Source organism: Comamonas testosteroni ATCC 11996 (assembly GCF_000241525.1).
GTDB lineage: Bacteria > Pseudomonadota > Gammaproteobacteria > Burkholderiales > Burkholderiaceae_C > Comamonas > Comamonas testosteroni.
Map to the genome: position 1 here is coordinate 169606 of NZ_AHIL01000002.1, position 56437 is coordinate 226042.

Annotated in this window: 51 protein-coding genes (2 of these 51 running past the window's edge); 25 read left to right on the forward strand and 26 right to left on the reverse strand. The window is 63.6% G+C overall.

Annotated elements, in window-relative coordinates; genetic code table 11:
• Both CTATCC11996_RS00755 and CTATCC11996_RS00760 read right to left on the reverse strand, forming a co-directional pair.
• On the reverse strand, positions 1-184 hold the 5' portion of the coding sequence (locus CTATCC11996_RS00755; protein WP_034348012.1) for a response regulator. It extends 566 nt beyond the left edge of the window; 184 of the gene's 750 nt are visible here — the first part of the coding sequence; its start codon is at positions 182-184; its stop codon lies off the left edge, out of view.
• A gap of 124 nt (positions 185-308) precedes the next feature.
• Positions 309-1667: an AmpG family muropeptide MFS transporter gene (locus tag CTATCC11996_RS00760; RefSeq protein WP_003071944.1), complete on the reverse strand. Its 1359-nt coding sequence runs from the start codon at positions 1665-1667 to the stop codon at positions 309-311.
• Positions 1668-1773: 106 nt separating this feature from the next.
• On the opposite strand from CTATCC11996_RS00760, the gene CTATCC11996_RS00765 reads away from it, so the two are divergent.
• The 4 genes from CTATCC11996_RS00765 to CTATCC11996_RS00780 all read left to right on the forward strand — a co-directional run bounded on the left by CTATCC11996_RS00765 (position 1774) and on the right by CTATCC11996_RS00780 (position 6094).
• Positions 1774-2469, forward strand: a complete 696-nt coding sequence (locus CTATCC11996_RS00765; RefSeq protein WP_003071946.1) for a helix-turn-helix domain-containing protein — start codon at positions 1774-1776, stop codon at positions 2467-2469.
• Positions 2470-2578: 109 nt separating this feature from the next.
• Entirely contained in the window at positions 2579-3451 is an 873-nt protein-coding gene (locus tag CTATCC11996_RS00770) for a DMT family transporter (RefSeq protein ID WP_003071948.1), read from the forward strand.
• A gap of 37 nt (positions 3452-3488) precedes the next feature.
• A complete protein-coding gene (locus CTATCC11996_RS00775) occupies positions 3489-4322 on the forward strand; it encodes a M48 family metallopeptidase (RefSeq protein ID WP_003071950.1) in 834 nt (277 codons plus the stop codon).
• Between the two features lie 95 nt (positions 4323-4417).
• Positions 4418-6094: an acyl-CoA dehydrogenase family protein gene (locus CTATCC11996_RS00780; RefSeq protein ID WP_003071952.1), complete on the forward strand. Its 1677-nt coding sequence runs from the start codon at positions 4418-4420 to the stop codon at positions 6092-6094.
• Between the two features lie 6 nt (positions 6095-6100).
• Here the strand turns inward: CTATCC11996_RS00780 and CTATCC11996_RS00785 are convergent, their stop codons facing one another.
• Positions 6101-7003 (reverse strand): helix-turn-helix transcriptional regulator, encoded by a 903-nt coding sequence (locus tag CTATCC11996_RS00785; RefSeq protein ID WP_034347916.1) that lies wholly within the window; start codon positions 7001-7003, stop codon positions 6101-6103.
• Between the two features lie 167 nt (positions 7004-7170).
• Between CTATCC11996_RS00785 and CTATCC11996_RS00790 the strand changes: the two genes are divergently transcribed.
• The 7 genes from CTATCC11996_RS00790 (at position 7171) to CTATCC11996_RS00820 (ending at position 15348) form a co-directional block, all read left to right on the forward strand.
• Positions 7171-8733, forward strand: coding sequence for a 3,4-dehydroadipyl-CoA semialdehyde dehydrogenase (locus CTATCC11996_RS00790; RefSeq protein ID WP_003071956.1), 1563 nt, complete (start codon positions 7171-7173; stop codon positions 8731-8733).
• Positions 8734-8736: 3 nt separating this feature from the next.
• Positions 8737-10299: a benzoate-CoA ligase family protein gene (locus CTATCC11996_RS00795; protein ID WP_003071958.1), complete on the forward strand. Its 1563-nt coding sequence runs from the start codon at positions 8737-8739 to the stop codon at positions 10297-10299.
• A 190-nt stretch (positions 10300-10489) separates the two neighbouring features.
• A complete protein-coding gene (locus tag CTATCC11996_RS00800) occupies positions 10490-11653 on the forward strand; it encodes an ABC transporter substrate-binding protein (protein WP_003071960.1) in 1164 nt (387 codons plus the stop codon).
• Between the two features lie 157 nt (positions 11654-11810).
• Positions 11811-12683, forward strand: coding sequence for a branched-chain amino acid ABC transporter permease (locus CTATCC11996_RS00805; RefSeq protein WP_003071963.1), 873 nt, complete (start codon positions 11811-11813; stop codon positions 12681-12683).
• Between the two features lie 2 nt (positions 12684-12685).
• Positions 12686-13780 (forward strand): branched-chain amino acid ABC transporter permease, encoded by a 1095-nt coding sequence (locus CTATCC11996_RS00810; protein WP_003071965.1) that lies wholly within the window; start codon positions 12686-12688, stop codon positions 13778-13780.
• Positions 13781-13799: 19 nt separating this feature from the next.
• Positions 13800-14543 carry an ABC transporter ATP-binding protein gene (locus tag CTATCC11996_RS00815; RefSeq protein WP_034347917.1) on the forward strand — a complete coding sequence of 248 codons (744 nt, stop codon included), beginning with the start codon at positions 13800-13802 and terminating at the stop codon, positions 14541-14543.
• 103 nt (positions 14544-14646) lie between these two features.
• Positions 14647-15348, forward strand: a complete 702-nt coding sequence (locus CTATCC11996_RS00820; RefSeq protein ID WP_003071968.1) for an ABC transporter ATP-binding protein — start codon at positions 14647-14649, stop codon at positions 15346-15348.
• A 734-nt stretch (positions 15349-16082) separates the two neighbouring features.
• On the opposite strand, the gene CTATCC11996_RS00825 is transcribed toward CTATCC11996_RS00820, so the two are convergent.
• The 4 genes from CTATCC11996_RS00825 to CTATCC11996_RS00840 form a co-directional block, all read right to left on the reverse strand.
• On the reverse strand, positions 16083-16556 hold the full coding sequence (locus tag CTATCC11996_RS00825; protein ID WP_003071970.1) for a PaaI family thioesterase: 474 nt from the start codon (positions 16554-16556) through the stop codon (positions 16083-16085).
• Between the two features lie 271 nt (positions 16557-16827).
• The gene (locus CTATCC11996_RS00830; protein WP_003071971.1) at positions 16828-18342 is read right to left on the reverse strand and encodes an acetyl-CoA hydrolase/transferase family protein; all 1515 of its coding nucleotides are present in this window, start codon (positions 18340-18342) and stop codon (positions 16828-16830) included.
• Positions 18343-18489: 147 nt separating this feature from the next.
• On the reverse strand, positions 18490-19812 hold the full coding sequence (locus tag CTATCC11996_RS00835) for a solute carrier family 23 protein (protein WP_034347918.1): 1323 nt from the start codon (positions 19810-19812) through the stop codon (positions 18490-18492).
• 232 nt (positions 19813-20044) lie between these two features.
• Positions 20045-21955: a B12-binding domain-containing radical SAM protein gene (locus CTATCC11996_RS00840; RefSeq protein WP_003071976.1), complete on the reverse strand. Its 1911-nt coding sequence runs from the start codon at positions 21953-21955 to the stop codon at positions 20045-20047.
• A gap of 142 nt (positions 21956-22097) precedes the next feature.
• Between CTATCC11996_RS00840 and CTATCC11996_RS00845 the strand changes: the two genes are divergently transcribed.
• Positions 22098-24185 (forward strand): acetoacetate--CoA ligase, encoded by a 2088-nt coding sequence (locus CTATCC11996_RS00845; protein ID WP_003071978.1) that lies wholly within the window; start codon positions 22098-22100, stop codon positions 24183-24185.
• Positions 24186-24256: 71 nt separating this feature from the next.
• On the opposite strand, the gene CTATCC11996_RS00850 is transcribed toward CTATCC11996_RS00845, so the two are convergent.
• Complete coding sequence (locus tag CTATCC11996_RS00850; RefSeq protein ID WP_003071980.1) at positions 24257-25006, reverse strand: enoyl-CoA hydratase/isomerase family protein; 750 nt, start codon at positions 25004-25006, stop codon at positions 24257-24259.
• Between the two features lie 149 nt (positions 25007-25155).
• On the opposite strand from CTATCC11996_RS00850, the gene minC reads away from it, so the two are divergent.
• Genes minC through minE form a run of 3 tightly spaced genes read left to right on the forward strand, consistent with a single transcriptional unit; the run spans position 25156 to position 27033 of the window.
• Positions 25156-25890: a septum site-determining protein MinC gene (gene minC / locus CTATCC11996_RS00855; protein ID WP_003071982.1), complete on the forward strand. Its 735-nt coding sequence runs from the start codon at positions 25156-25158 to the stop codon at positions 25888-25890.
• A gap of 58 nt (positions 25891-25948) precedes the next feature.
• Positions 25949-26761 (forward strand): septum site-determining protein MinD, encoded by an 813-nt coding sequence (gene minD / locus CTATCC11996_RS00860; RefSeq protein ID WP_003069672.1) that lies wholly within the window; start codon positions 25949-25951, stop codon positions 26759-26761.
• 5 nt (positions 26762-26766) lie between these two features.
• Entirely contained in the window at positions 26767-27033 is a 267-nt protein-coding gene (gene minE / locus CTATCC11996_RS00865; RefSeq protein WP_003071985.1) for a cell division topological specificity factor MinE, read from the forward strand.
• A 127-nt stretch (positions 27034-27160) separates the two neighbouring features.
• On the opposite strand, the gene gorA is transcribed toward minE, so the two are convergent.
• The 6 genes from gorA to CTATCC11996_RS00895 all read right to left on the reverse strand — a co-directional run bounded on the left by gorA (position 27161) and on the right by CTATCC11996_RS00895 (position 33067).
• The gene (gene gorA / locus CTATCC11996_RS00870; protein WP_003071986.1) at positions 27161-28525 is read right to left on the reverse strand and encodes a glutathione-disulfide reductase; all 1365 of its coding nucleotides are present in this window, start codon (positions 28523-28525) and stop codon (positions 27161-27163) included.
• A 129-nt stretch (positions 28526-28654) separates the two neighbouring features.
• Positions 28655-29566, reverse strand: a complete 912-nt coding sequence (locus tag CTATCC11996_RS00875) for a TauD/TfdA dioxygenase family protein (protein ID WP_003071988.1) — start codon at positions 29564-29566, stop codon at positions 28655-28657.
• A gap of 131 nt (positions 29567-29697) precedes the next feature.
• Complete coding sequence (locus CTATCC11996_RS00880) at positions 29698-30222, reverse strand: flavin reductase family protein (protein ID WP_003071989.1); 525 nt, start codon at positions 30220-30222, stop codon at positions 29698-29700.
• A 201-nt stretch (positions 30223-30423) separates the two neighbouring features.
• Positions 30424-31059, reverse strand: coding sequence for a 3'-5' exonuclease (locus CTATCC11996_RS00885; protein ID WP_003071992.1), 636 nt, complete (start codon positions 31057-31059; stop codon positions 30424-30426).
• 26 nt (positions 31060-31085) lie between these two features.
• Entirely contained in the window at positions 31086-31577 is a 492-nt protein-coding gene (gene hpaR / locus CTATCC11996_RS00890; protein ID WP_003071994.1) for a homoprotocatechuate degradation operon regulator HpaR, read from the reverse strand.
• A gap of 113 nt (positions 31578-31690) precedes the next feature.
• Positions 31691-33067, reverse strand: a complete 1377-nt coding sequence (locus tag CTATCC11996_RS00895) for a D-amino acid dehydrogenase (RefSeq protein ID WP_003071996.1) — start codon at positions 33065-33067, stop codon at positions 31691-31693.
• 42 nt (positions 33068-33109) lie between these two features.
• On the opposite strand from CTATCC11996_RS00895, the gene CTATCC11996_RS00900 reads away from it, so the two are divergent.
• The gene (locus CTATCC11996_RS00900) at positions 33110-34024 is read left to right on the forward strand and encodes a LysR family transcriptional regulator ArgP (protein ID WP_003071998.1); all 915 of its coding nucleotides are present in this window, start codon (positions 33110-33112) and stop codon (positions 34022-34024) included.
• A gap of 161 nt (positions 34025-34185) precedes the next feature.
• On the opposite strand, the gene CTATCC11996_RS00905 is transcribed toward CTATCC11996_RS00900, so the two are convergent.
• From CTATCC11996_RS00905 to CTATCC11996_RS00915, 3 genes are read right to left on the reverse strand one after another with little or no spacing between them, the layout of a single operon-like run.
• Positions 34186-34608, reverse strand: a complete 423-nt coding sequence (locus CTATCC11996_RS00905; protein WP_003065214.1) for a universal stress protein — start codon at positions 34606-34608, stop codon at positions 34186-34188.
• Between the two features lie 29 nt (positions 34609-34637).
• Complete coding sequence (locus CTATCC11996_RS00910) at positions 34638-35516, reverse strand: metallophosphoesterase (protein ID WP_003072000.1); 879 nt, start codon at positions 35514-35516, stop codon at positions 34638-34640.
• A gap of 13 nt (positions 35517-35529) precedes the next feature.
• Positions 35530-36510, reverse strand: a complete 981-nt coding sequence (locus tag CTATCC11996_RS00915; RefSeq protein ID WP_034348014.1) for a LysR family transcriptional regulator — start codon at positions 36508-36510, stop codon at positions 35530-35532.
• A gap of 135 nt (positions 36511-36645) precedes the next feature.
• On the opposite strand from CTATCC11996_RS00915, the gene CTATCC11996_RS00920 reads away from it, so the two are divergent.
• A complete protein-coding gene (locus CTATCC11996_RS00920; protein WP_003072004.1) occupies positions 36646-37074 on the forward strand; it encodes a hypothetical protein in 429 nt (142 codons plus the stop codon).
• Positions 37075-37372: 298 nt separating this feature from the next.
• On the opposite strand, the gene CTATCC11996_RS00925 is transcribed toward CTATCC11996_RS00920, so the two are convergent.
• The gene (locus CTATCC11996_RS00925; protein ID WP_003072005.1) at positions 37373-39229 is read right to left on the reverse strand and encodes a phosphoenolpyruvate carboxykinase (GTP); all 1857 of its coding nucleotides are present in this window, start codon (positions 39227-39229) and stop codon (positions 37373-37375) included.
• A gap of 334 nt (positions 39230-39563) precedes the next feature.
• Entirely contained in the window at positions 39564-39701 is a 138-nt protein-coding gene (locus CTATCC11996_RS25840; RefSeq protein WP_003059912.1) for a hypothetical protein, read from the reverse strand.
• 304 nt (positions 39702-40005) lie between these two features.
• On the opposite strand from CTATCC11996_RS25840, the gene CTATCC11996_RS00930 reads away from it, so the two are divergent.
• Positions 40006-40776 (forward strand): slipin family protein, encoded by a 771-nt coding sequence (locus CTATCC11996_RS00930; RefSeq protein WP_003065227.1) that lies wholly within the window; start codon positions 40006-40008, stop codon positions 40774-40776.
• Between the two features lie 21 nt (positions 40777-40797).
• On the opposite strand, the gene CTATCC11996_RS00935 is transcribed toward CTATCC11996_RS00930, so the two are convergent.
• On the reverse strand, positions 40798-41997 hold the full coding sequence (locus CTATCC11996_RS00935; protein WP_003072008.1) for a threonine ammonia-lyase: 1200 nt from the start codon (positions 41995-41997) through the stop codon (positions 40798-40800).
• A 304-nt stretch (positions 41998-42301) separates the two neighbouring features.
• Here CTATCC11996_RS00935 and boxC point away from each other — a divergent pair, with 304 nt between their 5' ends.
• The 4 genes from boxC (at position 42302) to CTATCC11996_RS00955 (ending at position 47709) form a co-directional block, all read left to right on the forward strand.
• Entirely contained in the window at positions 42302-43960 is a 1659-nt protein-coding gene (gene boxC / locus CTATCC11996_RS00940) for a 2,3-epoxybenzoyl-CoA dihydrolase (protein WP_003072009.1), read from the forward strand.
• A 174-nt stretch (positions 43961-44134) separates the two neighbouring features.
• Positions 44135-45559: a benzoyl-CoA 2,3-epoxidase subunit BoxB gene (gene boxB / locus CTATCC11996_RS00945; protein WP_003072011.1), complete on the forward strand. Its 1425-nt coding sequence runs from the start codon at positions 44135-44137 to the stop codon at positions 45557-45559.
• A 107-nt stretch (positions 45560-45666) separates the two neighbouring features.
• On the forward strand, positions 45667-46968 hold the full coding sequence (gene boxA / locus CTATCC11996_RS00950) for a benzoyl-CoA 2,3-epoxidase subunit BoxA (protein ID WP_003072013.1): 1302 nt from the start codon (positions 45667-45669) through the stop codon (positions 46966-46968).
• 138 nt (positions 46969-47106) lie between these two features.
• A complete protein-coding gene (locus CTATCC11996_RS00955) occupies positions 47107-47709 on the forward strand; it encodes an HD domain-containing protein (protein WP_003072015.1) in 603 nt (200 codons plus the stop codon).
• A gap of 167 nt (positions 47710-47876) precedes the next feature.
• On the opposite strand, the gene CTATCC11996_RS00960 is transcribed toward CTATCC11996_RS00955, so the two are convergent.
• Together CTATCC11996_RS00960 and CTATCC11996_RS00965 are read right to left on the reverse strand one after the other, a co-directional pair.
• Positions 47877-48605 (reverse strand): aspartate/glutamate racemase family protein, encoded by a 729-nt coding sequence (locus tag CTATCC11996_RS00960; RefSeq protein WP_003072017.1) that lies wholly within the window; start codon positions 48603-48605, stop codon positions 47877-47879.
• 1 nt (position 48606) lies between these two features.
• Positions 48607-49488, reverse strand: coding sequence for an amino acid ABC transporter substrate-binding protein (locus CTATCC11996_RS00965; RefSeq protein WP_003072019.1), 882 nt, complete (start codon positions 49486-49488; stop codon positions 48607-48609).
• 270 nt (positions 49489-49758) lie between these two features.
• On the opposite strand from CTATCC11996_RS00965, the gene CTATCC11996_RS00970 reads away from it, so the two are divergent.
• The gene (locus CTATCC11996_RS00970; protein ID WP_003072022.1) at positions 49759-50982 is read left to right on the forward strand and encodes a D-amino acid dehydrogenase; all 1224 of its coding nucleotides are present in this window, start codon (positions 49759-49761) and stop codon (positions 50980-50982) included.
• A 12-nt stretch (positions 50983-50994) separates the two neighbouring features.
• On the opposite strand, the gene CTATCC11996_RS00975 is transcribed toward CTATCC11996_RS00970, so the two are convergent.
• Together CTATCC11996_RS00975 and CTATCC11996_RS00980 are read right to left on the reverse strand one after the other, a co-directional pair.
• Complete coding sequence (locus tag CTATCC11996_RS00975; protein WP_003072024.1) at positions 50995-51903, reverse strand: LysR substrate-binding domain-containing protein; 909 nt, start codon at positions 51901-51903, stop codon at positions 50995-50997.
• 21 nt (positions 51904-51924) lie between these two features.
• Entirely contained in the window at positions 51925-52491 is a 567-nt protein-coding gene (locus CTATCC11996_RS00980; protein WP_003072026.1) for a cob(I)yrinic acid a,c-diamide adenosyltransferase, read from the reverse strand.
• A 185-nt stretch (positions 52492-52676) separates the two neighbouring features.
• Between CTATCC11996_RS00980 and CTATCC11996_RS00985 the strand changes: the two genes are divergently transcribed.
• Complete coding sequence (locus tag CTATCC11996_RS00985; RefSeq protein WP_003072028.1) at positions 52677-53045, forward strand: EF-hand domain-containing protein; 369 nt, start codon at positions 52677-52679, stop codon at positions 53043-53045.
• A 24-nt stretch (positions 53046-53069) separates the two neighbouring features.
• Here the strand turns inward: CTATCC11996_RS00985 and CTATCC11996_RS00990 are convergent, their stop codons facing one another.
• Positions 53070-54041: a BMP family lipoprotein gene (locus CTATCC11996_RS00990; RefSeq protein WP_003072029.1), complete on the reverse strand. Its 972-nt coding sequence runs from the start codon at positions 54039-54041 to the stop codon at positions 53070-53072.
• Between the two features lie 15 nt (positions 54042-54056).
• On the reverse strand, positions 54057-55055 hold the full coding sequence (locus tag CTATCC11996_RS00995; RefSeq protein ID WP_003072031.1) for a Bug family tripartite tricarboxylate transporter substrate binding protein: 999 nt from the start codon (positions 55053-55055) through the stop codon (positions 54057-54059).
• 298 nt (positions 55056-55353) lie between these two features.
• On the opposite strand from CTATCC11996_RS00995, the gene CTATCC11996_RS01000 reads away from it, so the two are divergent.
• Positions 55354-56437: the 5' portion of an FAD-binding oxidoreductase gene (locus CTATCC11996_RS01000; RefSeq protein WP_003072033.1), read on the forward strand. It continues 344 nt past the right edge of the window; only the first 1084 of its 1428 coding nucleotides appear in the window; its start codon is at positions 55354-55356; its stop codon lies beyond the right edge, outside the window.

A 56437-nucleotide genomic window follows, 5' to 3' on the forward strand; every position in this document is an offset into this window, starting at 1 on the left:
GGTCGGGCAGCTCGACCGAGCCACCATCGCTGGGCTGCAGCTGTTCCAGGCCGCTCTTGCCGTCAGCCATATGGGTCACTTCCAGGCCGTTATTGCCCAGATAATCGCTCACCATTTGCGCTAGGCGAACGTCGTCCTCAATCATCAGAAGTTGGTGCGTGCTCATAGGGGGCAGTGTAGTCATGCTCGCGCCTCGGTATTTCTTCAAGACGCCATGCTGCAGCATGCAGGTGACCTGCTCTTGTCTGGTGCGTAAAGTTGGGTAAACGCCGAGCCGCTCAAAAACAATAGCTGTCAGCGCTTATCCATCAAGCGTCAGAGCCCATTTTTACTCTGGATGCCAGGAAAATCAGCAGCAGCACGGGGAAGCCCATCAGTGCCGTGGTGTGGAAGAACGCCTCGTAACCATAAGCATCGACAAACACCCCCGAGAAGCCCGCCAGCCACTTGGGCGCCAGCAGCATCATCGAACTGAACAGCGCATATTGCGTGGCCGAGTACTGCACATTGGTCAGGCCCGACAGATAGGCGATGAAGGCCGCCGAGGCAATGCCACCCGCCAGATTGTCGGCGCTGACCACCCAGACCAGCGCCGAGACATCGTGGCCGCGCGTGGCCAGCCAGGCAAACAGCATATTGGTGCCAGCCGACAGCACCGCGCCCAGCATCAGCACACGCATCACGCCCCAGCGCACGGCCATGGTGCCGCCCACAAAGCCGCCCAGCAGCGTCATGATGACACCGAACACCTTGGTCACGGCAGCCACCTCTTCCTTGGTGTAGCCCATGTCCACATAGAACGGATTGGCCATGATGCCCATGACCACGTCGCTCACGCGATACAGGCCGATCAGAGCCAGCAGCAGCAACGCCTGCCACCGGTAGCGGCCGATGAAGTCGGCAAACGGAGCAATCAGCGCACCCTTGATCCACTCGGCCGCATTGCGCGCCGGTGCCATGGGACGGGTTTCAGGCTCGGGCGAGAGCAGCACCGTGACCATGCCAACCAGCATGCTTGCCGCCATGGCCGTATAGGCCACATGCCAGGCCTGCACCATATAGCCCTGCACATCCCCCTGCACCTGCGCCGCCACCCACAGCACGCCGGCGCCGGCCCAGATCATGGCCAGGCGATAGCCGGTCTGGTAGGTGGCCGCCAGGGCCGCCTGGTCGTCGAGCTTGGCAGACTCGATACGATAGGCATCCAGCGCAATATCCTGCGTGGCCGAGCCGAAAGCCACCAGCACCGCGCACCACACCAGCGGCTGCAGCGATTGCTTGGGGTCCATGAACGACATGCCGAGCAGGCCCGCCACAATCAGCAGCTGTGAAAACAGCAGCCAGCTGCGGCGACGCCCCAGCATGCGCGTCAGCCCCGGCAGGGGCAGGCGATCCACCAGCGGAGACCATACCCATTTGAATGCATAGGCCAGACCCACCCAGCTCAGGAATCCTATCGTCGTGCGATCGATATCCGCCTCGCGCAGCCAGAAGCTCAAGGTGCCCAGCACCAGCAGCAGCGGCAGGCCGGCCGAAAAACCCAAAGCCAGCATGCGCAAGCTGGTGGGCTGGGCATAGACCTTGAAGGCCTGGCTCCAGCTGCGCTTGGGCTTGATGACGACATCTGCGGAAGTGGGGCTGGTGCTTGTTTGGGACGACTCGGTCATGGTCTGGTTCTCTGAGGCAGAGGGCATTATCGGTTGCCCGCGCCAGTCGCCGGGCGCTACCATTACCGTGACCGCCGTCTCTTTCTGTAAGTAAGCAAGGTTAGCCATGAGCCGTGACACCGCATCCCTGCGCCCTGTGCTTGATCAGGCACAGGCATCGGTGCGCAGCTACAGCGGCGAGCACCAGGCCCATGCCCATGACTACGCCCAGATTCTGTTTGCGCTGCAGGGCCGCATGGAGCTGGAGGTGGCCGGCAGACCCAGCTTTGTCGACAGCGCCTGCGGCATGGTCATCCCCGCCGGTGCCGACCATGGCTATCTGGCCGCACCGCAAACCCAGGTACTGGTGATCGATGCGCCCATGGCCCAGGGGCTGGACAAGCTGCGCCGCTTTGCCGTGCCCCCGGCGCTGCGCTTTCCGCAATCGAGCCTGTCGGCCGCCGCTCAGATGGCGCTGGTGCTGCAGGCTCCAACCTTGCTGCAGCGGCGCGGCCTGGATCTGCTGCTGCTGCAGCAACAGGTACAGGCCGCCTTGCATGAGAGCTGGCCCACGGCCCGACTGGCGAACCTGGTGCATCTGAGCGTGGCCCAGTTCCATGCCCGTTTTGTGGAGCTGACGGACCGCACCCCGCAGGACTGGCTGCGCGGCCTGCGTCTGGATGCCGCCGTGCTGCAGCTCAAAAAGGGGACCGCACTTGAAGCGACTGCCCTGCTCTGCGGCTACGCGTCGGCCAGCGCCCTGGCCTATGCATTGCGGCGCGAGCGCGGTGTGACATCGCGCCAGCTGCGCGAGCAACGCTGAGTCGGCCCACTTCAAGCGTTTCTCGACAGATGGGCGGCCCGGGCCCGCGCATGATGGCTCACTCATGTCTGTTACTTCCGCTCTCTCTTCTCCCTCGCCCCGCAGCGCCTTGGGCCCTGTCGGGCTGGTGCTGGCCGCCGCCATGCTCTGGGGCACCACGGGCACGGCACAGCATTTCGCCCCGGCTCAGCTTTCGCCCTACTGGGTGGGCGGCCTGCGCATGGTCATGGCCGCGCTGTTCTTTGTCGCGCTGGCGCTGCTGCTGGACCGAGGCCATGCGCGCCAACCCATGCGCTGGGCGCGGGTGCTGTTCTGCGGCCTTTGCATGGCTGTCTACAACCTCAGCTTCTTTGCCGGCGTCAAGGCCAGCGGCGTGGCCTTGGGCACGGCGCTGGCCATAGGCAGCGGCCCTATCTGGGCCGGTCTGATGCAGGCCGTGGTGCACAAGCGCATGCCCAGCCCTCAGTGGTGGCTGGGCACCTGCACCGGCGTGGGCGGAGGCATCGTCATGGCGCTGGCCGCCAGCGACAGACAGCATCTGCCATGGGCGGGCATGGCCCTGTGCCTGCTCGCCGGCCTGTCCTACGCCGCCTACGCTCTGGTCAATCAGGCCCTGGTGATGCAATTGCGTGTGGCCACGGTCAATGCCTGGGTGTTTGCCTGTGCGGCCCTGCTGTCGCTGCCCGTTTCGGCCTGGCTGGGCGGGCCGCTGCAGATCAGCGCCGAAGGCTGGGCCGTGGTGATCTATCTGGGCATGGTCGCCACAGGCTTTGCCTATCTGCTGTTTTCCGTGGGCCTGCGCGGCATGTCTGCCGCGACCGGCGTGGCCCTGAGCAAGGCCGAGCCAATCACCGCCTTTGCGCTGTCGCTGCTGGTGGTGGGCGAGCGGCCGGCCTGGTGGTCCGTGCTTGGTCTTCTCGGCGTGATCGGCGGTCTGTGGCTGGTGGTGCAGGCAGAGCGCAAGACTACAGAAACCGTCTGACCAGAGGCAGACTCCAGCTCGCATAGACTTGGCGTCTATGCACGCCCTCATCTCATCCCTGCACCTGCCCGCCACCCGCAACTGCCTGCTGCTCGCCCTGGCCTGCGCAGCGCTGATGCACGCGCCAGCGCAGGCTCAGGTGGAGGTCGGCAAGGCATCGGTCATGCGCCAGCTGGTGCCGGCCGAGACGCTGGAAAACTCTGCGACCCAGCAGTACCAGGAGCTGCTGCAAAAGGCCAAGGCCCAGGGAGCGCTGGCAGACGCCGGCAACCCGCAGCTGCAGCGCCTGCGCGGCATTGCCCAGCGCCTCATCCCTTATGCCGCGCAATGGAACCCGCGCGCCAGCCAGTGGCGCTGGGAGGTCAATCTCATAGGCAGCAAGCAGATCAACGCGTTCTGCATGCCCGGCGGCAAGATCGCTTTCTATACCGGCATCATCGACCAGCTCAAGCTCACGGACGACGAGATCGCCATGATCATGGGCCACGAGATGGCCCATGCCCTGCGCGAGCATTCGCGCGAGCAGCTGGCCAAGAATCAGGCCACCAGCATAGGCATATCGCTAGGCGCGCAACTGCTGGGCCTGGGCGATATCGGCAATGCCGCGGCACGTCTGGGCGGCCAGTTGCTCAGCCTCAAATTCAGCCGCAACGACGAAAGCGATGCCGATCTGGTCGGACTGGAGCTCGCGGCCCGCGCCGGTTTCAACCCGCAGGCCGCCGTGAGCCTTTGGCGCAAGATGGGCCAGGCCACGGGCGAAGGCGGCATAGGCTTTCTCTCCACGCATCCGACGGGCCCCGATCGCATACGTCAGCTGGAGGGGAATGTGCCGCGCGTCATGGGCTTGTACGAGCAGGCACGCAGGCGCTGAGCACAGGTGACAAGGCGGTTGAAAACCCGCTTTGCGTCAACCATTACGCGCTCTATATTGGCCTGTGACAAGCGCACAGCCACAGGAGTGATCGCATGCAGGCCCTGGACACCCATGACGTCTTCAACCAGTTCGATGAGCTGACCGACATCAACCTGCTGCAGGTCGATACGGCCTTGCAGGAAGTGCTGCAGCGCCAGCAGGCCCAGGGCTTTGCTCCGGCCCTGAGCCGCTTTGCGCAGCAGCTTGGCGAGAAGCAGAACTGGGAGCATGCCGAACTCGCCAACCGCCATACCCCCGAGCTGCAGCGTTTTGACGCACGCGGACGTGTGCTCGATGCCGTGGAATTCCACCCCAGCTGGCATCGCCTCATGGAGCTGTATCGCGAGCAGGGTCTGATCTCCTTGCCCTTTGAGAGCCCGAGCCGCGGTCGCTGGAGCGCCTGGGCCGCCGGTTTCTACCTGCATGGCCAGGTGGAGCAAGGCACTCTATGTCCAGCCACCATGACCACGGCGGCCATCCCTGTGCTGCAAAAAGAGCCCCTGCTCTGGAGCCAGCTGCAAGCCCAGTTGTTCAGCTACGAGTACGACGCGCGCGATCTGCCCTTGAGCCAGAAAAAATCCATCTGGATAGGCATGGGGATGACGGAAAAACAGGGCGGATCGGACGTGCGCGCCAACACCACGGTGGCCCATCCCGTGCATGAGGGCGGCCGCGGCGGCGAGTATCTGCTGCGCGGCCACAAATGGTTTTTCTCGGCCCCCATGTGCGACGCCCATCTGGTGGTGGCACGCATGGCCACGGCAAGCGGTGAGCTCGGCGGCCATGCCTGTTTTTTCGTGCCGCGCTGGCGCCCCGATGGCAGCAAGAACCCCGTGCGTGTGCAGCGCCTCAAGGACAAGGTCGGCAACCGCAGCAACTCCAGCTCGGAAGTGGAGCTGCAGGATGCCTGGGGCATTCTCATGGGCGAGGAAGGACGCGGCATTCCTACCATCATCGAGATGGCCAGCTACACGCGGCTGAACTGCGTGTTGGGCAGTGCGGCCATTGTGCGCAGCGCCACTGTGCAGTCGATTGCCTATGCGCGCCAGCGATCGGCCTTTGGCCAACATCTCGCGGATCAGCCGCTGATGGCCACCGTGCTCGCGGACCTGGCCCTCGAAAGCGAAGCCTCCATGCAGCTCGCCATGCATCTGGCGCAGGCCTATGAGCTGGAGGCCGAAGGCGATCTGCAGGCTCGCGCCTGGAAGCGCATCATGACTCCGGCCGCCAAGTTCTGGGTCTGCAAGCGCTCGGTGGAGATCACGGGTGAAGCCATGGAGGTCTTTGGCGGCAACGGCTATGTGCAGGACAGCATCGTCGCGCGCCTGTTCCGCGAAGCGCCCGTCAACTCCATCTGGGAAGGCTCGGGCAATGTGATGTGCCTCGATGTGCTGCGCGCCATGGGCCGCGAGCCCGAAGCCACGCGCCTGCTGTTGCAGGATCTCGGCGACATGGCTGCCGACCAGCCCCTGCTGGCGGCGATGGCGCAATCGCTGGCCAGGCGCCTGTCTGCGCCCCCTGATGCACTGGAGCCGCAAGCGCGCCGACTGGTGCAGGACTTGTGTCTGCTGGCCCAGGCCTGCCTGATGCACAGGCACGCGCCCGCGGCCATGGCCAATGGCTTCATCCACACCCGCCTGGGCGCACAAGGCGGGGCCATGGTGGTCGGAGCGTTCGACCCGGCTGGGCTCGACATTGCAGCCATACTTGAGCGCGCCCTGCCCGCCTGAATATAGTCATGCGGCGACCAGCGCCTTCAGCTGCTTGAGGCTTTGCGCCACGCTCTTTCCGCTGGTGTCCAAGATATGATCGGCCTTGGAATAAAAGGCCGATCGACCGTCCAGAATACGGCGCAAATCATCCATGGCCTCGGGGTTGGCCGCCATGGGCCGCGTATCGCCCTGGGCCACGACACGGCTCATATGCTCATCGGGCTGGGCCTGCAGCCAGACCGTGGTGCAGTGGCTGAGCAGTTCGTTGAAGGTTGCGGGGTCCGAGACAATGCCGCCCGGGGTGGCAATCACCACGTCGCTGTAGATCTGCACGGCCTCTTCCAGTGCGCGGCGCTCGTAACGACGATAGGCGCCAGCTCCATAGAGGTCATAAATCTCGCGCACGCTGCAACCCGCCACTCGCTCGATCTCCTGGTTCAGCTCGAGAAACGGCACATTCAACTGCTCGGCCAGCATGCGCCCCAGCGTGGACTTGCCCGCGCCGCGCAGGCCTATCAGGGCAACGCGCGAAGCCCGGTGCGGATCGCCGATGGGTGCGGTACCCAGAATCTCCCCGGCGGCCAGTCGCACGCGCTTCAAGTCGGCTTCGCTGCGGCCTTCCAGCAGCTCACGCAGCAGCAACCATTCGGCACTGGCAGTCGTCACATCACCCAGCAACTCGGCCATGCTGCACTGAAGTGCATTTGCAATCTGCTGCAACACCAGGATGGAGACATTGCCCGTGCCGTATTCGAGATTGGCCAGATGCCGCTCCGACACCACGGCGGCAGAGGCCAGCCCACGGCGCGTGAGACCGCGGCGCGCGCGCAGATTGCGCACCCTCTCGCCCAAGGCCTGCAGCAGCGGGCTTTTGCCCGCCTCATCCCCTTCCGCAACCAGCGCGGATGCCATGTCTAACTGATCCATAAAGCTCCTCAGAGGCCGTGAATGATAAACAGTCGGGGTTAACGCGAATCATGCAATATATTGCTTGACACTGCATTGTCTCGTATTTATCTTTTGATTGCACGCACAATATTGCATGTTTCATCGAAAATTTGATGCTGATCAGAACAGCACTTCAGGAGACCCCCATGACTGAGTTACTGGCCAACCATGTGGCTGGCCGCTGGCAAACCGGCAGCGGCCCGGGCAGTTTGTTACGCGACCCGGTACTGGGGGCCGAGCTGGTGCGTGTCGATGCCACCGGGCTTGATCTGGCTGCCGCCTTTGCCTTCGCACGCGATACTGGCGGCAAGGCGCTGCGCGCGCTGAGCTACGCGGAGCGCGCCAGGCTGCTGGCCGATATCGCGACCGTGCTGCAAAGCCGGCGCGATGCGTATTACGAGATTTCCACCGCCAACAGCGGCACCGTCAGAAACGATACCGCCGTCGATGTGGATGGCGGCATCTACACGCTGAGCCAATACGCCAGATGGGGGGCAGCGCTGGGCGCTACCCGGCACCTGAGCGATGGAGAGGCCGTGGCACTGGCCAAGGACGGCGTTTTTCTGTCAAGGCATATCCAGGTCCCGACGCGCGGCGTGGCGCTGTTCATCAACGCCTTCAACTTCCCTGCCTGGGGGCTGTGGGAAAAAGCGGCTGCGGCCCTGCTATCGGGCGTGCCCGTCATCGTCAAGCCGGCCACGGCCACCGCCTGGCTGACTCAGCGCATGGTCAAGGATGTGATCGATGCCGGCATATTGCCGCCGGGAGCGCTGTCCATCGTCTGCGGCAGTGCCGCCGGCTTGCTCGATCAGCTGCAACCCATGGATGTGGTCTCCTTCACAGGGTCTGCGGACACGGCTGCGACCATACGCTCGCACGCGGCCATCAGCCGCCATTCGGTGCGCAGCAATATCGAGGCCGACAGCGTGAACTGCGCGCTGCTGCTGCCCGGCCATGGCCCGGACAGCGAAGCCGCCGCCTTGCTAGCGCGTGAAGTGGTGCGCGAAATGACGGTCAAATCCGGCCAAAAATGCACGGCCATACGCCGCGTGCTGGTGCCGCAGGCCCTGTATGACAACCTGGCCCAGGCCATCAGTGCGCAGCTGGCGAAGATCTCCGTGGGCAACCCGCGCAACGACGCCGTGCGCATGGGATCTCTGGTCAGCCGCGAGCAGTACGACAGCGTGCAGCAAGGCCTGGGCCGCTTGCTGGAACACACCACGGTCCTGCATGACGGCCGGCGCAATGCGCTGCTCGATGCCGACCCGGCGATTGCCGCCTGCGCCCAGCCCGTGCTGCTGGGAACACAGGACCCCGATGGCAGTGCACTCGTGCATGACATGGAAGTCTTTGGCCCCGTGGCCACGCTCCTGCCCTACCGCGATCTGGCCCATGGCCTGGCACTTGCACATCGCGGACAGGGCTCGCTGGTCTGCTCAATCTACGGCGATGACGACAAGGCACTGGCCGCAGCCGCCACCGATCTCGCAGCCAGCCACGGCCGCGTGCACGTGGTCACACCCGCTGTCGCCAAGCTGCATACCGGTCACGGCAATGTCATGCCCCAGTCCCTGCATGGCGGTCCGGGCCGCGCCGGAGGCGGCTCCGAACTCGGCGGCCTGCGGGCTCTGGATTTCTATCATCGCAAAAGCGCCATACAAGCTGCACCGCAGGTTCTGCAGGCACTGGCCGAAACGACGGAAGCATGAGCCATGACCGACTTCAGCCAGCCCTTCAACTTCGCCCAGCATCTGTTTGAGATCAACCAGGGCCGGGGTGACAAGAACGCCTACACCGATGACCAGGGCACGCTCAGCTATGCGCAGTTGCAGGAGCAGGCGCGCCGCCTGGCGCATGGCCTGCTCGCCGCCGGCATCCATCGTGAGGAGCGCGTGCTGCTGGTCATGCACGATATGCGCGAGTGGGTGATCTCCTTTCTCGGAGCCATGTACGCAGGCGTGGTGCCGGTGGCGGTGAATACCTTGCTCACTGCTGCCGACTACGCCTATATGCTCGAGCATTGCCGTGCGCAGGCGATTTTCACCAATGGCGCGCTGGTTCCCGTGGTGCAGCAGGCCCTGGAGCAGGCGCAGCACGAGGTCAACCATATCTGGGTCGCCAGGCCCGATGAGGCACCGCAAGGCCTGCCACCGGCCTTCGAGCCGCTGCAGCCCTGGCTGCAGCAACAAACGCCGCTGGCCCATGCCGCCAGGACCATGGGCGACGACCCCGGCTTCTGGCTGTATTCCTCAGGCTCCACCGGCAAGCCCAAGGGGGCAGTGCATACCCACGCCAACCCCTACTGGACGGCCGAGCTGTATGGCAAGCCGGTGCTGGGCCTGAGCGAAAGCGATGTCTGCTTTTCCGCCGCCAAGCTTTACTTCGCCTACGGTCTTGGCAACGCCCTGACATTCCCCCTGAGCGTAGGCGCCAGCGTGGTGCTGATGGCCGAGCGCCCCACGCCGGAAGCCACCTTCAGGCGCTGGACCGAACACCAGCCCACGGTGTTTTTCGGTGCGCCGACGGGCTTTGCAGGCATGCTGGCTCACACCGCCTTGCCGGCACGCGAACAGGTCAGCCTGCGCATGTGCTCCTCGGCCGGCGAAGCCCTGCCGGCCGAGATTGCCCAGCGTTTCAAGACCCATTTCGGTGCCGATATCGTGGACGGCATCGGCTCCACCGAAATGCTGCACATCTTCATCTCCAACCGCCCGGACGACATACGCTACGGCAGCACAGGAAAGCCTGTACCAGGCTATGTGGTGGAGTTGCGCGGCGAGGACGGCCAGCCCGTGGCCGATGGCGAGATTGGCGACCTCTACATCAAGGGCCCGAGCGCCGCCCTGATGTACTGGGCCAACCGTGACAAGACACGCGACACCTTCCAGGGCGTCTGGCTCAAGAGCGGCGACAAATATGTGCGCGATGCAGAGGGCTACTACACCTATGCAGGCCGCAGCGACGACATGCTCAAGGTAAGCGGCATCTATGTCTCGCCCTTCGAGGTCGAATCCACGCTGCAGCAGCACCCCGCGGTGCTGGAAGCGGCCGTGATCGGCGTGACCGACGAGCAGGGCCTGACCAAGACCAAATCCTATGTGGTGTGCAAGCCCGGGCAGAGCGCCAGCGAGGACGAACTCAAGGCCTTTGTGAAGAGCCGGCTGGCCGCCTACAAATACCCGCGCTTCATTGAATTTGTCGATGAGCTGCCCAAGACCGCAACCGGAAAGATCCAGCGCTTTCGCTTGCGTGAGCTGGAATCCAAGCCACGCTAATTGCTTATCGCAAGGTTGCAAGAAGCTATCAAAACAGTAGTCACAAACTAGGGCAATCGCTGGTATTGCTTTAAACCTAAAGTTGTTAGAGTGCGCTCGTGCATCAGTGCCAACCCCAGCACCACAGCCAGTCATAACCGTTGATCTGAGAGTAAGCCGGCATTCGTCCATCAACCAGCAGGAGACAAGCATGAGCAAGCAATGGGCAATATGGAGCGCAATCGCACTGGCTGCCGCCGCAAGCGGCAGCAGCGCCATGGCGCAGGAGAAGATCAAGGTCGGCTTCATGCTGCCTTTCAGCGGCACTTATGCAGCGCTGGGCGTGGCGATCGAGAACGGCTTTCGCATGCAGGTAGCCGAGCAAGGCGGCAAGCTGGGCGGGCGCGAGATCGAATACTTCAAGGTCGACGACGAATCCGATCCCGCCAAGGCCACGGACAACGTCAACCGCCTCATCAAGCGCGACAAGGTCGACGTGATCATCGGCACCGTGCACTCCGGCGTGGCCATGGCCATGGCCAAGGCCGCCAAGGAAAGCGGCACCGTGCTCATCGTGCCCAATGCAGGAGCCGATGCAGTCACCGGCCCCATGTGTGCTCCGAATATCTTCCGCAGCTCCTTCTCCAACTGGCAGACGGCCTACCCCATGGGCGTGGTTGCGGCCAAGGAAGGCAAGAAAAATGCCATGACCCTTACCTGGAAGTACGCTGCCGGCGAAGAGGCCGTCAACGGCTTCAAGGAAGGCTTCGAGAAAAGTGGTGGCAAGGTCAGCAAGCAGCTGACGCTGCCGTTTCCCAACGTCGAATTCCAGGCTCTGCTGACCGAGATCGCAGCGGCCAAGCCCGATGCAGTGTTCTCCTTCTTTGCAGGCGCAGGTGCCGTGAAATTCGTCAAGGACTATCACGCCTCGGGCCTGTCCAAAACCATTCCGCTCTACGGACCGGGCTTTCTGACCGACGGCACGCTGGACGCTCAGGGCGAGGCTGCCCAGGGCATGCTGACCACGCTGCACTATGCCGACGAACTGGGCACGGCGCGCGACCAGGCCTTCCGCACCAATTACGCCAAGAACTACAAGCTGCAGCCCGATGTCTATGCCGTGCAAGGCTATGACGCTGCGCAGATGCTGGCCGTGGGCCTGAAGGCGGCCGGCGGCGACATCGGCAAGAAGGATGTCTTCCGCACCGCCATCGAAAAAGCCACGATTGCCAGCCCGCGCGGCGACTTCACCTTGAGCAAGGCACACAACCCCGTGCAGGACATCTATCTGCGCAAGGTCGATGGCAAGGAAAACAAGAAGATCAGCGTGGCGGTGAAGGCGCTGGCGGACCCGGCCCGCGGCTGCCGCATGTAATAGACGCGGGCCCTGCCGCCCTGGATACGTCGCAGCTCTGCGCTTGCCGCACCTTCGGTTCCGGCCCAGACAGAGCGCCTCGTCTCCAACGCGAATCCACGATTCGCCGGGCGGTAGCTGCCGCTGCTTCAGCCCTCCCGCTTCAACAAGGATTGCCGTGGATCTCGCCACTTTTCTGGTGCAGTGTCTGAACTCTGTTCAGTACGGACTGCTGCTGTTTCTGCTGGCCTCCGGCCTGACGCTGATCTTCGGCATCATGGGGGTGATCAACCTCGCCCATGGCAGCTTCTACATGATCGGTGCCTATGTGGCGTTCTCGCTCGCACCTTATCTGGGCCAGCATTTCATCGCCATGCTGCTGGTCGGCGTGGTGCTGGCTGTGGTGCTGGGCTATTTTCTCGAATGGGCTTTTTTCAGCTTTCTCTACGAGCGCGATCACCTGCAGCAGGTGCTGATGACCTATGGTCTGATCCTCGTGTTTGAAGGCCTGCGCGCCATCCTTGTGGGCAACGATGTGCATGGCGTGGAAAAGCCGGCCTGGCTGGCTGGCAGCTTCCCTCTGATGGGCATGATGCAGTACCCCTGGTACAACGTGTTTGCCGCCGCCGCCTGCCTGCTGGTGGCGCTGCTGATGTACTACACCGTCAACCGCACGCGTCTGGGCATGATGATTCGCGCCGGTGCCAGCAACCGCGACATGGTGCGCGGCCTGGGCATCAACATCAAGCGCCTGTACCGCATCGTTTTCGCCGTGGGCGTGGCCCTGGCAGCCCTGGCCGGAATGATTGCTGCTCCCATGAGTTCGGTCTATCCGAACATGGGCTCCAGCGTGCTCATCATCTGCTTTGTGGTGGTGGTCATCGGCGGCATTGGATCGATTACCGGCGCGCTGATTGCCTCGCTGCTGGTGGGCTTTGTGGATACCTTCGGCAAGGTGTTCTTTCAGGAACTCAGCGGCATGAGCATCTATCTGCTGATGGCTGTGATCCTGGTATGGCGACCTGAGGGTTTGCTCGGAAAACGGAGCTGAACATGAGCAATACATCCTCCACTCCCTTGCCCAATACCAACCAGGCTTACGCCGAGGCTCCTGCAGTCACCAACCAGAGCCGCCCCATACGCTCCAGAAGCCCTTGGGTGAGCACGGCACTGCCGCTGGCCGCCGCAGTGCTGCTGGCGGCCGCCCAGCCCTTCTGGTCGGCCTATCTCTCCGATCTGGTCGTCAAGATCATGATCCTGTCCATCTTTGCACTCAGTCTTCACATTCTGGTGGGCGGCGCTGGGCTGGTCAGCCTGGGCCATGCGGCCTACTTCGGCCTCGGCGCCTACGCGGCGGTGAAGGCCGCCGGCCAGGACGGCAGCAACTTTCTCATCATGCTGGGCGCCGCCGTCGGTGTCTCAGGCCTGTATGCGTTGGTGGTCGGCGCCCTGAGTCTGCGCACCAAGGGCGTGTACTTCATCATGGTCACGCTGGCGTTCGCGCAACTGGCGTTTTTTGTCGTGCACGACGTGGGCTACTTTGGCGGCAGCGACGGCATCTACCTGATGCAGCGACCGGCCATTGGAGCACTGGACATGGAGAGCAGCACCACGCAGTACTACGTGGTGCTGGCAGCCCTGGTGCTGGTCTACGCCTTCATCGCCATGCTGCGCCACTCTCGCTTCGGGCATGCGCTGGCCGGTATCCGGGTCAACGAGCAGCGCATGCGCGCTGCCGGCTTCACCACCTACGGTTACAAGCTCGCCGGCTTTGTGATTGCCGGTGCGCTGGCGGGGCTGGCGGGCTTTCTGCTGGCCGCACGCGATGCCGTGGTCAACCCCGAGTTGCTGGCCTGGCACCACTCCGGTGAAGTCCTGCTGATGCTGATTCTGGGCGGCGTGGGTTCGCTGCGCGGAGCGGTGCTGGGCACCATCACCTTTGTGCTGCTCAAGGAGCTGCTGAGCACCCATGCCATCGTGGGCAATGCTGCGGACCATTGGCAACTGACGCTGGGCCTTGCCATCATCGCGCTGGTCGCGCTGCTGCCCAAGGGGCTGGTAGGCATCAACGACAAATGGCAGAAGAAGGTAGCAGCGCAGACGGATAAATCGCCAGCAGCTATCGAGCAAGGAGCAGACCGTGGTTGATACAGGCAATGCTCCCAAGATGTCCGTGCGCGGCCTGACGCGGCGCTTTGGCGGGCTGGTGGCCGTGAACAATGTGGACCTGGATCTGCACCAGGGCGAGGTCCATGCCGTCATTGGCACCAACGGCGCAGGCAAGTCCACGCTGATCAACATGCTCTCAGGCGAGATAGCGGCCAGCAGCGGCAGCATTGCGCTTGAAGGCCGGGACGTCACCCAGATGCCGCAGCCGCAGCGCGCCAAGGCCGGCATCGGCCGCAGCTACCAGCGCACCACCATCTTCCCCGAGTTCACGGTGCTGGAGAACTGCCGGCTCACAGCCCAGGCCCAGGCGCTGCCCAGGCCCTGGCGCATCTGGGAGTCGGCCCAGCATTGCGCGGCCAGCATGCAGCGGGCGCAATCTGCACTGAATCGCACCGGTCTTGCCCAGCAAGCTGCGCGCATTGCCGGCAGCCTGAGCCATGGTGCCAAGCGTCAGCTGGAGGTAGCCATGTGCCTTGCCACGGCGCCGCGTGTGCTGCTGCTGGACGAACCTCTGGCAGGCATGGGCGCCGAAGAGACAGAACGCATGCTGGAGCTGCTTAAGGAGCTCAAGTCCGCGCATGCCGTGCTGCTGGTGGAGCACGATATGGATGCCGTTTTCCGCATTGCCGATCGCATCACCGTCATGGTCAACGGCAGCGTGGTGGCCACGGGCACGCCCGATCAGATTCGCAACGACCCGGTCGTGCGCACCGCCTATCTGGGAGAGGACGAGCATGCTTGAAACAAGGCACCCCCTGAGCGGCTCTGCCGCTTCCCCCTCTCTCGCTGCGCGGGAGGGGGACGGCACAAACACGCGCCCACTTTCCGGGGCTTCGAACCATGCCATGTTCAGCCTGCAGGAGGTGCACAGCTTTTACGGCGACAGCCATATCCTGCACGGCGTCTCGCTGGATCTGCCTCAGGGCCAGGCCGTGGGCCTGCTGGGCCGCAACGGCATGGGCAAGACCACGCTGATCCGCACGCTGATGGGCTATGTGGCGGCGCGCTCGGGCAGGGTGTTTGCCGATGGCAAGGAAGTCACGAATTCCGCCCCCGAAAGAATGGCGCGTCTCGGCATTGGCTATGTCCCCGAAGGGCGCGGCGTATTCCCCAACCTCTCCGTCAAGGAAAACCTCTTGATGAGTGCCAGAGCCGGCCTGGACGACAGCCGGGGCTGGACCTACGAGCGCGTGCTTGAAACCTTTCCTCGCCTCAAGGAACGTCTGTCCAACGGCGGCGATCAGCTCTCGGGCGGCGAGCAGCAGATGGTCTCTATCGGCCGCGCGCTGATGACCAACCCGCGCCTCATGATTCTCGACGAAGCCACCGAGGGGCTGGCTCCGCTGGTGGTGGCCGAAATCTGGCGCGTGATTGCCCAGATCCGCGAGACCGGCATCTCCACGCTGATCGTGGACCGCGACTACAAAAAGGTGCTGGCCCATACCGACAAGGCCGTGGTGATGGAAAAAGGCCGGCTGGCCTTGCAGGCTCAGTCTGCGGATCTGCTGCAGCAGCCGGAGAAGTTGTCGGTGTTGCTGGGGGTTTGAGCGGGGAAAGGTTTTTTAAACCGTTCTTCCATGGCCACGTTATGTTTTTTAACTTACGGCAGAGGGCGGGTCTCGGCCCGCCGGCCGACCTACTTTCTGTTGCCAGAAAGTAGGCAAAGAGCCTTCCCCTGCTGCCCACGACCCTCCGGCTTCGCCTACGGGCAACCTGCGCTGTCAACCTCTTGTGACTGTACGGCAAAACTCGCTGCGCGCTTGCAGCGCTTCACTCAAACACGTTGCCGTAAAAGTGATGACGATGCAGTTGCACTCTGCGGTGCAACTGCCAGCCCCAAGAGGCAGCCGTCGCAGGCGTGGTCAAAAGGGACAATACCAGAGATTCTTTATCAAACTGATAGCTGTTACCGCAATCTGTATAAGCGCTAGAAGCCAATTTCGTTATAACTCTCGCAGGCCGTCCGACCCCGCTTTCACCCGTCTGGCTGCGCCTGCGGCACGCAGCTCAGGCTGCGGGCATTGGCACCGAAGAGTGCCAATGCTTCGTGCTCTGACTTGCGGCAACGTGTTTGAGCGGAGTGCGCCAGCACACAGCGAGTTTTGCCGCACCGCGGTCTGAATTGCGTGACACAGGTTTGCCCGGAGCGAAGCGCAGGGACGCAGACATCCGGGTCGCATTCTTTGGGTTACGTTTCTTGTGCGAGCAAGAAACGTAACTCGCCTGCCGGGGCGAGTCCCGGCCTCTGCCCTAAAAACAAAGCGGTCTCGCAAACCAAAACCTACTGCACTCCGCCCAACGAAGCCGCATCCAGTCGCACATTCTTCGCTGCCTCAGGCGGCAGGATTGCCATCGTCAGGCTGCAGTTGCAGGTCAGCTTGCCTTCCTCATCGCGCAACTCCACCGCCCAGACATGCGTGGTGCGCCCCAGGTGCGTGGGCCGCGCCGTGGCGGTGATCCAGCTGCCCTTGCGGCCTGCGCGCACATGGTTGGCGGTCACGCTGAGGCCCACGCAGCGGTAGCCTTCTGGAATGCTGCAGGCCGCAGCCATCGACCCCAGCGTCTCGGCCAGCACCACGCTGACGCCGCCGTGCAAGATGCCATAGGGCTGGCAGGTGCGTTCATCCACATGGATGCGGGCGCGCACATAGTCGTCGCCGTATTCGGTGAACTCAATGCCCAGATGGGAAATTGCAGTGTTTGCGCTGCCTGCGTTCAGCGCTTTCAGATCGAGCTCTCGGGTCCAGATCGCCATACCAGTCCTTGTGGTGCATGAAAAAAGGACGCTCCTTGCAGAGCGTCCTTCGATGCTAAGGACTTGGAGCAGCAGACGCCAGCACCAAGCGGACTAGGCAGCAGCTCCCAGTCAATGCCTCAAGCCATGTGGCATAGCGGACAGTGCACCCACGCCCCGAGTCAGAGACACCAAGCAAGGGCCTAGGCGGCCCCGCCGCCCCGCAGCGAGGGTGTCGTCCCCCTTGAGGGAAGCCGCGGAGCCTCCCAGGCGCAGCGGCTCAGGGGGTAGCTCAGCTACGCATATCGCCCTTGTCCATGAAGCGCTGATGCCAGGACAGCGCCTCGGTCAGGATGTGCGGCGTGTGCTGTGCACCCTGCTGGCGCGAGCGGTCGAAGTAATCCTGCAGCTGGGCGCGATAGTCCGGATGGGCACACTTGTCGATGATGACTTGCGCACGCTGCTTGGGCGACAGGCCACGCAGATCGGCCAGCCCCTGCTCGGTGACGATGATCTGAGTGTCATGCTCGGTGTGGTCCACATGCGAGCACATGGGCACGATGCAGCTGATCTTGCCGTCCTTGGCCACCGAAGGCGTGACAAAGAAGGACAGGTAGCCGTTGCGGGCAAAGTCGCCCGAGCCACCGATGCCGTTCATCATGCCCGTGCCCATGACATGGGTGGAGTTGATGTTGCCGTAGATGTCGGCCTCGATCATCGAGTTCATGGCGATGATGCCCAGGCGGCGCACCAGTTCGGGATGGTTGGAGATTTCCTGCGGGCGCAGGATGATGCGCTCGCGGTAGAAGTCGATGTTGTCCTCGAAATCCTTGTAGGCCGCGGCAGACAGCGAGATGGAGGTAGCCGAGGCCTTGCTCATCTTGCCAGCGCGCAGCAGATCCAGCATGCCGTCCTGCAGCACTTCGGTAAAGCCCAGCAGGTTCTCGAACGGGCCGGTCAGCAGTCCGGCCAGCACGGCATTGGCCACATTGCCCACGCCCGACTGGATGGGCAGCATTTCCTTGGGCAGGCGGCCCATCTTCATCTCGTGGGCCAGGAAGTCGATGATGTAGCCAGCTATTCTTTGAGAGTTTTCGTCCGGTGTGGCAAACACATTGTCGCGGTCACCCTTGTGGGTCTCGACCACGGCGACAACCTTGGCGGGGTCCACCTTCAGGTAGGCATCGCCAATACGGTCGTCGGCATGCGTCATGTTGATGGGCATACGGCGCGGCGGGATGGCCGTGCCGTAGTAGATGTCATGCATGCCCTCCATCCGGGCCGGCGGCTTGGTGTTGACCTCCAGAATCACCTTGTCGGCGATCTCCAGCCAGGTCTTGTTGTTGCCCACGGCCGTCGACGGGATCAGCAGGCCGTCGGCAGTCACGCCCAGCACCTCGATCACGGCGATGTTCATATGGCCCAGAAAGCCGAACCAGGCATGCTGCGCCACATGGGACAGGTGCATGTCGATGAAGTCGATCTCACCCGAGTTCACGGCCTTGCGCGCGATGGGATCGGTGTTGAAGGGCAGGCGCTGACCCAGGGCATGGGCTTCGGCCATCACGCCGTCGCACTCGGCGGCGGTGGACGCGCCGGTCCAGACATTGATCTTGTAGGGCTTGCCCTGGGCATGCTCGGCCTTGGCGCGGGCCGCAATGGCCTGGGGCAATGCCTTGGGGTAGCCGGCTCCGGTAAAGCCGCTCATGCCGACATTGACACCGTGGGGAATCAGGGCGGCGGCCTCTTCGGCCGTCATGACGCGCGAGAGGAATTCTGGGTAACGTACGCGATCTGCGATGGACATTGCATGCTCCAACTAAAAAAAACCGCCCGGGTAGGGCGGCATATCTCCAGCGAGAAATGTTACCAGCGCGGAACATTAATACCGGAACTCTCGGCAAAGGCCCCGCGCTGCTGTCAGGGGAATGTTCCCCCGATTACATGTTGGCACTCACTTGGCCTGTACCTTGGTTTCAGATTTGCGCTCGCCCATGGTCAGCAGTGCGTACAGGATGATGGCGCCGAAGGTGGCGCAGCCAATGCCGCCCAGCGCGAATTCGCCGAACCTCAGCGTGAATTCTCCGGTGCCCAGAATCAGGGTGATGGCAGCCACGATCAGATTCTTGGTGTCGGAAAAGTCCACCTTGTTGTCCACCCAGATCTTGGCGCCGGCAATGGCGATCAGGCCGAACACCACGATGGAGACACCGCCCATGACGGGCAGGGGAATGGCCTGGATCAGCGCACCGAACTTGGGCGAGAAGCCCAGCAGCACGGCCAGCAGGGCCGCCACGAAGAACACGGCCGTGGAGTAGATGCGGGTCGCCGCCATCACGCCGATGTTTTCGGCATAGGTGGTCACACCCGTGCCGCCGGCTGCGCCGGAGACCATGGTGGCCACGCCGTCACCGATGAAGGCCCGGCCCATGTACTGGTCCAGGTTCTTGCCCGTCATGGCAGTCACGGCCTTGATATGGCCCAGGTTCTCGGCCACCAGGATGATGACCACGGGCACGATCAGCAGTATGGCATTGCTGGTGAACACCGGTGCATGGAAGCTGGGAATGCCGAACCAGGCGGCATTGAGCACGCCGCTCAGATCCACGGGCTTGCCCCAGCCCAGGCCGTTGGTGAAGACGGCGTAGAGCACGCTGGCAATGATCAGGCCAATCAGAATCAGCAGGCGCTGCAGCATGCCGCGCGTGAACACGGCCACCAGCGCCACGGAGACAAAGGTCAGCGCCTGCATCCAGGACTCGAAGTTGTTGGAGGCCATGTTCTTGATGGGAATCGAGGCCAGGTTCAGGCCGATGATGGCCACCACGGCGCCCGTCACCACGGGCGGCATGAAGCGTTCGATCCAGGCCGTGCCCACCATCTGCACCAGCAGGCCGACCAGCATGTAGACAAAGCCGCAGGCAATGATGCCGCCCAGCGCCACACCGATATTGGCGTTGGCAGGACCCTGGCTGGCCACATAGCCGGTGGCGATGTTGACCACGCCGATGAAGGCAAAGGAAGAGCCCAGATAGCTGGGCACCTTGCCGCCGGTGATGAGAAAGAAGATCAGCGTGCCGATGCCGCTCATCAACACCGCCAGATTGGGATCGAACCCCATGAGGATGGGAGCCAGCACCGTGGAGCCGAACATGGCGATCACGTGCTGGATACCCATCAAACCGGTCTGCGTCCAGGGCAGTCGCTCATCTGGGCCGATGACGCCACCGCCCTGCAAGACATCGGACGATCGCTCCGTCCATTGAAACATTCCCATCCCATCGCTCCTTGGAGATATAAAAAACGGAGCAGATTATGGCAAGCAGTGCTTGCCCGCTGGGGCCGTGCAAGCACTGGTAAACCAGGGACTGTGGTCTCTCGCACACGCAGGAAAACGGCTGCGCCAGATCAAACTATCAAATACATAGCTTGCAGCGCAATGCCTTCAAAGAATTAATGAATAAACAGATCTAATGTTGTTTATCAGCAAGCGCTAGCAGCTATCAAATTCACTGCTTCTGCTGCAGCGCACGTGCAATGCGGTCGCGCTTGACCGTGGGCTTGGGCACCTTGAACGGGAACCACATGCGCACATCCTCCTCCAGCCCGATGCCGTGCATGAAGTTGTAGATGGCCTTCTTGAGCGCCGCGCCCAGTGCGTCGTGATCGACGCCCGTGGGATCGATGAAGGGGCGGTCGTTCTTGGCAAAGTTGCCCTCGGGCAGCGGCGGCAGCTCGATGCCGTATTCCTCGGGGTTGAGACCCACGGGAGAGTGCACAGTACAGCTGAAGCGGTGAAAGAAGCCACTTTGAATGCAGCCGTTGAGAAACAGCTGGCGCACATACTCGAGCGCGTCCACCGTGTCCTGCACGGTCTGCGTCGGAAAGCCGTACATCAGATAGGCATGGACCAGGATGCCGGCCTCCGAGAACGCCTTGGTCACGCGTGCCACCTGGTCCACGGTCACGCCTTTTTTCATCAGCGCCAGCAGCCGGTCGGAAGCCACTTCCAGACCGCCGGAGATGGCGATGCAGCCGCTGTCGGCCATCAGCTCGGCCAGCTCTGGCGTGAAGGTCTTCTCAAAGCGCACATTGCCCCACCAGGAGATGCCGGCGTTGCGCGCAATCAGCTCCTGCGACAGCGCCTTGAGAGCCTTGGGCGGTGCGGCTTCATCGACAAAGTGAAAGCCGGTCTGGCCGGTCTCGGCGACGATGGCCTCGATGCGGTCGGCCAGCACGGCGGCGCTGGCGCCCTCGTAGCGGCCGATATAGTCCAGGCTCACATCGCAGAAGCTGCACTTCTTCCAGTAGCAGCCATGGGCCACGGTGAGCTTGTTCCAGCGCCCGTCGCTCCACAGACGGTGCATGGGGTTGAGCATGTCCAGCAGCGACAGGTATCTGTCCAGCGGCAGGCCATCCCAGGTGGGCGTGCCGACCTCGGCAAACGCAATGTCGGACTCCATCATGTTCACGTACTGCACCTTGCCGTCGTCGCCGCGCACAAAGGTGCGCACCAGGCGCGATCTGCCGCGCTCGCCGCGCAGATGCTCGAGCAGCGCCAGCAGCGGGCGTTCCCCCGCATCCAGCGTCACGAAGTCGAAGTAGTCGAACACGCGCGGCTCTGCCAGCTCGCGCAGCTCGGTGTTGACAAAGCCGCCGCCCAGCACGGTGGCAATCTGCGGGAAGCGCCGCTTGATGGTCTGGGCAATGCGAAACGCCGCATAGGCCGAGCCCGGAAAGGGCACGGACAGCAGCACCACCGTGGGCTGGTGACGCTCCACGGCCTCCAGCGTCAGGCGCTCCAGCACCTCGTCCACCAGATTGGGCTCTGCCGCAAGGGCATTGGCCAGCGGATCGAAAGTGGGCTGGCTGCCGGCCAGCGACTCGGCATAGCGCACGAACTCGAAGCGCTCGTCCACGGCATCGCGCAGCACATCGGCCAGATCGTTGAGGTACAGCGTGGCCAGATGCTTGGCCTTGTCCTGCAGGCCTAAAGCGCCAAAGGCCCAGCCCAGCGGATCGCCGCCCTCTTCGTCCTCGTACACGTCCAGCGTGGCAAAGCGCGGGCCTTCGGGCAGAAAGTGGCGCCCCACGATGCGGTGGGCCAGCGTGGAGTCTCGCCCCTGCAAAAAGGCAATCGTGGGCGCAATCGTGGCCAGATAGCGTTCCTGCTGCGCGACAAAGGACTGCACGGCAGGCGTGTGCTGCTTGGCAGGCAGGCTCTGGATGCGTTCGGCCACGGCGCGCAGGCCATCGGGCGAGAGCAATTGCAGCACCAGAGCCAGCGCCAGGTCTTCCTGCATGGCGGTGATGCCGCGCGAGCGCAGAAAGCCGGTCAGATAGGCCGTGGAGGGGTAGGGAGTGTTGAGCTGCGTCATCGGCGGAATGACGGCCAGCACGCGGGTGGGCAAAGCGGACATGGGGTGCGGGTCGCCGGCATGCGCCGTTGACGGTGTAGACAGGCCCTGATTATCGGTTTGACCGCGCATCCGTGCTGCACAGGTGACATCTGCGGGGGCCACCACCAATGACTTGCACGGACTGCAGCGCTAGGCTGAGGCCATGTCCTGTGCCTCCCCAAACACCGCCCCCTATATTCCCCAGATCCGGCTGTACCAGAACTGGCTGCGTGAAACGCGCGGCCTGAGCTTCGCCGACTACGACGCGCTGTGGCGCTGGTCGACCAGCGATCTCGATGCCTTTTGGCAAAGCATCTGGGATTACTTCGACCTGCAGTCGCCCACGCCGCACAGCGCGGTGCTGGCCAGCAACACCATGCCCGGCGCTCAGTGGTTCCCGGGCGCGCAGGTGAACTATGTGCAGCAGGTGCTGCGGCATGTCCAGCCGGCCCATGCCGCCGGCATGCCGGCCGTCATCAGCCGCAACGAGCAGGGCCTGCAGCGCGAGCTGAGCTGGCCCGAGCTGCAGCGCCAGGTGGCGGCCCTGGCCCTGCACCTGCGCGCGCAGGGCGTCGCCAAGGGCGACCGCGTCGCGGCCTATCTGCCCAATATTCCCGAGGCCATGGTCGCCTTTCTGGCCTGTGCCAGCCTGGGCGCCATCTGGAGCATCTGCGCACCCGACATGGGCACCCATGCCGTGCTCGACCGCTTCAAGCAGATAGCGCCCAAGGCGCTGATCGCCGTGGACGGCGTGCATTACGCTGGCAAGGACATAGACCGCCGCGAGGTCCTGCAGGAGCTGCGCCGAGGCCTGCCCAGCGTGCAGCACGTGGTGCTGGTGCCCAATCTGGATACCTCGATAAAGATAGCTGACACTGCAGACTACACCAGCGTTACAGCGAGAAATGATGCAGATACCGCTGCCTTTGAGCCCGAATGGCTGGCGTTCGACCATCCGCTGTGGATCGTCTACTCCAGCGGCACCACCGGCCTGCCCAAGCCCATAGTCCACGGTCATGGCGGCATGGTGCTGGTGGCCCTGCAACTCAAGGGTCTGCACAACGACATCGGCTGCAGCTACGAGCCCAACAGCTGGGGCGAGCGCTACCACTGGTACAGCTCCACGGGCTGGGTGATGTGGAATGCCCAGGTCTCGGGCCTGCTGGGCGGCACAACCTGCGTGATCTTTGACGGCAGCCCCGGCGGCAGCAAGGACAAGCCCGACTGGGGCACGCTGTGGCGCTTCGCGGCCGAGACCGGCGTGACCAGCTTTGGCTCAGGCGCGGCCTTCTACGCCAACTGCATGAAGGCCGGTGTCGACCTGACCGCCTGCGGTGATCTGTCACGCATACGCGGGCTGGGCAGCACGGGCTCGCCGCTGTCTGCCGAAGTGCAGCAATGGGGTTCCGACCAATTCGAGAAACTGGGCCGCGCCAATATTTGGTGGAACAACCTGTCTGGAGGGACAGATTTTGCTGGTGCCTTCATCGGCGGCAACCGCGATCTGCCGCTGGTGCCCGGCGTCATGCAATGCCGCCAGCTGGGCGCGGCCGTCGAAGCCTGGAACGAAGAGGGCCAGCCCGTGATGGACGAGGTCGGCGAGCTGGTCTGCACCCAGCCCATTCCCTCCATGCCGCTGTTCCTGTGGGGGGACACGGACGGGAAAAGATACCTGTCCAGCTATTTCGACATGTATCCCGCCGGTCATGGCCGCCAACCCGGCGGCGGCGACGGCCCGCAAGAGATGGGGCCGGTCTGGCGCCATGGCGACTGGATCAAGCTGCTCGGCGAGGGCGGCTGCATCATCTACGGCCGCAGCGACGCCACCATCAACCGCCACGGCCTGCGCATGGGCACCAGCGAGATCTACAGCGCCGTAGAGGCCCTGCCCGAGGTGCTGGACAGCATGGTGGTGGACCTCGAATATCTGGGCAAGGACAGCTATATGCCGCTGTTTGTCGCCCTGCGACCCGGCGTGGAGCTGGATGCGGCCCTGCGCGAGCGCATCAACAAGGCCATCCGCTCGGCGCTGTCGCCCCGCTTTGTGCCCGACGATATCTTCGCCGTGGCCGAGATACCGCGCACGCTCAGCGGCAAGAAGCAGGAGCTGCCCATCAAGAAGCTGCTGCTGGGCCAGCCCCTGGCCAAGGTGGTCAACAAGGACGCCATGGCCAACCCCGGCTGCCTGGACTGGTATGAGGGCTTTGCCAGGGAATACCTGGCCAGGGCCGAAGCAGGCGCGGTGTCCTGACGCGGCAGGCGCGGAGCAAGGGCCTGGGCGGCCCCACCGCTTTGCAAAGAAATGCCGTCCCTTCTTGGGGCTCAGTGCCCCTGAAAGCGGGCGGCTCTTTTTTCGCGCCAGGCCGCACCGCCTTCCTTCAGATCGGCCGACTCGATGGTGGCCTGCACGGCGGCATCGATGGCGGCCCTGTCATGCACGCCGCGAGCAATGGCGTTGAGGTGTTTCTTCATGCCCAGCAGCGCCAGCGGCGCCATGCCGGCCAACGTAGTCTGCAGCTGCACCACGTGCTCGCAGATATCGGTGCCGTCCACCAGATCGGTCAGAAAGCCGCAGTCCTTCATGGCCTGGGCCTGCAGCTTCTCGCAGCTCAGGAACAGGCGCTTGGCCGTATCCAGGCCCAGGCGGGTCACATAGCGCTCCAGGCCCGAGCGGTAAAAATGCAGGCCCAGCCGCGCGGCAGGCATGAACATCTGGCTGTTGCCCCCACCGACGCGGAAATCGCAGGCCAGCGCCATATCGGTGGCGCCGCCAAACACGCCGCCCTGAATCGCGGCGATGGTCACGGGGCGGCAGTTCTCGATGGCGTCCACCATTTCACCGAAGGAGCTGCCCTCGTTCTGGCTGTTGGCAATCTCGCCAATGTCATAACCGCTGCAGAAATGCTTACCCACCGCCTGCAGCGTCAGCACCAGCACCGCAGGGCTGGCGTTGACCTCATCGATCTGGCGGCGCAGCACGATCAGGTCTTCGGGCAGCAGTTTGTTGGCAACTTCGGGGCGGCGCAAGGTGATGCTGGCACAGGCGCCCTGGATCAAAAGCTCTGGAGACATGACTGTATTTTCATCCAGACCAGCACAAACAGAGGCCTCTGAGGTGCATCAAGTGTTGCAGTGCAAACACTCGGTGACCATATCTTTTGCCGGTAGGCAGGTACACTTTGTCGTCCTCATAGAGCACCTGATGTGCGCTGATCCCATCCATGTCTGTTGAATCGACCGGCGCCGAGCGCCCCAGCTTTGACCTCAAGAGCGCACAACTGCCGGTGCTTTCCGTGGTACTTCGCAGCACCGACATGCAGGCGCTGGCCCAGGATCTGGCCCGCCGTCTTGCCGACGACCCGGATTTCTTCGACAACGACCCCGTGCTGATCGATCTCAGCCAGGTGCGCGAAGCAGAGGAAGAAATCGACTTCCCGGCCCTGATCGAGGCCCTGCGCAACCACCGCACCGTGCCGGTTGCCGTGCGCAGCGGCAGCGAGGCCCAGATGGAAGCAGCCAAGGCCCTGGGTCTGAGTGCAGCCCCCGATGCCATGCCGACGCGCCGCGCCGAGCCCCAAGTCCACGAAATCATTCGCGAAGTGGAGGTCGAGGTGCCTGCTCCGCTGGCCGATGCCGTCATCGTGGATAGGCCGTTGCGCTCGGGCCAGCGCGTCTATGCCAAAGGCACCGACATTGTGGTTCTGGACATGGTCAGCTATGGTGCCGAGGTGATTGCAGACGGCAACGTCCATGTCTATGCGCCTCTGCGCGGCCGCGCCGTAGCCGGGGCCAGCGGCAATACCAGCGCAAGAATTTTTAGCACTTGCATGGAGGCGCAACTGCTTTCCATCGCAGGTATCTACCGCACAATTGAAACCGATCTCCCCAAAGAAGTCGCCGGCAAAGCAGCCAAGGTGCGCCTGGAGGGAGAAAGCATCGTTATCGAGCCGGTATGAGAGACACACCGGACACCCTATCAACCTGCCCCATTTGTCTTAAAGGAATCGTGCAAACATGGCCAAAATCGTCGTCGTGACCTCCGGCAAAGGCGGTGTCGGCAAGACCACCACCAGCGCCAGCTTCGCATCCGGCCTCGCACTGCGCGGCCACAAGACCGCAGTGATTGACTTCGATGTGGGTCTGCGCAATCTCGATCTGATCATGGGCTGCGAACGCCGCGTGGTCTATGACCTCATCAATGTCATCCAGGGCGAAGCCAATCTGAACCAGGCCCTGATCAAGGACAAGCAGTGCGAGAACCTGTTCGTGCTGGCCGCCTCGCAGACCCGAGACAAGGAAGCCCTCACGCAGGAAGGCGTGAAGAAGGTGCTGGACGACCTGTCCGCCATGGACTTCGAGTTCATCATCTGCGACTCGCCCGCCGGCATTGAAAGCGGTGCGCTGATGGCCATGCACTACGCCGAAGAGGCCCTGGTGGTGACCAACCCCGAAGTCTCTTCAGTGCGTGACTCCGACCGTATTTTGGGCATGCTCAGCTCCAAGACTGAGCGTGCGGTCAAGGGCGAGCGCATCAAGGAGCATCTGCTGATCACGCGCTACAACCCCAATCGCGTCGAAGACGGCCAGATGCTGTCGCTGGAGGACATCCAGGACATTCTGCGCATCGAGCTGATCGGCGTGATCCCCGAATCCGAAACCGTGCTCCAGGCCTCCAACCAGGGCATTCCCGCCGTGCACATGCAGGGCACGGATGTGGCCGAGGCCTATCAGGATGTGGTGGCACGCTTTCTGGGCGAAGAAAAACCCATGCGCTTTACCGAAGCCGTCAAACCCGGTTTCTTCAAGCGCATGTTTGGCGGGAGGTAAGCCTTATGTCCATGTTGTCGTTTCTGCTCGGGGAGAAGAAGAAGTCCGCTTCGGTCGCCAAGGAGCGTCTGCAGATCATTCTCGCGCGCGAGCGCGTGGGCGGCGAAAGCGGCAAGCCCGACTATCTTCCGGCCCTGCAAAAAGAGCTGATGGCCGTGATTTCCAAGTATGTGGACATCAACCCCAATGACATCAAGGTACAGCTGGAGCGCCAGGAAAACCTTGAGGTTCTGGAAGTCAAGATCGAGCTGCCGGACGCCGCGCGCGGCTGATGCCGACTCACTCTCTCAAGCGTATGCATGACGCTTGATGGATAAGAAATGGGCCTGAATAGGCCCATTTTTCATTGCGGTGTCGCCCTGCGCGCCCCGCAGTACGAACTGCGCGGAGTGTCGTTTCTTATTCGCGCACCGGCTCCCGCATGGTCACCAGCTCCTCGGCCACGGTCGGGTGTATGCCTATGGTCGAATCGAACTGCTGCTTGGTCGCGCCGCATTGCAGCGCCACTGCAAAGCCCTGCATCAGTTCGCCCGCACCCTCGCCCACCATATGCACGCCGCGCACGCGCTGGTCGGCCGTGGAGACGATGAGCTTGAGGAAGACATTCTCGGGCTCGGCCCCCATGCGGTTGGTCAGCGGCCTGAAGCCGGACTGGAAAACCTGCACCGCACCGAAGCGCTCGCGCGCCACCTCCTCTGACAGGCCCACGGTGCCCACCTGCGGATGGGAAAACACCGCCGTCGGCACCAGCTCGTAGTCGGGAGCGCTCTTGCCGCCCTGGCCGAACAGGTGATGGGCGAGCACTGTCCCCTCGGCCAGCGCCACGGGCGTCAGAGCCATGCGATCGACCACATCGCCCACGGCATGGATGGATGGCACATTGCTGCAGAAATGCTGATCCACCTCGATGGCGCCCTTGTCGTTGACCTTGACGCCCGCAGCCTCCAGCCCCAGCCCTTGGATCAGGGGCACGCGACCCGTGGCATACATCACGCAGTCCACGACCAGTTGCTCGCCGCTCTTGAGCTGCAGATGCAGGCCGTCCGCCTGCTTGTCAATGGCCTGAATTTCATCCTCCCAACGGAAGTTCACGCCCAACTGGGCCATCTCCTGGCCCAGATGCAGACCCAGGTCTGCATCAAAGCCGCGCAGCAGCTGCTGGCGGCGGTGCAGCAGGGTCGTCTCGGCGCCCAGACCGTTGAAGATGGAGGCGAACTCCACGGCGATATAGCCTCCGCCCACGACCACCACCCGCCTGGGCAGATGCGGCAGATGGAAGGCCTCGTCAGAGCTGATGGCATGCTCCACACCAGGAATATCGGGCAGGCTGGGCGTTCCGCCCGTTGCAATCAGGATATGGCGGGCATGGATGGTCTGGCCGTTCACCAGCACGCTGTGCGGCCCCGAGAGCGCCGCACGGCCGTGGATAAGGGTAATGCCTGCGCCGGCCAGCATGCGGCCGTAGACGCCGTTCAGGCGCTCGATTTCCCGGTCCTTGTTGGCAATCAGCGTGGGCCAGTCGAACTGGGGATGCTCCAGCTGCCAGCCAAAGCCCCGGGCCTCCTCGGCCAGCTGGCTGAAATGCGCGGCATGGCTGAGCAGCTTCTTGGGGATGCAGCCCACGTTGACGCAGGTGCCGCCCAGTTGGGCAGCTTCCACCACAGCCACACGGGCCCCCAGACCGGCTGCCACACGGCTGGCGCGCACGCCGCCCGAGCCACCGCCTATGACCAGAAAGTCGTAATCAAAGTCTTGTTGCTGCATGTTCTGTCTCGCTGTTTGGGAGGTTCAAAGCAGATGCTTGCTGCTTTGAACTCTACAAGACAAGACTGCCGCAGGTGGTTTAACGCAGCGTTAAACCACCTGCACGACCCAGTTTGATTGGCGGGCGGCTCAGAAAGGTTTGTCGCCCATGACCGTGGCGCGGTGCATGCGGCGCACGGCCGGGAAATAGTCCTGAATCGCGTAATGCTGGGTGGAGCGGTTGTCCCACATGGCGATGGTGTTGGGCTCCCAGCGCAGACGCATCTGGTATTCCAGAATCGCGGGCTGGCGCAGCAGATAGTTCATCAGATCCTGTTGCTGGGCATGAATTTCGTTGGCCGAGCGGAAGCTGGCAAAGTTCGAGCTGAAGTTGGCGAAATGCGTGACGAAGGTCTCGTTGACGTAGAGAATCTTCTGCCCGCTTTCGGGGTGGGTGCGCACCACCGGGTGCACCACGGGCGGGTATTTGCCGCGGGCCTGGGCCTGCTCTGCAGGCGTCATGCGCGCACCGAACGAGGGCAGGATGTCATGCACGGCGTACAGGCCGGCAATCTGCTGCTTGCGCGCCTCGGGCAGCTGCTCGTAGGCCTGCTCCATATTGATCCAGACCGTGTCGCCGCCGACCTCGGGGCACTCCACGCAGCGCAGCACCGAGGCCATGGAAGGCGTCTCGCGCCAGGAGACATCGGTGTGATAGACGTTCTCGGTGCCAGGAATCTTGCTGTTGCCGCCGAGAAGCACCAGCTCGGCATGGTCGGGGTGATGGGGAAATACCGGATGAAGCTCCAGCTCGCCGAAGCAGCGCGCAAACGCCACATGCTGGGCAGGCGTGATGTTCTGCTCGCGAAACACCAGCACCTTGTGCGCCACCAGCGCCTGGCGCAGCTCGCGCGTCTGCTCCTCGCTCATGGGCTGGCGCAGGTCTATGCCCGAAACCTCCACGCCTATGGCGGGAGAGATGCGCCTGAACTCGATCCCCGTGCTGCTTGCCGCGGCCACCTTGCGCTGGGTATGGGCCGGCCTGTCTTCGCAATCGATCATGATGTGTCTCCAAAGCGTTACAACCACTGTCCTCGGGCCTGACACAGCAGGCCTGGGGGCAATCTAGGGCGGGCCTTGGAGATCGGTATCGTTCAAGCCGACTAGGTAGGGTTCCCAGTCGGCCGCCGGCACTACCTGACGAAGCCGTGGGCGTGCATATGGCCCGAGTGGTAGAGCAGCGGTGCGCGGTCGGTATGGTGCTCGCAGCGATCCACCTCGCCAATGAAGAGCAGATGATCGCCCTCCTCATGCTGGCGCAGATTGCGGCATTCGAAGACGGCGCTGCAGCCCTCCAGCAGCGGCACACCATGCTCGGAGTCATGATGCGGCGTATGGCTGAAACGGTCCGCACCCTTGCGTGCAAACAGCTCGGCCAGCGGCTTTTGCGAAGCCGCCAGCACATGGATCGCGTAATGCGTGCAGTGACGGAACACGGGCAGTGAGTTGGCCTTCAGACCCAGGCTCCAGAGCACCAGCGAGGGTGCCAGCGACAGTGCGTTGAAGGAGCTGACCGTGGAGCCCACCGCATGGCCCTCTGCACTGCGCGCCGTGATGATGGTCACGCCGGTGGCAAATTGCCCCAGCGCATCGCGAAATTCGCGCTGCGAGAAAGGCAAGGCCGAACGCAAGACGGAGGTAGGCAAGGCGGAGTTCACGAAATTCAGAGCTCAAGTCAGCGACCACAACGGTGCGCCACGGTTCAAGATCAGCAGATCCAAAGAGCATCTGCAGGACTTGATCAATTATCAACTTGAACCTTGCCGGTCACAATCCGTAAGGGCTTAAGGCCAGAATAATCAATTTTGATAGCTTCTTGCGCAGGAATACAAAGGCCTGCAGGCCAAAATCTATCAATACTAGATCTGAGCTGCCAGCAGCGTTTGACCGGCCTGCTGCGCCAGCCAGCTGCCGGCCTTGGCCTTGCTGCAGCGTTGCAGCTGCATCAGCAGCTCGTGCTCGGGCCAGGGCAGGGCATGGCGCTCGCACAGGTCCTGCTGCATGCGCGCCAGCAGGGCTGCCGCCATCTCGGCATCGGCCAGCGCCCGGTGGGCGCGCCCCGTGGAGGGCAGTTGCAGATAGCGCGCCAGATTGCCCAGGCTGTGGCTGGGCGCCTGCGGGTAGATGCGGCGCGACAGCAGCACGGTGCAGGCAAAAAGCTGGGGGGCGGCTTCGCCCGCCAGCGCCAGCTCGGCCTGCCAGAACTTGCTGTCGAACGATGCGTTGTGGGCCACCATGGGTGCAGCGCCCACAAAGCGGGCCGCGTCACGCATCACCTCGGCGGCGGGCGGCGCCGTGCGCAGCATCGCGTTGGTGATGCCGGTGAGTTCGGTGATGAAGGGCGAGACCCAGGCCCCGGTCTGCATCAGGCTCTGGAAACGGTCCACCACGCGGCCCTGCTCCAGCAGCACGATGGCCACCTCGGTGGCCCTGGCGCCCTGGGCGGGCGTCATGCCCGTGGTTTCAAAGTCGATGACGGCAATCGCAGCACTCATGACTGCATTGTGCCGTGACCAGAGCCTCAGTCCTGGCCCAGCTCGTCTTCGCCGGGCAGACCCAGGCTTTGCACCACATGCTCGAGGATGCGGAACAGCTGCTCGCTCTCGGCGCTGCCCAGTTGCTCCTCGATCTCGGTGTAGATGGTTTCGAAGTGCGGCACGATCTGCGCCACCATCTCCTGGCCGGCAGGCGTGAGAGCAAACTCGGAGCCCCGCAGGTCGGCCACATGGCGGCCGCGCTTGATGAGCAGGCGCCCTTCCAGCGTCTTGAGCAGGCGCGAGAGGCTGGGCATGCTGATGAAGGTCAGCTGCGACAGCTCCATGGGACGCAGGCGCCTGTCGGCCACCCACATGGTGCGCAGCACGCGCCATTGCTGCTCGGTCAGGCCGTGCGCACGCAGCGAGGGACGAAAGCGCACCATGACCGCCTCGCGGGCCTTGAGCAAAGCCATGGGCAATGAGCGCGCAAAGGAACGTGAGGTTTCAAGGGCAGGAGTGATGTCGTGCTGGATCATGGCATGGACGAGTTGCTGGCGTGATTGTATGTAAGAGCCCCACGCAGCGATACCGTCAATCCGGGCAAAAGAGTCAGCCAGCCCGTACTCGTCCTGCAGTCCTATGCCCTGTCTCAGGCAGACGCAATCCGCGCGCCGCGAGCGACCTCGAGTGCCGGCTCATCCCAGAACCGGAAATCCAGCGCCGGGCGCTCGCCGCTCATCAGCGCCGCCATGGCCTTGCCCGAACCCGCACCATGCGTCCAGCCCAGGGTGCCATGTCCGGCATTGACCCAGATGCCTTTTGCCTGCGTGGCCCCGATGCAGGGAATATTGCTGGGCGTGGCGGGCCGCAGACCGCACCAGAACTGCGGATCGCCGCCCTGCTCGGGCAGGCGCGTGTCGCAGACGCCGGGCATCAGCTCCTCCACGCGCCTGACCAGCATCTCGCAGCGCGCCCTGGCCGTGGGTGTGTCCAGACTCAGATCGAAGCCACCGAGCTCTATGGTGCCGGCCACACGCAGGCGGTTTCCCAAACGGCTCATGGCGACCTTGCGGCTGTCGTCGATGGTGGAGACGACGGGAGCTTTTTCGGGCCGCAGCAGCGGCAAGGTAGCGCTATAGCCCTTGCCCGGATAGATGGGAACCTTCACACCCAGAGGCCCCAGCAGCAGCGGTGTGTATGAGCCGCAGGCGACCACCACGCCATCCGCGCTCATCATGCGCCGAGCGCCATCGCTGCCGTCGCGAATCTGCACCCGGGCAGGCCTGCCCCGGCGCGCCGGCTGCAGGCCCAGAATGTCGTGGCCGTAGAGGAACTGCACACCGGCCTGGGCACAGAGACCGGCCAGCTTTTCGGTGAACAGACGCGCATCACCGGACTCGTCGGTGGCGGTGAACGTGCCACCCGCAATCTGCGCCGCATAGGGCGTGAATGCGGGCTCGATGGCCAGCAGCTCGTCGCGGCTGACCAGACGGCGCTGCACGCCGTATTGCCGCATCAGCTCCACGCCTTCGGCGGCCTCGGCAAACGCCTGCGGACTGCTGTAGAAATGGGCAATGCCGCGCTCCAGCCGCTCGAACTCGATACCGGTCTTCTGGACCATGTCCTTGAGCGCCACATGACTGTAGGCGCCCAGGGCCACGATCTGCTGCACATTGCGCGCGAACGCCCGGTCATTGCACTGGGCCAGGAACTGCAGGCCCCAGCGCCATTGGGCAGGATCGAGCTGCGGCCTAAACAGCAGCGGCGCCTGTTTGTCGAACATCCATTTGAGCGCCTTCCAGGGCGCCTGGCGATTGGCCCAGGGCTCGCAGTAGCTGACCGAGATCTGTCCGCCATTGGCATAGCTGGTCTCCAGGGCCGGACCGCTCTGGCGGTCCACCACGGTGACTTGATGACCGCGCTCGCGCAGATGCCAGGCGGTGCTGATGCCGATGATGCCGGCGCCCAGGACGATGATGTTCATGCAGCCAGTGTCTGCACTCTTGCAGGCAAACAAAAGCAGCATTAAATTTTCAGCAGTTTCATCAGAAATGCTAATGGAATTGCCATGAGTTCCTGGGACCCTGTTGCGCTGGAATGCCTGGCCGCCATCGTGGAGGAAGGCGGCTTCGAGCGCGCGGCGCAAAAGCTGCACATCACCCAGTCGGCCGTGTCCCAGCGCCTGCGGGCGCTGGAGGCGCAGGTGGGTTCGGTGCTGGTGGAGCGCACGCGCCCCGTCAAGCCCACCAGCGCCGGGCGGCTGCTGCTCAAACATGCCAAACAGCTACGCCTGCTGCGCGCCGATCTCGCGCATGAGCTGCAGGAGCTGGCACCGCAGACCGGGCAGAGTCTGGCTGGAGAAATCGTCTCCATCGCCATCAATGCCGACAGCATTGCCACCTGGGCCATGACGGCTCTGGACGAGCTGGTGAAGAGCGGCCTGCCGCTGGAGGTGGTGGTTGACGACCAGGACTTCACGCAGGAGCTGCTGCGATCGGGCCAGGTCATGGGCTGCGTCACCACGCTGAGTCAGGCCATGCGCGGCTGCACGGTGCAGCCCCTGGGCGCCATGCGCTATGTGGCCGTGGCCTCGGCCGAGTTTGCGCGGCAAAGACTGCCGCAGGGGCTGACGCGCAAGAACTTCAACCAGCTGCCCTATCTGTCCTTCAACCGCAAGGACGATATGCAGGCCGAGTTCGTGGCGCGTTGCCTGGGTCTGCGCAATGTGTCGCTGCAGCATCAGATTCTGCTGCCCAGCTGCGAGGCGCAGGTGCGCGCCGTGCGTGCCGGCTGGGGCGTGGGCGTGCTGCCGCAGCTGCTGGTGCAGCCCGCACTGGATGCCGGTGAGCTGATCGACGTGGCAGCAGGCCATGTGCTGTCCATCGCGCTGTTCTGGCATTGCTGGAATCTGGAGTCACGCGTGCTGGCCCGTGTCAGCCAGGCCTTGCTGGGTAAGGCCCGGCAAGTGCTGCAAGCTGTTTGATGCTGACAAGAAAAAAGGCCGTGCTTTGCAGCGCGGCCTTGAGAGCTTGATGTCAAACGGAGGTACTTTGGTTTTTGTAGCTGTGGACGCTCATCCATCCTTGATTTGAAGCTGATTTATGCCTGATATGTATGCATACCAAGCGTAAGCAGCTATGAAAATCAGCGAATCAACAGCACGGGGATGGTGCAGCCCGCCAGCACCTGCGAGCTGACCGAGCCCATGACCAGACGGCCCAGCGCACCGTGGCCGTGCGTGCCCATGGCGATCAGGTCGAACTTGCCGTCCTGGGCAGCATGGATGATGGTGTCGGCAATGGGGCCGACCTTGGCGATGCTCTGCGCCTCGACGCCACGCCCCTTCAGGAACTCCAGCACGGGCTGCAGGATCTTGGCGGATTCTTCGTCGTAGTACTGCTCCACCACTTCCTTGCCCAGCGCAGCGCGTGCACGAGGCGGCAGCAGCGGCTGCACGGTGATGATGGTGTACTCGTGGCCCGTGCCCAGCATCTCCTGATGCGAGGTCAGATAGGCCAGCATTTTCTGGGTATAGGCACTTCCGTCCACAGCGAGCAAGATCTTCATACCAATTTCTCCTTGTTGATGTCCCAAGCCTAAGGGCTGGGGACAGTCAGCATCTTGACTTGGCTCAAGTCAATTGTCGATGCCGGCAGAAAGTCCTCCTGCTCTCCCTTGCGGGCATAACCAAGAGGATTGGCCACCACACGGCATTGCCATTCGCTGCCGTCCTCGCGCTGGCCGCGCGCGATGTAGTCGCTGGCGCAATGCAGATGGCCGTGCAGCCAGAGCTGGGCATGGGGCAGAAAGTCGTCCATCACATTGCAGAAACCGGCCGTACCGGGCACCAGACCGTAGCGCGGATCGGCACTGCGCAGGCTGGGCGCAAAGTGGGTCACGGCCACCGTGGGTCCGTCAAAAGGCTGCTGCAGCGCGACGCGCAGCCAGTCCTGGCAAAGCAGGCTTTCCTCGCGCATGGGCGCGGCCAGAAACGGCTCGCCCTGGCGACTGCCGCCGGTCTTTTGGAGATAGAAATTGGCGGCGCGAAAGGCCTTCTCGCGCAGCTTGTGCAAGCGCGTGGCATCGCTCACGCCTTCATGCATGGCCATGGCGTCGAAGTCGCTCCACAGCGTGGTGCCGATGAAACGCACCCCGTCCATGACCACGGTTTCACGGTCGAGCCAGATCAGGCCCAGCCTGTCGCACACACGCTGCAGACGCAGCCGTGCCTCATCGAAGTCCTGCATGTCGTATTCGTGATTGCCGGGCACGAACAGCACGGGTGTGGGCCAGGCCGCGTATTGCGGCAGCGGCGAGAAACGCTCCAGCCCGAAGTTCTCGCCGTCGACCTGGGTGCTGCTCTGGTAGGAGCCGATGTCGCCGGCCAGCACCAGCACATCGGCGCCCGCGGCTGGCTGGGCCACGAATTGGGGGTGGACTTCGAGGTGCAGGTCGGACAGCAGCTGGATCTTCATGTGGCTAGTTTAGTCAACCATGGTGAGTGACCTGGGCCGAACCGTTGGCAAAGGTGATCTCAGCCGAGCGCGTCAGCGTTTTCAGCAGCCAGTCATAGGCCTGCGGATGCGGGCCGCGCCGACGCCACAGTGCATCCACATGCACGGGCGTGACATCGAAGGGCAGATCGCGCAGCTCCAGCTGCTCGCTCATGCCGGTCACGGGCACAAAATGGCGCGGCAGGATGGTCAGCAGATCGGAGTTGATCACCACGCGCGCCGCGGTGAAGAACTGGTTGACGGTGAGCACCACTTCGCGCGAGCGCCCCAGCGAGGCCAGGGCCTCGTCGATGAAGCCGAAGGAGCGGCCCGAGAAGCTGACCAGCATATGGCGTGCCGCGCAATAGTTGTCCAGCGTCAGCGGAACATGCGCCAGCGGATGGCCTTTGCGCATCACGCACAGGTACTCGCCCTCATACAGACGACGGCTGTCAAACGCCACCAGACCGCCAGCCTGGGCACGCGCCGTCAGATCGGCCAGCACGGCGGGGAAATAGCCCACGGCCATATCGGCCTCGCCATCATCGAGCAAGGACCTTGGATCGCGCGTGGTCAGCGGCAGCAGGCGTATGCCCAGACCCGGAGCCTCGCGCGCCAGAATCGGGTACAGCGGCGGAATCAGCGTGGCAGCCGTGGCGTCGGCCATGGCGATCACGAATGTGGTGGCGGCCGTCTCGGGATCGAACTCATCGGGAGCCAGAGCGCCCTCCAGATGCTGCAGGGCCTCGCGTATCACCGGCCACAGGGCCTGGGCACGCGGCGTGGGCTCCACGCCCTGTCCCTGGCGCACCAGCAACTCGTCGCCCAGGACCTCGCGCAGCCGACGCATGGCATTGCTGACCGCAGGCTGGGTGATGCTGAGCTTGTGCGCCGCGCGCGTGAGGCTGCGCTCGGACATGACCTCGTCGAAGACGCGCAGCAGATTGAGATCCAGAGAACGAAAGTTCAAAGACATGGCATCACCCAATACATCACTGCTGTGAATGCTACAGATTCAAAATATAAATTTGAACACACCTAGGGTAATCCCTATAGTTACACCTATTCCCCGGGCAATTCGCCAAAAGCGTGGGTCAAAGGGTTAACTGCCATGAGCAACTTTATTTACAACTCCTACTGTGTCGAGCACCCTGGTGTGGTGCGTATCTATCAAGCCAGCGATGAACGCATGGCCGCCATTGCCGCCGAGCACGAGGCGCAATCCCAGTCCAGGTCGTACTGGATGGTGCTGGCCGTAGTGCTGGCAGCCCTGGCCGCCGGCGTCTTCCAGGCTACCGAGACCTGGAGCGACGGTCATATGATGGCTGCCTGGATGGTCCTGTGGGCCATGGCTTTCGCCAGCATCGCCCTGTTCTCCCAGCCCGCCCGCCGCGCCATCAATCTGGTGCGCACCGGCTACCGCGCCTGGGTCAAGAGCCGCCAGCAAGCTGCTGCCGATGAACGCGTCTGGAACGCTGCGCTGCAAGATGCCCGCCTGATGGCCGACCTGGCCCGCGCGATGGATCGCCAGAGCCGCTGAGCGCCCGGACCGCTTCCCGAAAAAGCCGCTGCCCACAAGGCCAGCGGCTTTTTGCATGGGGGAATAGAGTCACACAAGCCTCTATCCCAGATTCAGAAAGCGCTTATAGCTACAAAAATAAAAGCAAATAAAAAGCCCTGATGAAAAAAATCAGCAGGGCTTTTTTAATGTGCACAGTCTCGGTCAGGGACACCGCGCAAGGGCCACCCCGCCGCGCTGGTGTCGTCCCCCTCCCATAGCGCGTAGAGAGAGGGGCGCCCGGCTAGGGGGAAGCCGCGCAGCGGCTCAGGGGGGAGAATCAAGCGCTCAAGCGCTTTTCCAGCTCAGCCTTGGTATCCAGCATGGCCTTGGGCAGGTTGTAGGCCAGCTTGTCGAAATGCTCGCCGTGCAGCTTCATTTCCTCGGCCCAGGCAGCCTTGTCGATATTGGTCACGCTGTCGAACTGGGCAGCGTTGAAGTCCAGGCCGTTCCAGTTGATTTCAGCGTACTGGGGCGCAATGCCAAAGGCGGTTTCCTGACCTTGAGCCTGGCCTTCCAGACGGTCGATCATCCACTTCAGCACGCGCATGTTTTCGCCGTAGCCGGGCCAGACGAACTTGCCTTCGGCGTTCTTGCGGAACCAGTTGGTGGTGAAGATCTTGGGCAGGGTTGCGCCCTGGCCTTCGATCTTGGCGCCCAGGTCCAGCCAGTGCTGGAAATAGTCGCTCATGTTGTAGCCGGCAAAGGGCAGCATGGCGAAGGGGTCGCGGCGAACCACGCCTTGCGCGCCAAAGGCGGCGGCGGTGGTCTCGGAGCCCATGGTCGCAGCCATGTACACGCCTTCGGTCCAGTCGCGTGCTTCGGTCACCAGAGGCACGGTGGTGGAGCGGCGGCCGCCGAAGATGATGGCATCGATCTTCACGCCAGCGGGGTCGTCCCAGGCTTCGTCCAGCGCGGGGTTGTTGGTGGCAGCCACGGTGAAGCGGGCATTGGGGTGAGCGGCCTTGGCACCGGTTTCCTTGGCGATCTGGGGCGTCCAGTCCTTGCCTTGCCAGTCGATCAGGTGATCAGGCAGCTTGCCCTCATCCTTTTCCATGCCTTCCCACCACACGTCGCCGTCATCGGTCAGGGCCACATTGGTGAAGATCACGTTCTTGTCCAGGCTCAACATGCAGTTCGGGTTCGTGAGCATATTGGTGCCGGGAGCCACGCCGAAGTAACCGGCTTCGGGGTTGATGGCGCGCAGCGAGCCGTCGGCCTGGGGCTTGATCCAGGCGATGTCGTCACCGATGGTCGTGACCTTCCAGCCGTCGAAGGCCTTGGGCGGCACCAGCATGGAGAAATTGGTCTTGCCGCAGGCCGAGGGGAAGGCCGCAGCCACGTGGTACTTCTTGCCTTCGGGGTTGGTGACGCCCAGGATCAGCATGTGTTCGGCCAGCCAGCCCTGGTCGCGGCCCATGGTGGAGGCGATACGCAGCGCAAAGCACTTCTTGCCCAGCAGCGCGTTGCCGCCGTAGCCCGAGCCGTAAGACCAGATTTCGCGGGTTTCGGGATAGTGAACGATGTACTTGGTCTTGCTGCAAGGCCAGGTGGTTTCGTCCTTCTGACCTGCGGCCAGAGGTGCGCCGATGGTGTGCACGCAGGGCACGAACTCGCCGCTGGTGCCGATCACGTCATACACGGCCTTGCCCATGCGGGTCATGATCTTCATGTTGACGGCCACATAGGGACTATCGGACAGCTCGATGCCCACGTGGGCAATGGGCGAACCCAGCGGGCCCATGGAGAAGGGCACCACGTACATGGTGCGGCCAGCCATGCAGCCGTCAAACAGCGGGTTCAGCGTGGCACGCATTTCCGCAGGTTCCATCCAGTTGTTGGTGGGGCCTGCGTCTTCCTTCTTGGCGGAGCAGATATATGTGCGGTCTTCCACGCGGGCCACGTCCGAAGGATCGGTCCAGGCCAGGAATGAGCCGGGGCGCTTGGCCAGGGGCTTGAAGGTGCCGGCGTCCACCAGCTGCTGGCACAGCGCGTCATATTCGGCTTGCGAGCCGTCGCACCAGTGGATCTGGGCGGGCTTGCACAGTGCGGCCATTTCGGCAACCCAGGCAATGAGCTTGGGATTCTTGACGTAGTCGGGAGCCTGGATGTTCAGGCTTTGCACAGCGGCGTTCATGGGGGAAGTCCTTCAATTAAAAAACCAATTTTTCAAAGAAGCATCCTCTGCAGTCCCTACCGGCTGCGTCTTTGAAAAAAGGCTTTTGAAGGTGTCTCGCTTGCTTTCCCTAGCGCTTGTTGGCGCCTGAAATCCGTCTGAAATAGTCAAAACAACCTTGTTTTGAATAGCAGCGGGAGATCGATTTTAGGTAGGAGCCTTGAATTTGTCAGCAAATCACTGGCAATATCTATGCATTCTGCGCATCAAAGTATGCACTTAACCTTCATTCATAACCTGTACAGACGTAAAAAAACCCCGCGTCGCGGGGTTGGGCTCGAGAAGGTTGGAATGCCTAGGCCATGTTCACGGCGATAAAGGCCAGCAGGAACATCATCACGGCGCCAGCGGCGGGAATGATGATGGGGATATAGGGCACAACGGCTTCGGCCGCATCCTGTGCCTCGTGGTTCACTGCGGAATCATCTGACATGTGATCAATGCTCCTCCTGAAAGCAGGCGGTGAAACAAGCAAGCTCTGCAGCCATTCTAGGCATAGCCCTGGCGACATGGCTCAGGGAAAGCCATAGCCGCTCTTGGCGCTCAGACCCGCATCTCATGCGCCGCCAATGGAGAGCAGCACTTCTTCGATGTCGACCATGCGCAGACAAGTTCGCACTCGGAGTGCAACAGCATATGCTGGGCTTGCGGACGACCCGGCGCCGATTGCGAAATCGATGTGCACTGTTCCGCGTCAGATCGCAGCGCCGAAGTCCCTCGCTGAAAGGATGGCTTCCATGGTTAGCGCTTCTTTCTTGTTCTGGCTGATCCTGCTGATGCTGGTGATTGGCCTGGGGACGGCGTCGATCCGGATTTTTCGCGAATATGAGCGCGGCGTGGTATTCACGCTGGGTCGCTTCTGGAAGGTCAAGGGGCCGGGACTGATCTTCATCATTCCCGCCATTCAGCAGGTGGTACGGGTGGATCTGCGCACCGTGGTCCTGGAGGTCCCGGCGCAGGATGTGATCTCGCGCGACAACGTCTCGGTCAAGGTCAATGCCGTGATCTATCTGCGCGTGGTGGATGCGGAAAAGGCGGTGATCCAGGTGGTCAATTATCTGGAGGCCACCAGTCAGCTCGCGCAAACCATGCTGCGCTCCGTACTGGGTAAGCATCAGCTCGACGAAATGCTGGCAGAGCGCGAATCGCTGAACCTGGACATCCAGCAGGCGCTGGATGCGCAAACCGACACCTGGGGCATCAAGGTCTCGAACGTGGAGATCAAGCAGGTCGATCTGACCGAGTCCATGATCCGGGCGATCGCGCGCCAGGCCGAGGCCGAGCGCGAACGCCGCGCCAAGGTGATTCACGCCGAAGGCGAGTTGCAGGCTTCGGAAAAACTGTCTCAGGCAGCAAAAGTTCTGGCGCAGGAGCCTCAGGCCATCTTGCTGCGCTACCTGGAGACGCTGACCGTGATCGGCGCGGACAGGAACACCACCGTGGTGTTCCCCTTGCCCATGGACCTGGTGACCCCGCTGATCAAGAAGATCACGCCCCTGCAGGCCTGAGCAAGGCCTGTGGCTCAAGCCTCACACCAGGGCCGCCTCCATGCCTGCGCGGCGCAGTTGCTCCAGCACCTCGCTCACATGGGTGTGGCCGCGTGTCTGCAGCACGAACTCGATCTCCACATTCTGCGCAGCCAGCATGGTGAAGGCGCGCTGGTGATGGACTTCCTCGATATTCGCGCCAGCTCCGGCTACCGTCGCCGTGATCTGGGCCAGCACGCCTGGCACGTCGCGCGCGCTGACACGCACACGCGCCAGACGACCGGAGCGCACCATGCCGCGCTCGATGATGGCAGCCAGCAGCATGGGGTCGATATTGCCGCCCGACAGCACCAGACCTATTTTGCGGCCCTTGAAGCGAGCGGGATAGCGCAGCAAGGCCGCCAGGCCCGCCGCCCCCGCACCTTCGACCAAGGTCTTCTCGATCTCCAGCAGCATGAGCACGGCCTGCTCGATATCTCCTTCGTCCACCAGCAGCAAGTCGTCCACGCAGCGCTGCACCACCTCCTGGGTGATGACGCCGGGCTGGGTCACCGCAATGCCTTCGGCAATCGTCGATGTACCCATGGGCAGATCGGTGTGGCGCAGTGCGTTGACCATGGAGGGAAAGCGCTGAGTCTGCACACCCACGATTTCGATCTCGGGCTTGATGGCCTTGGCCGCCGTGGCAATGCCCGCAATCAGACCACCGCCGCCAATGGCAATGACCAGCGCATCCAGATCGGGCTGTGCCTGCAGGATTTCCAGCGCCAGCGTGCCCTGGCCGGCGGCGATCGCCTCGTCGTCATAGGGATGGACAAAGGTCAGTTGCTGCTCCTGCGCCAGCTGATAGGCATGGGCTCGCGCCTCGGCCAAGGTGTCGCCATGCAGCACCACCTCGGCACCGAAGCCGCGCGTGCGCTCCACCTTCACGCCGGGCGTGAAGCGCGGCATGACGATGACGGCACGCAGACCCAGGCGTTGCGCGTGATAGGCCACGCCCTGGGCATGGTTGCCCGCACTCATGGCGACCACGCCGCGTGCGCGCTCGGCATCGCTGAGCATGAGCAGCTTGTTGAGCGCGCCACGCTCCTTGAAGGATGCAGTGAACTGCAGGTTCTCGAACTTGAGATAGACCTGCGCCCCCGTGATCTGCGAGAGCGTGCGTGATTCCACAAAAGGGGTTTGAAGGACGGCGCCATTCAGGCGCGCAGCGGCGGCTTGGATATCTGCAAAGGTCAGCATGGTGGATCCATTTTGCAAGCAGCTCATCACCCCGCGCCAGTGCTGGGTTTGCGAATCGAGGGCATCCGGATCACTTGCTCAGTAATTGCTAGCTACTCGTCCTTTCCTAGCAAGGAAATAGCCGTCAAAACACTTCTAATCCGGCGCCGTTCTGCAAACTGTGAGCATCTAAGGATTTCCCTTGGTTTCAGCAAAACATGCAACATAGTGCCTAAATCGACGTGCTTTTTTTCGATGAATCTGCATAATTGTGCCAACACCGAGTCAGTAACTGCACTATCTTTCATCTCAGCAGGAGCCGAGCATGCAGCAGCAAACCAACGTCGATTACCGCACCGAGCCCAGCCAGTACCGGCACTGGTCGTTTGAAGTGGATGGCAATATCGCCCGGCTCAAGCTGGACATTGCCGAGGACGGCGGCATACGCCCCGGCTACAAGCTCAAGCTCAACAGCTATGACCTGGGCGTGGACGTGGAACTGCACGATGCGCTCAACCGCATCCGCTTCGAACACCCGCAGGTGCGCTCCGTGATCGTCACCAGCGGCAAGGAACGCATCTTCTGCTCGGGCGCGAACATCTTCATGCTCGGAGTCTCGTCCCACGCCTGGAAGGTGAACTTCTGCAAGTTCACCAACGAGACGCGCAACGGCATGGAGGACAGCTCCCGGCACGACGGACTCAAGTTCGTTGCCGCTGTCAACGGGGCCTGCGCAGGCGGCGGCTACGAGCTGGCTCTGGCCTGCGATGACATCGTGCTGATCGACGACCGCTCTTCTTCCGTGTCACTGCCCGAGGTCCCGCTGCTGGGCGTGCTGCCCGGCACCGGCGGGCTGACGCGCGTGACCGACAAGCGCCATGTGCGTCACGACCTGGCCGACATCTTCTGCACCAGCGTGGAAGGCGTGCGCGGCCAGCGCGCCGTGGACTGGCGGCTGGTGGACGCGATTGCCAAGCCCGCGCAGTTTGCCGAGGTGGTGCAGCAACGTGCCATGGCGCTGGGCGAGGGCAGCCCGCGCCCGGCTTCCGCACAGGGCATACAGCTCGCCAGGCTGCAGCGCGAGCAAAGCCCGGAGGGCCTGCACTATCGCCACGTCAGCGTGCAGATCGATCGCAGCAAGCGCAGCGCCACCATCACGGTCAAGGCCCCCAGGGGTGAACAGCCCGGCAGTATTGAAGCCATTGAAAACGCAGGTGCTGCCTGGTGGCCGCTGGCCATGGGCCGCGAGCTGGACGACGCCATCTTGCATCTGCGCACCAACGAGCTCGATGTGGGCACCTGGATTCTCAGGACCGAAGGCGATGCGCGCGCCGTGCTGGCTGCAGACCAGTCTCTGATGGCGCACAAGGATCACTGGCTGGTGCAGCAAACCCTGGGCTTGCTGCGCCGCACCTTTGCACGCCTCGATGTGTCGTCGCGCTCGCTGTTCGCCTTGATCGAGCCTGGCTCCTGCTTTGCCGGCATGCTGGCCGAGCTGGTCTTCTGCGCCGACCGCGCCTATATGCTGGTGCTGCCCGACGAGCCCGAGCGTGAGCCCGTGATCGAGCTCGATGAATTCAACTTCGGCCTGCTGCCGCTGGTCAACGATCAAAGCCGTCTGCAGCGTCGCTTCTATGAGGAGTCCGAGCCCCTGGAAGCCGCGCGCGCTGCCGTGGGCAAGCCGCTCAACGGCGATGCGGCGCAGCAGCTCGGACTGGTCACCGCCGCGCTTGACGATATCGACTGGGAAGACGAGATCCGCATCGCCATGGAAGAGCGCGCCGCGATGTCGCCCGATGCGCTCACGGGTCTGGAAGCGAACCTGCGGTTTGCCAGCCAGGAAAACATGGTCACACGCATCTTCGGACGCCTGTCCGCCTGGCAGAACTGGATCTTCAACCGCCCCAACGCGGTCGGAGAAAAAGGGGCCTTGAAGCTCTACGGCACCGGACAGAAAGCCGGCTTCGATTTCAACCGGGTATGAGGAAACTCCCCCTGAGCGGCTATGCCGCTTCCCCCTCTCTGGCACTGCGTGCCGGAGGGGGGCAACGCCCTCGCAGCGGGGCGGCCCTTGCTCGGCGTTACTCGCCTGGGCTGCACCAGTTTCACAGCGAATACACGGCTTCATGAATCGGCAAAACATCACAGGAGACACCCCATGAGCAGCATCGACTACAGCCAGAAGATTCCCAACAACGTGGACCTCAGCGGCGACCGCACACTGCAGCGCGCCCTGGAGAGCTGGCAGCCCAATTTCATCCGCTGGTGGGACGACGTGGGCCCCGAAGGATCGACCAACCACGAGGTCTATCTGCGCACCGCGGTGAGCGTGGATCCGCAGGGCTGGGCGCAGTTCGGCTACGTCAAGATGCGTGACTATCGCTGGGGCATTTTCCTGAACCCGGCGGATCAGGAACGCAGCATTCATTTTGGCGATCACAAGGGCGAGAAAGCCTGGCAGGACGTACCCGGCGAGCACCGCGCCAACCTGCGCCGCATCATCGTCACGCAAGGCGATACCGAGCCCGCATCGGTGGAGCAGCAGCGCCACCTGGGCCTGACCGCGCCGTCCATGTACGACCTGCGCAATCTGTTCCAGGTCAATGTGGAAGAAGGCCGCCATCTCTGGGCCATGGTCTACCTGCTGCACAAGCATTTCGGACGTGATGGACGCGAGGAGGCCGAGGCCCTGCTGGAGCGCCAGAGCGGCGATGAAAACAACCCGCGCATTCTGGGCGCCTTCAATGAAAAAACGCCGGACTGGCTGGCGTTCTTCATGTTCACCTACTTCACCGACAGAGACGGAAAATTCCAGCTCGCAGCGCTGGCCGAGTCCGCGTTCGATCCGCTGGCGCGCACCACCAAATTCATGCTGACAGAAGAGGCGCACCACATGTTTGTCGGCGAGTCCGGCGTCTCGCGCGTGCTGGCCCGCACCTGCCAGGTCATGAACGAGCTCAAGACCGACGATGTGAACAAGCTGCGCAGCGCGGGCGTCATCGATCTGCCCACGATCCAGCGCTATCTGAACTTCCACTACAGCGTGACCATCGACCTGTTCGGTGCCGACCAGTCGAGCAATGCCGCCACCTTCTACAGCTCGGGCCTCAAGGGCCGCTACGAAGAGGGCAAGCGCGAGGACGACCACAAGCTGCACGACCAGAACTACAAGGTGCTGGAGGTGGTGGACGGCAAGTTGCAGGAGAAGGAAGTGCCCATGCTCAACGCCTTGAACGAGGTGCTGCGCGACGACTACATCAAGGACAGCAATGCCGGTGTGGGCCGCTGGAACAAGGTGATGGAAAAGGCCGGCATCGACTTTCGCCTGACGGTGCCGCACAAGGCCTTCAACCGCCAGATCGGCGCGCTGGCAGGCGTGCGCATCAGCCCCGACGGCCGTCCCGTGAGCGAGCAGGAATGGCTGGCCAGAAAGAACGAGTGGCTGGCCACCGACGACGACCGCAACTTTGTCGCATCGCTGATGAAGCCATGCCTGGAGCCCGGCAAGTTTGCCGGCTGGATTGCCCCGCCGGTCATGGGTATCAATCGCCAGCCCGTGGACTTCGAGTACGTGAAATTCTGATCCCCCTGAGCGGCTACGCCGCGTCCCCCGAGGGGGACGACATCCTCGCGGCGGGGCGGCCCTTGCTCGATGTCACTGAGTTGGGTTGCCCCGGTTTGGAGAACAAAATGAGCACCATCACGCTGATTGAAAACGGCATCCTGAAGCAGCATCTGATCGACCCGGAGATCTGCATTCGCTGCAACACCTGCGAGGCGACCTGCCCCGTGGACGCCATCACGCATGACGACAACAACTATGTGGTCATGGCGGACAAGTGCAACGGCTGCATGGACTGCATCTCGCCCTGCCCCACGGGCTCCATCGACAACTGGCGGCTGGTGTCGGCCAGCAAGCCCTACAGCGTGGCCGAGCAGCTGGGCTGGGAGAGCCTGCCCGAAGAACTATCTGCCGATGTGCTGGCCGCCGCGCAGACGACCGAGAATGCCGGCGATGTGCAGGATCTGAGCCAGGCCCAGGCCGTGATTGCGGCCGCTGCCGGCCTCGCCGAAAGCGGCGCTGCGGAGGTCTTTCGCGCAGCCAGCTATGGCGCCACCACGCCGCCCTGGTCTGCCGCCCATGCCTACACCAATCTGCATGGTCCCAAGGCTGCGGTGACGGCCACGGTGGTGGGCAACCTGAACTGCACGGAAACCGGCTTCGACAACGAGACCCACCATATCGTGCTGGACTTCGGCGCCATGCCTTTTCCGGTGCTCGAAGGCCAGTCGCTGGGCATTGTCCCGCCGGGTGTGGATGCCGGCGGCAAGCCCCATGTGGCGCGCCAGTACTCGATTGCCAGCGCCCGCAACGGCGAGCGCCCCGGCTACAACAATCTGGCCTTGACCGTGAAGCGTGTGGTCGAGGATCACCAGGGCCAGCCCGTGCGCGGCGTGGCCAGCAACTATCTCTGCGATCTGCAGGTGGGTGACAAGGTGCAGGTCATAGGCCCGTTCGGCAGCAGTTTTCTCATGCCCAATCACCCGCGCTCGCACATCGTGATGATCTGCACCGGCACGGGCAGCGCGCCCATGCGCGCCATGACGGAATGGCGGCGCCGCCTTCGCAAGAGCGGCAAGTTCGACAGCGGCAAACTGCTGCTGTTCTTCGGTGCGCGAACGCCTCAGGAGCTGCCCTATTTCGGCCCCTTGCAGAACCTGCCCAAGGATTTCATCGACATCAACTTTGCCTTCTCGCGCGTGGCCGGCCAGCCCAGGCGCTATGTGCAGGATGCCATGCGCGAGCGCTCGGCCGATCTCATGGAGCTGCTGCGCGACGACAACACGCACATCTATGTCTGCGGTCTCAAAAGCATGGAGGACGGCGTCGTGCTGGCCCTGCGTGACGTAGCCCAGCAAGCAGGCCTGGGCTGGGAAGAGCTGGGCGCAAGGCTCAAGCGCGAAGGACGCCTGCACCTGGAAACCTACTGACGCCTGAAGCCCTCGCGCACCCCGTCTGCGGCAAACAGGATTCGCCCATCAACGCAGCGGCTGCATGTCATGCCCTTGACAGCGCAGCCCCTGCCAGCGCCCTACAGTGCAACGACCATAACCCACGAAAGACATGGCATGAATGCACGGGCGAACTTTCTGCGCATGCAAGACAGCACGCGTGAAGACTGGCAGTTGATCGGCGGCGAATTCGCACACTTCACCAGCGGTCTGCCTGACAGGGTGATGGCCCACCTGAAGCTGCTGGAGGGCGACTATGGCGGCTTTCCGGTGGACCGCTATACCCACTCCCTGCAAACCGCCACGCGCGCGCTGCGCGACGGCCGCGACGAGGAGTATGTGGTGTGCGCGATGCTGCACGACATTGGCGACACCCTCGGGTCCTTCAACCACCCCGACATTGCCGCCGCAGTTCTCCAGCCCTTTGTGAGCGAGGCCAACCACTGGATGGTCCAGCATCACGGCATCTTCCAGGGCCACTATTTCTTCCATCACATCGGCCTGGACAGAGACATGCGCGAGCAGTTCCGCGAGCACCCGCATTACACGCGCACGGCTGAGTTCTGCGAACTCTATGACAACCCGGCCTTCGATCCCCGGGGCGAGACCTTGCCCCTGAGCGAGTTCGAACCCATGCTGCGCCGCCTGATGCAGCGGCCCCGGCAAAGCATCTACAAGGCCGCCATGGACTCGGAGATGCAGGACGCCCGGAAGTCGTAGCACGCGCCGGCATGGCGTCTGCAGGACCCTTTAAAAAATGAGCTGTCATCGCCTGTCCATCAACAAACTTGGCAATGATTCGATCCATGTTTGTTTTACAACATGCGATTGCAGCTCATCTTTTTGATGAGTATTGGCCTGCTCCGCCATGCGTGCTGCCACCGCAGCTAATGCGCGTAGGCGTCCTGCGCCAGCGCACAGGCCAGTATCCAGGCCGGGTCCACCAGCTCGGCGCCGCGTGCCTGCGGCGCCTGCGGCAGGGCCAGCGGGATCTCGGTGCAGCCCATGATCACGGGCACGGCGCCATGGCGCTGCAGCAGCGGCGCCAGCGCCTCGCCGAAGCATTGCACGGCCAGCGGCATATCGCCCTGTTTCACACCCTCGTAGATGCCTTGCATGAGCCGGGCCCGGCCCGCCGGTCCTGGCCGCAATGCGGCAATGCCGCAATCGGCCAGTGCCGCGTCGTAGAGCCCGCTGTCATAGGTGCCGTCCGTGGCCAGCACCAGGGCCTGGCGCACGCCACCTGCCTTCAGATGCAGCGCCGTCTGCTGCGCGATGTGCAGCACGCGCAACTGCGGGAAAAACGCCTGTATCTGCCCATGCCAGGCATGGGCCGTGTTGCAGGCCAGGGCCACGCTGCGCACGCCCAGGGCCGCGAGCCGGCCCGCGCCCTGCAGCAGATGTGGGGCCGGGCCCGCAGGGGACTGCGGATCGCGGCGCAGCGCCTGTGTGCGATCGGGCACGGGCAGTTGCACCAGCCAGTGCTCGGGATAGGCCTGGTCATGCACGGGCGAGCCCTGTTCCTGCAGATGCCGGGTGCAGGCCTGCACGAACAGGCGCACGAAATCCGCGCCCGCAGCAGGCCCCATGCCGCCGAGAATGCCCACCGCCCGCATCTCAGAACGCCGGCTTGTCACCGCGCTCCTGCACGTTGCGCTGCAGCTGCTCGCTCATGGGCAGGCCCAGGGCCGCGTTCTTGGGTGGGATGGGCTGCATGAACCATTTGTCGTAGAGCCTGGCGAAGGCGCCCGACTTCATCATGTCGCCGATCACGCCATCCACCAGCTGCTTGAACTGGGGGTCGTCCTTACGCAGCATGCAGGCATAGGGCTCGACCTGCAGCGCATCGGCCACGACGTGGAAATCCTTGGGATTCTTGGCGTTGGCGATCAGGCCGTAGAGCAGGATGTCGTCCATGCCGAAGGCTGCGGCGCGGTCGTTCTCGACCAGCAGAAAGCCGTCGGCATGGTCCTTGGCCATGACGATATTCATGCCCCAGCCCTGCTCGGCATTGGCCTTGCGCAGCACCTGCAGATTGGTGGTGCCGGTGGTGATGGACGCTGTCTTGCCCTTGAGGTCGGCATAGTTCTGGATGCCCGAGCTCTTCTTCACCAGCAGCCGCGTACCTGTGTAGAAGTGATTGATCGCAAAGCCCACCTCCTTGGCCCGCACCGTGTTGTTGGTGGTCGATCCACACTCCAGATCTATGGTGCCGTTGGCCAGCAGCGGCATGCGGTTCTGCGAGGTCACGGCCTGCCAGCGCACCTCCAGCGCGGGCTGATTCAGCACCTTCTTCACGGCTTCGGCCACCGCCTGCGAAAGCTCCACGGTCATGCCGATGGGCTTGCCGTTGTCCAGGTAGCTGAAGGGCACGGAGGACTCGCGGTAGGCCAGCGTGATGCGTCCGCTGTCGCGCACCTTGGCCAGGGTATCGGCATGAGCGGCGCCCAGAAAACCCAGGCCCAGTGCCGCACAAAGCGCGGTGGAGTGAAGTTGCATGCGGTGTCTCCTCTTCGGTGGTGGATGTGCCGCCAGTGTAGAAAGCGCGCCCGGCTCCGGGGGATGACAATATCGGGCTGATCCATGCCCCTGGTTTATGGGTGGCAGCGCAGGCACCGCCATGCTCCGGGTAAACACCGCGCCCGGAGGCCACTCGGCCCCACGCATCGCGCGCTCAGGCCATAACCTGAGTGCATACCCCGCATGCCAAATGCCATGGCTGCCCGGCCCCGTACGGGCCTACAGTGCTGCAGCATGGAGAAACGATCAATGCATGTCTGCATCGTGGGCGCCGGCATCGTCGGCCTGGCCACTGCCTATGCGCTGCAGCGCGCGGGCTGCCGCGTCACGATCCTGGAGCGCGGGCCCGGCCCGGCAGCGGGCGCCAGCGGCGGCAACGGCGCGCAGCTCAGCTATTCCTACGTGCAGCCGCTGGCCGATCCTGGCATCTGGAAGATGCTGCCGCAGCTGCTGCTGGAAAAGGACTCGCCGCTGGCCCTTCGCCTGCGCGCCGATCCCGCCCAATGGGCCTGGGGACTGCGCTTTCTGGGCGCCTGCAATTCACGTGCCTCCATGGCCGGCACGCAAGCGCTGCTGAGGCTGGCCGCCGAGAGCCGGCAGGCCTTCGAGAGCCTGCAGGCGCAGGAGTCCCTGAGCTGCGCACTGCACACGCCGGGCAAGCTGGTGCTGTACCAAACGCAGCAGGGCCTGGATGCCGCGGCCCGGCAAGTGGCCCTGCAATCGCGCCTTGGCGGCGCCAGCCAGCAGGTGGTGGATGCCACCGCCGCCGTGCGCCTGGAGCCCGCGCTGGCCGGCTACGCGGGCCGCATGGCGGGCGCCGTTCACACCCCCAGTGAAAGCGCTGCCGACTGCCGCCAGCTGTGCGAGCAGCTGGCAGCGCTGCTGACAGCGCGCGGTGCCGAGTTGCGCTACGACACCGAGGTGCTGGGCTTTGAGCGCCAGGGCGACGCCGTCACCGGCCTGCGCACCGCCGCCGGCCTGCTGCAGGCCGAGCACTACGTGCTGGCCAGCGGCTGGGAAAGCCCGGCCCATGCGCGCCAGCTGGGCCTGCGCATTCCCGTCTATCCGCTCAAGGGCTACAGCATCACTGTGGACATCCCCTCCAACCACACCCATGCAGCGCCGCGCGTGAGCGTGACCGACACCGCGCGCAAGGTGGTGTTCGCGCGCCTTGGCGAGCGCCTGCGCGTGGCCGGCATGGTGGAGATCATCGGCCGCGACACACGCATCGATACGGCCCGCATCGACAGCCTGCGCCGCTCCACGCAGCAGGTCTTTGCCCAGTTGCCGCTGCAGGGCTCGCTGCATCCCTGGAGCGGCATGCGCCCGGCCACACCCACGGGCCTGCCCATCACCGGCCGCCAGCGCGGCGGACCGCACAATCTATGGCTGCAGACCGGCCATGGCGCACTGGGCCTGACGCTGGCCTTCGGCTCGGCGCAGCGACTGGCCGCGCAGATGCGCGCAGCCTGAACACGGGTCTGTTCAGGAGGCGCTCAGAAGTTCTTGCAGGGCCTTGCGCATTTCCTGGGTCATGGCACGCGCCAGCACCGATCCCGGGCGCTGGGGCAGGCTCAGCGCGTTCACGCCCACGGTGATGCGCGGCAGCAGCGGCACCACGTGCACGCGGCGCCGGTCGGCCGCCAGTGCCGTGCAGCCGTCCATGATGGCCGCGCCCAGCCCGTATTCGGCCATGGACAGCGCCGCATGGTAGGTCTGCACCGTCACCACGGGCGACAACCCCACGCCATGCTCGCGGCAGGCCTGGCCCAGGCGCATGCCCAGCGGGTCGCGCGCATCGAGCGCAACCACAGGCAGATCGGCCAGATCCTTGAGTTCCATGCCTTCGGCGCGCACGCGCGAAGGCGGCAGCAACCCCTTGGGCAGCACACAGAACATGTCGACCTCGGCCAGCAGTTCGTGCTCCAGTGCGGGCTGGCCCGCGGAGCTGATCACAAAGCCGACATCGGCCTCCTGCAGCAGCAGGGCCGACACCACCTGCGGCGTGTGCAGCGCCTGCACGTGCACCTGGACCTGCGGATGGCGGCGCCTGAAGCCCGCCACGGCGCGCGGCAGTACCTCGCGGCTGAGCGCGAACACCGTCAGCACATTGAGCCGGTCGGCCGACTGGCCGTGGCGCAGGTTGGCGGCCAGGCGCTGCACCTCGTCGAGCTGCTCGAACAGCTTCTCGATATGCGGAAACAGGGCCAGTGCCTCATTGGTCGGCGTCAGCCGCCCCCGCGCGCGCTGAAACAGCGCAAAGCCCATCTGCAGCTCGGCATGCTGCAGCGTGCGGCTGACCGCTGGCTGGGTGACGTTGATGAGGCGCGCGGCCGCGCTGACGCTGCCGGTCTGCATCACGGCATTGAAGACTTCGATATGTCGCAGACGCATGCCCGGCCTCCTGCCTCCGCTTCACTCGGACTGTGCTCGCGCCAGGCGTTCGCTCTTCCAGTACACATCGTCGCCGCCGTCGATGCGGTTGAGCACGCGGGCCAGCACGAACAGCAGATCGGACAGGCGGTTCAGATACTGGCGCGGAGCAGCCCGCATGGTCTCGGCCTGCTCCAGCGCCACCACCTGGCGCTCTGCACGGCGCGCCACGGTGCGGCATACATGGGCCTGCGCGGCAGCGCGCGTGCCGGCCGGAAGGATGAACTCCTGCAGGCGCGGCAACTGTGCGTTGTAGTGGGCCAGCGCGTTGTCGAGCTGCAGCAGCGCATCGTCCTTGAGCAGCTCATAGCCCGGCATGGACAGCTCGCCGCCCAGGTTGAACAGCTGATGCTGGATGTCGATAAGCAGGTCGCGCACATCCTGGGGCATAGGCTCGCACAGCAGCAGGCCGATATGCGAGTTAAGTTCATCCACATCGCCCATGGCATGCGGGCGGCCGCTGTTCTTGGAAACGCGGGTGTTGTCTCCCAGGCCGGTGGTTCCGTCATCTCCGGTGCGGGTGGCGATTTGCGTGAGGCGGTTGCCCATGGGTCATCCCTTGTCAAAGCTGCGAATTTTTCGGGGCCGGAACGGCCCTCAGATACGGCCGCCATTGTGCGTTACAGCCCGCAGGCAAATGTAGTCTGAGGCAACAGCAGGCAAAAGTGCTGGCCCTTTGCCGCCTCACAGGGTGCAATGCACTCCTGTTATCGCATAGAGAAGGAATGCCATTCATGAACAAGAAGAATCTGCTCAATTGCAAGGTCTCGTCATTCGAAGTCGTCAGCGTGGTGCTGTTCTCCGCACTCACCCTCGGCGGGGGCATGGCTTTTGCGCAAACCGGCAGCGGCAATGCCGGCGAGAACAAGGAGCCGGCGCGCATCGTGCAATCGGGCGCGGCCACCGGCGTGCAGCAGGCCCCTACCGTCAAGAACAGCGTGCAGGCGGCCTTCGAGCGTGCCGACGCCAATCGCGACGGTCAGCTCAGTGCGCAGGAAGCGCGCCAGCTGCCTGTCATCTCCCAGCGCTTCGAAGAGATTGACAGCGACCGCAACGGCCAGCTGTCACGCGCCGAATTCGACAAGGGCGCTCAGCAGTACTGAGGCCTTGCCGCGGCGCTTTCCGGATCACGCCGCAGCGCTGAGTTCCTCCTGCGGCAAGGCGAACTCGGGCCCGGCATAGTCCAGGTGAATCTCGAACTCGCGGCGCAGCAGGCGCTGCGCCCAGTCTTCGACCAGGCTGCGCTGCGCAGCACTCACCCCTGCCCCCATTTCCAGCCGCACCAGGCTCGGCTCCTCGAGGCCGAAGGCTCGATAGCCACCCAGCGGCAGCAGACCCCGGGCATGGTCCTCGACGGCGCGAAACAAGGCCTCGCCGGAATCTGAGATCGCCGAGGCCACAAACACCTCGGGCTCGCGCTCCACCCAGTTCAGCACATTGCCGATCTGCACCACGCCATGTTCGCGGCAGGCCTGTGTCACACCGGGGCGGCCGCCATCGAGCATGGCAAACACAATGTCCAGATCCGTCTGCTCGACCATCGCCGAGACACAGCTGCGGGCCCAGCCCGGACGATGCTGGTGGCCACAGAACTGGGTGACGAGCTGCCCCTCGAAGCCGGCACGCCTGAGTCCGTCCGCATAGGCCGCGCGACCACGCAGACCCGGCGGCACTTTCTCGCCCGAAAAATGCCCCACATTGCCCGTCTTGCTCCACTGGCTGGCCAGCACGCCTGCGAGGAAGGCCGACTGCTCCTGCAGCACCTCGTAACGCGCCACATTGGGTGCTGCCCAGCTGCCTTGCGTGACCGCAAAGGCCTGCTCGGGCCTGCGCTCGGCCAGGATCTGCACCGGACCGTCGCCCTGACCGCCATGCGCAAGAATCAGCGCATAGCGGCCGCCGCACAATGCGGACATTTCGGCGGCGCGCTGCTGGGCCGACTGGCCGGCCACCCAGAGCACATCGACCTCATGGCCGGCATCTCTGGCCTTGTGGGCTCCGCGCAGTCCCGACTCATTGAAACTGCCCTGCCCTTCGGGGCCAAACAGCACCACGGCATAGCGCGGCTTACGGGGTGAATACAGTTTCTCTCTGCTCATCGTTGTCCTGACTGGTTAAAGTTTTGCGCCTGTCTTTTTCGCGATGTCGCCCCAGGCCAGATGCTGGTCTGCAATCAGCTGGGTGAAGGCTTTGGATTCCATATCCCGGGTCACGAATCCCTGGGCTTGCAGCGTCTGCGCAAACTCGGGACGCGCGCTGATCTGCCGCACCGCGCTGGCGATTTTTTCGGCCAGCGCCCCGGGCAGACCGGCGGGGGCCGAGATGCCGACGAAATTTTCGGAGACCAGCTGTGCCAGCCCCAGTTCGGCCACACTGGGCACCGCCGGTGCCTGCGCCACGCGGCGTGGCGATGTCAGCGCCAGCAGCTTGAGCCGGCCCTGCTTATGCAGCGCGATGTTCTGCGGCAAGGCGTCGATCGCCAGCTTGATATGGCCGCTGAGCAGATCCGCACGCATGGGACCGGCACCGCGATAAGGCACATGCTCCATGGACAGCTTGAGCGTCTGCGCAAACTGCTCGCCCACCAGATGTCCCACCGAGGCAGCACCTCCGCTGCCAAAGGCCACGGGAGCAGGCTGCTCCTTGATCCAGCTCACCAGCTCGCTCAGGCTGTTGGCGGGCACCGAGGGATGCACGGCAAACACCGTGGGCACGGCGCCGATGTAGGCCAGGTGTTCGAAACTGCGCAAAGGGTCGTAGCCAGGGCTTTGCAGCAGCGATGGCGCTATCGACAGCGCCGCCGAATTGGATACCAGCAGCGTGTAGCCGTCATTGGCGCTGTGCGCCACGATTTGCGCACCAATGGACGAGCCCGCGCCCGGCTTGTTGTCTATGACCACGCTCTGGCCCAGCTTTTCTGCCAGCGCAGGAGCCAGCACCCGCGCCACGATATCGCTGGAGCCGCCGGGCGGGAAGGTCACGACCAGTTTGATGGGCCGCGCCGGCCAGGCGTGCGTCTGCGCTGCACGCACATGCCATGCAGCGCCCAGCATGCCTGCCGCCGACACCCCGGCCAGCCCCTGAATGAATGATCTGCGACCCGTATCGCGCATAGCTCCGCCCTCCGAACTGCTTTTGGTTTGAAGCGAGCTCTGCAGCGCACGCCATGAGGCTTGCCAATATAGGCACACCAGGCACAAACCCTAAACACTGATTTCTCATTAGCTAGGGCGCAACTTATCTATGTGCTCGCGGCAGACGGCTGCGCCACGACGAAACCGCGATCTCTGCCAGCTCCAATGGGCATGCGCCAGCGCAGCGATTGCGACCTTGAGCGGCACGGCCTAGTACCCAATACGTACACGTCCGGATCGGGCCAGGTGGTATTCTTTTTCTCCTCTGGAGACCCCGATGAACGCACCTGTTGCCCATACCTCGCTGCAGCCCGATTTCGTGCAGCGCCCCATCCCCGAAGAATTTCTGCTGGCTCTGCAAACACGTTTCGGCGGCCAGTGCTCCACGGCGCTGGCCGTGCGCGAGCAGCACGGCCGCGACGAAGGTGCGATTTCTGCGCCCCCTCCGGCAGCCGTGGTGTTTGCCGAATCCACCCAGGACGTGCAGGATGCCGTCACGCTCTGCGACCGGTACGACGTGCCCGTGATTGCCTACGGCGCAGGATCGTCGCTGGAAGGCCATCTGCTGGCCGTGCAAGGCGGCATCACCATCGACGTCAGCCGCATGAACCGGGTGCTCTCGGTCAACACCGAAGACCTGACCATCACCGTGCAGCCCGGCATCACGCGCAAGGCATTGAACGAGGCCATCAAGGACACCGGCTTCTTCTTTCCCATCGACCCCGGCGCCGACGCTTCGATTGGCGGCATGACCTCGACCCGCGCCAGCGGCACCAATGCCGTGCGCTACGGCACCATGCGCGAGAACGTGCTGGCCCTGGAGGTAGTGACGGCCAGCGGTGAAGTGGTGCGCACCGGCAACCGCGCCAAGAAGAGCGCTGCCGGCTACGACCTGACCCGCCTGCTGGTGGGCAGCGAAGGCACGCTGGGCATCTTCACCGAGATCACGCTGCGCATCTATCCGCTGCCCGAAGCGGTGAGCGCAGCCATCTGCTCTTTTTCCAGCATCGAAAACGCCGTGCACACGGTGATCCAGACCATACAGATGGGCATTCCCATCGCCCGCGTGGAACTGGTCGATGTGAATTCAGTGCGCATGGTCAATGCCTACAGCAAGCTGTCCCTGCGTGAAGAGCCCATGCTGCTGATGGAGTTCCACGGCTCGCCCACGGGCGTGAAGGAGCAGGCCGAGATGGTTCAGGACATTGCCCATGAATTCGGCGGCAATGCCTTTGAATGGGCCGAGCGCCCCGAAGACCGTACGCGCTTGTTCACCGCGCGCCACAATGCCTATTTCGCGGCCGTCTCCAGCGTGCCCGGCTGCCGCTGCATCACCACCGATGCCTGTGTGCCCATCAGCC

Coding starts and splice junctions, on each gene's coding strand:
- CTATCC11996_RS00760 (WP_003071944.1), bottom strand. CDS start 1,667: ATGACCGAGTCGTCCCAAACAAGCACCAGCCCCACTTCCGCAGATGTC.
- CTATCC11996_RS00765 (WP_003071946.1), top strand. CDS start 1,774: ATGAGCCGTGACACCGCATCCCTGCGCCCTGTGCTTGATCAGGCACAG.
- CTATCC11996_RS00775 (WP_003071950.1), top strand. CDS start 3,489: ATGCACGCCCTCATCTCATCCCTGCACCTGCCCGCCACCCGCAACTGC.
- CTATCC11996_RS00780 (WP_003071952.1), top strand. CDS start 4,418: ATGCAGGCCCTGGACACCCATGACGTCTTCAACCAGTTCGATGAGCTG.
- CTATCC11996_RS00785 (WP_034347916.1), bottom strand. CDS start 7,003: ATGGATCAGTTAGACATGGCATCCGCGCTGGTTGCGGAAGGGGATGAG.
- CTATCC11996_RS00790 (WP_003071956.1), top strand. CDS start 7,171: ATGACTGAGTTACTGGCCAACCATGTGGCTGGCCGCTGGCAAACCGGC.
- CTATCC11996_RS00795 (WP_003071958.1), top strand. CDS start 8,737: ATGACCGACTTCAGCCAGCCCTTCAACTTCGCCCAGCATCTGTTTGAG.
- CTATCC11996_RS00800 (WP_003071960.1), top strand. CDS start 10,490: ATGAGCAAGCAATGGGCAATATGGAGCGCAATCGCACTGGCTGCCGCC.
- CTATCC11996_RS00810 (WP_003071965.1), top strand. CDS start 12,686: ATGAGCAATACATCCTCCACTCCCTTGCCCAATACCAACCAGGCTTAC.
- CTATCC11996_RS00815 (WP_034347917.1), top strand. CDS start 13,800: ATGTCCGTGCGCGGCCTGACGCGGCGCTTTGGCGGGCTGGTGGCCGTG.
- CTATCC11996_RS00820 (WP_003071968.1), top strand. CDS start 14,647: ATGTTCAGCCTGCAGGAGGTGCACAGCTTTTACGGCGACAGCCATATC.
- CTATCC11996_RS00825 (WP_003071970.1), bottom strand. CDS start 16,556: ATGGCGATCTGGACCCGAGAGCTCGATCTGAAAGCGCTGAACGCAGGC.
- CTATCC11996_RS00830 (WP_003071971.1), bottom strand. CDS start 18,342: ATGTCCATCGCAGATCGCGTACGTTACCCAGAATTCCTCTCGCGCGTC.
- CTATCC11996_RS00835 (WP_034347918.1), bottom strand. CDS start 19,812: ATGGGAATGTTTCAATGGACGGAGCGATCGTCCGATGTCTTGCAGGGC.
- CTATCC11996_RS00840 (WP_003071976.1), bottom strand. CDS start 21,955: ATGTCCGCTTTGCCCACCCGCGTGCTGGCCGTCATTCCGCCGATGACG.
- CTATCC11996_RS00845 (WP_003071978.1), top strand. CDS start 22,098: ATGTCCTGTGCCTCCCCAAACACCGCCCCCTATATTCCCCAGATCCGG.
- CTATCC11996_RS00850 (WP_003071980.1), bottom strand. CDS start 25,006: ATGTCTCCAGAGCTTTTGATCCAGGGCGCCTGTGCCAGCATCACCTTG.
- minC (WP_003071982.1), top strand. CDS start 25,156: ATGTCTGTTGAATCGACCGGCGCCGAGCGCCCCAGCTTTGACCTCAAG.
- minD (WP_003069672.1), top strand. CDS start 25,949: ATGGCCAAAATCGTCGTCGTGACCTCCGGCAAAGGCGGTGTCGGCAAG.
- minE (WP_003071985.1), top strand. CDS start 26,767: ATGTCCATGTTGTCGTTTCTGCTCGGGGAGAAGAAGAAGTCCGCTTCG.
- gorA (WP_003071986.1), bottom strand. CDS start 28,525: ATGCAGCAACAAGACTTTGATTACGACTTTCTGGTCATAGGCGGTGGC.
- CTATCC11996_RS00875 (WP_003071988.1), bottom strand. CDS start 29,566: ATGATCGATTGCGAAGACAGGCCGGCCCATACCCAGCGCAAGGTGGCC.
- CTATCC11996_RS00885 (WP_003071992.1), bottom strand. CDS start 31,059: ATGAGTGCTGCGATTGCCGTCATCGACTTTGAAACCACGGGCATGACG.
- hpaR (WP_003071994.1), bottom strand. CDS start 31,577: ATGATCCAGCACGACATCACTCCTGCCCTTGAAACCTCACGTTCCTTT.
- CTATCC11996_RS00895 (WP_003071996.1), bottom strand. CDS start 33,067: ATGCTGCTTTTGTTTGCCTGCAAGAGTGCAGACACTGGCTGCATGAAC.
- CTATCC11996_RS00900 (WP_003071998.1), top strand. CDS start 33,110: ATGAGTTCCTGGGACCCTGTTGCGCTGGAATGCCTGGCCGCCATCGTG.
- CTATCC11996_RS00905 (WP_003065214.1), bottom strand. CDS start 34,608: ATGAAGATCTTGCTCGCTGTGGACGGAAGTGCCTATACCCAGAAAATG.
- CTATCC11996_RS00910 (WP_003072000.1), bottom strand. CDS start 35,516: ATGAAGATCCAGCTGCTGTCCGACCTGCACCTCGAAGTCCACCCCCAA.
- CTATCC11996_RS00915 (WP_034348014.1), bottom strand. CDS start 36,510: ATGTCTTTGAACTTTCGTTCTCTGGATCTCAATCTGCTGCGCGTCTTC.
- CTATCC11996_RS00920 (WP_003072004.1), top strand. CDS start 36,646: ATGAGCAACTTTATTTACAACTCCTACTGTGTCGAGCACCCTGGTGTG.
- CTATCC11996_RS00925 (WP_003072005.1), bottom strand. CDS start 39,229: ATGAACGCCGCTGTGCAAAGCCTGAACATCCAGGCTCCCGACTACGTC.
- CTATCC11996_RS25840 (WP_003059912.1), bottom strand. CDS start 39,701: ATGTCAGATGATTCCGCAGTGAACCACGAGGCACAGGATGCGGCCGAA.
- CTATCC11996_RS00930 (WP_003065227.1), top strand. CDS start 40,006: ATGGTTAGCGCTTCTTTCTTGTTCTGGCTGATCCTGCTGATGCTGGTG.
- CTATCC11996_RS00935 (WP_003072008.1), bottom strand. CDS start 41,997: ATGCTGACCTTTGCAGATATCCAAGCCGCCGCTGCGCGCCTGAATGGC.
- boxC (WP_003072009.1), top strand. CDS start 42,302: ATGCAGCAGCAAACCAACGTCGATTACCGCACCGAGCCCAGCCAGTAC.
- boxB (WP_003072011.1), top strand. CDS start 44,135: ATGAGCAGCATCGACTACAGCCAGAAGATTCCCAACAACGTGGACCTC.
- boxA (WP_003072013.1), top strand. CDS start 45,667: ATGAGCACCATCACGCTGATTGAAAACGGCATCCTGAAGCAGCATCTG.
- CTATCC11996_RS00955 (WP_003072015.1), top strand. CDS start 47,107: ATGAATGCACGGGCGAACTTTCTGCGCATGCAAGACAGCACGCGTGAA.
- CTATCC11996_RS00960 (WP_003072017.1), bottom strand. CDS start 48,605: ATGCGGGCGGTGGGCATTCTCGGCGGCATGGGGCCTGCTGCGGGCGCG.
- CTATCC11996_RS00965 (WP_003072019.1), bottom strand. CDS start 49,488: ATGCAACTTCACTCCACCGCGCTTTGTGCGGCACTGGGCCTGGGTTTT.
- CTATCC11996_RS00970 (WP_003072022.1), top strand. CDS start 49,759: ATGCATGTCTGCATCGTGGGCGCCGGCATCGTCGGCCTGGCCACTGCC.
- CTATCC11996_RS00975 (WP_003072024.1), bottom strand. CDS start 51,903: ATGCGTCTGCGACATATCGAAGTCTTCAATGCCGTGATGCAGACCGGC.
- CTATCC11996_RS00980 (WP_003072026.1), bottom strand. CDS start 52,491: ATGGGCAACCGCCTCACGCAAATCGCCACCCGCACCGGAGATGACGGA.
- CTATCC11996_RS00985 (WP_003072028.1), top strand. CDS start 52,677: ATGAACAAGAAGAATCTGCTCAATTGCAAGGTCTCGTCATTCGAAGTC.
- CTATCC11996_RS00990 (WP_003072029.1), bottom strand. CDS start 54,041: ATGAGCAGAGAGAAACTGTATTCACCCCGTAAGCCGCGCTATGCCGTG.
- CTATCC11996_RS00995 (WP_003072031.1), bottom strand. CDS start 55,055: ATGCGCGATACGGGTCGCAGATCATTCATTCAGGGGCTGGCCGGGGTG.